Annotated in this window: 51 protein-coding genes, 1 tRNA gene and 1 pseudogene (1 of these 53 only partly in view); 33 read left to right on the top strand and 20 right to left on the bottom strand. The window is 72.0% G+C overall.

The genetic code is table 11. The features are described from left to right. Together Ae331Ps2_RS00265 and Ae331Ps2_RS00260 are read right to left on the bottom strand one after the other, a co-directional pair. Positions 1-171, bottom strand: the start of a protein-coding gene (locus Ae331Ps2_RS00265) for an alanine racemase (protein ID WP_075311473.1). Its footprint begins 840 nt before the window's first position; the window shows 171 of its 1011 coding nt (coding positions 1-171); its start codon is at positions 169-171; its stop codon lies beyond the left edge, outside the window. Further along, entirely contained in the window at positions 153-1463 is a 1311-nt protein-coding gene (locus Ae331Ps2_RS00260; protein ID WP_020627459.1) for a D-arabinono-1,4-lactone oxidase, read from the bottom strand. The genes Ae331Ps2_RS00265 and Ae331Ps2_RS00260 overlap by 19 nt, the downstream gene beginning before the upstream one ends. A gap of 119 nt (positions 1464-1582) precedes the next feature. On the opposite strand from Ae331Ps2_RS00260, the gene Ae331Ps2_RS00255 reads away from it, so the two are divergent. The 3 genes from Ae331Ps2_RS00255 (at position 1583) to Ae331Ps2_RS00245 (ending at position 3744) form a co-directional block, all read left to right on the top strand. Next, positions 1583-2122: a metal-dependent hydrolase gene (locus Ae331Ps2_RS00255; RefSeq protein WP_139318978.1), complete on the top strand. Its 540-nt coding sequence runs from the start codon at positions 1583-1585 to the stop codon at positions 2120-2122. 76 nt (positions 2123-2198) lie between these two features. Then, a complete protein-coding gene (locus Ae331Ps2_RS00250; RefSeq protein WP_020627460.1) occupies positions 2199-2954 on the top strand; it encodes an SDR family oxidoreductase in 756 nt (251 codons plus the stop codon). Positions 2955-3042: 88 nt separating this feature from the next. Continuing rightward, positions 3043-3744: a TetR/AcrR family transcriptional regulator gene (locus Ae331Ps2_RS00245; RefSeq protein ID WP_075311477.1), complete on the top strand. Its 702-nt coding sequence runs from the start codon at positions 3043-3045 to the stop codon at positions 3742-3744. Between the two features lie 218 nt (positions 3745-3962). On the opposite strand, the gene Ae331Ps2_RS00240 is transcribed toward Ae331Ps2_RS00245, so the two are convergent. Further along, positions 3963-4718 carry an IclR family transcriptional regulator gene (locus Ae331Ps2_RS00240; RefSeq protein ID WP_075311479.1) on the bottom strand — a complete coding sequence of 252 codons (756 nt, stop codon included), beginning with the start codon at positions 4716-4718 and terminating at the stop codon, positions 3963-3965. 169 nt (positions 4719-4887) lie between these two features. On the opposite strand from Ae331Ps2_RS00240, the gene Ae331Ps2_RS00235 reads away from it, so the two are divergent. Continuing rightward, complete coding sequence (locus Ae331Ps2_RS00235) at positions 4888-5445, top strand: tripartite tricarboxylate transporter TctB family protein (RefSeq protein WP_158071470.1); 558 nt, start codon at positions 4888-4890, stop codon at positions 5443-5445. 18 nt (positions 5446-5463) lie between these two features. Here the strand turns inward: Ae331Ps2_RS00235 and Ae331Ps2_RS31735 are convergent, their stop codons facing one another. Continuing rightward, the gene (locus Ae331Ps2_RS31735; RefSeq protein WP_170917006.1) at positions 5464-5631 is read right to left on the bottom strand and encodes a hypothetical protein; all 168 of its coding nucleotides are present in this window, start codon (positions 5629-5631) and stop codon (positions 5464-5466) included. Next, on the bottom strand, positions 5628-6827 hold the full coding sequence (locus Ae331Ps2_RS00230) for an IS701 family transposase (protein WP_075310206.1): 1200 nt from the start codon (positions 6825-6827) through the stop codon (positions 5628-5630). Before Ae331Ps2_RS00230 ends, Ae331Ps2_RS31735 begins: the two co-directional genes overlap by 4 nt. A 78-nt stretch (positions 6828-6905) precedes the next feature. Here Ae331Ps2_RS00230 and Ae331Ps2_RS00225 point away from each other — a divergent pair, with 78 nt between their 5' ends. The 5 genes from Ae331Ps2_RS00225 to Ae331Ps2_RS00205 are packed head-to-tail and all read left to right on the top strand — an operon-like array spanning position 6906 to position 11557. Further along, positions 6906-8411, top strand: a complete 1506-nt coding sequence (locus Ae331Ps2_RS00225; RefSeq protein ID WP_020625892.1) for a tripartite tricarboxylate transporter permease — start codon at positions 6906-6908, stop codon at positions 8409-8411. Positions 8412-8467: 56 nt separating this feature from the next. Further along, positions 8468-9457: a tripartite tricarboxylate transporter substrate binding protein gene (locus Ae331Ps2_RS00220; protein ID WP_043280325.1), complete on the top strand. Its 990-nt coding sequence runs from the start codon at positions 8468-8470 to the stop codon at positions 9455-9457. Positions 9458-9460: 3 nt separating this feature from the next. Next, positions 9461-9886 (top strand): universal stress protein, encoded by a 426-nt coding sequence (locus Ae331Ps2_RS00215; RefSeq protein WP_075311483.1) that lies wholly within the window; start codon positions 9461-9463, stop codon positions 9884-9886. 47 nt (positions 9887-9933) lie between these two features. Further along, complete coding sequence (locus Ae331Ps2_RS00210) at positions 9934-10545, top strand: RraA family protein (RefSeq protein ID WP_075311485.1); 612 nt, start codon at positions 9934-9936, stop codon at positions 10543-10545. After that, a complete protein-coding gene (locus Ae331Ps2_RS00205) occupies positions 10427-11557 on the top strand; it encodes a hydroxyacid dehydrogenase (protein WP_254864903.1) in 1131 nt (376 codons plus the stop codon). The genes Ae331Ps2_RS00210 and Ae331Ps2_RS00205 overlap by 119 nt, the downstream gene beginning before the upstream one ends. 341 nt (positions 11558-11898) lie before the next feature. On the opposite strand, the gene Ae331Ps2_RS00195 is transcribed toward Ae331Ps2_RS00205, so the two are convergent. Next, positions 11899-12771: an LLM class flavin-dependent oxidoreductase gene (locus tag Ae331Ps2_RS00195; RefSeq protein ID WP_075311487.1), complete on the bottom strand. Its 873-nt coding sequence runs from the start codon at positions 12769-12771 to the stop codon at positions 11899-11901. Positions 12772-12867: 96 nt separating this feature from the next. Between Ae331Ps2_RS00195 and Ae331Ps2_RS00190 the strand changes: the two genes are divergently transcribed. Beyond that, a tRNA-Ile gene (locus Ae331Ps2_RS00190) sits at positions 12868-12942 on the top strand. Between the two features lie 845 nt (positions 12943-13787). Here Ae331Ps2_RS00190 and Ae331Ps2_RS00185 read toward each other — a convergent pair. Then, complete coding sequence (locus Ae331Ps2_RS00185) at positions 13788-14489, bottom strand: IclR family transcriptional regulator (RefSeq protein WP_139318980.1); 702 nt, start codon at positions 14487-14489, stop codon at positions 13788-13790. Between the two features lie 190 nt (positions 14490-14679). Here Ae331Ps2_RS00185 and Ae331Ps2_RS00180 point away from each other — a divergent pair, with 190 nt between their 5' ends. The 15 genes from Ae331Ps2_RS00180 to Ae331Ps2_RS00110 all read left to right on the top strand — a co-directional run bounded on the left by Ae331Ps2_RS00180 (position 14680) and on the right by Ae331Ps2_RS00110 (position 29929). Then, the gene (locus Ae331Ps2_RS00180) at positions 14680-15645 is read left to right on the top strand and encodes a hydroxymethylglutaryl-CoA lyase (protein WP_020625884.1); all 966 of its coding nucleotides are present in this window, start codon (positions 14680-14682) and stop codon (positions 15643-15645) included. Continuing rightward, positions 15642-16871 (top strand): CaiB/BaiF CoA-transferase family protein, encoded by a 1230-nt coding sequence (locus Ae331Ps2_RS00175; RefSeq protein WP_020625883.1) that lies wholly within the window; start codon positions 15642-15644, stop codon positions 16869-16871. Before Ae331Ps2_RS00180 ends, Ae331Ps2_RS00175 begins: the two co-directional genes overlap by 4 nt. Before the next feature lie 22 nt (positions 16872-16893). Next, positions 16894-17823 (top strand): SMP-30/gluconolactonase/LRE family protein, encoded by a 930-nt coding sequence (locus Ae331Ps2_RS00170; protein WP_198932148.1) that lies wholly within the window; start codon positions 16894-16896, stop codon positions 17821-17823. A 109-nt stretch (positions 17824-17932) separates the two neighbouring features. Then, on the top strand, positions 17933-18718 hold the full coding sequence (locus Ae331Ps2_RS00165) for an amino acid ABC transporter ATP-binding protein (protein WP_075311493.1): 786 nt from the start codon (positions 17933-17935) through the stop codon (positions 18716-18718). 40 nt (positions 18719-18758) lie between these two features. After that, entirely contained in the window at positions 18759-19646 is an 888-nt protein-coding gene (locus Ae331Ps2_RS00160; RefSeq protein ID WP_020625880.1) for a glutamate ABC transporter substrate-binding protein, read from the top strand. 52 nt (positions 19647-19698) lie between these two features. After that, the gene (locus tag Ae331Ps2_RS00155; protein WP_075311495.1) at positions 19699-20346 is read left to right on the top strand and encodes an amino acid ABC transporter permease; all 648 of its coding nucleotides are present in this window, start codon (positions 19699-19701) and stop codon (positions 20344-20346) included. Next, positions 20343-21191 (top strand): amino acid ABC transporter permease, encoded by an 849-nt coding sequence (locus tag Ae331Ps2_RS00150; protein ID WP_083695073.1) that lies wholly within the window; start codon positions 20343-20345, stop codon positions 21189-21191. Before Ae331Ps2_RS00155 ends, Ae331Ps2_RS00150 begins: the two co-directional genes overlap by 4 nt. A 42-nt stretch (positions 21192-21233) precedes the next feature. Beyond that, positions 21234-22217: a tripartite tricarboxylate transporter substrate binding protein gene (locus Ae331Ps2_RS00145; protein WP_075311497.1), complete on the top strand. Its 984-nt coding sequence runs from the start codon at positions 21234-21236 to the stop codon at positions 22215-22217. Next, a complete protein-coding gene (locus Ae331Ps2_RS00140; protein ID WP_020627300.1) occupies positions 22214-22807 on the top strand; it encodes a tripartite tricarboxylate transporter TctB family protein in 594 nt (197 codons plus the stop codon). Before Ae331Ps2_RS00145 ends, Ae331Ps2_RS00140 begins: the two co-directional genes overlap by 4 nt. Continuing rightward, positions 22807-24324 carry a tripartite tricarboxylate transporter permease gene (locus tag Ae331Ps2_RS00135; protein ID WP_075311499.1) on the top strand — a complete coding sequence of 506 codons (1518 nt, stop codon included), beginning with the start codon at positions 22807-22809 and terminating at the stop codon, positions 24322-24324. The genes Ae331Ps2_RS00140 and Ae331Ps2_RS00135 overlap by 1 nt, the downstream gene beginning before the upstream one ends. A gap of 813 nt (positions 24325-25137) precedes the next feature. After that, positions 25138-26136, top strand: coding sequence for an aldo/keto reductase (locus Ae331Ps2_RS00130; protein ID WP_349289811.1), 999 nt, complete (start codon positions 25138-25140; stop codon positions 26134-26136). An 89-nt stretch (positions 26137-26225) separates the two neighbouring features. Beyond that, entirely contained in the window at positions 26226-26807 is a 582-nt protein-coding gene (locus Ae331Ps2_RS00125; protein WP_158071471.1) for a TetR/AcrR family transcriptional regulator, read from the top strand. A 434-nt stretch (positions 26808-27241) separates the two neighbouring features. Next, entirely contained in the window at positions 27242-28195 is a 954-nt protein-coding gene (locus Ae331Ps2_RS00120) for a hypothetical protein (protein WP_139318981.1), read from the top strand. Beyond that, on the top strand, positions 28188-29318 hold the full coding sequence (locus Ae331Ps2_RS00115) for a sensor histidine kinase (protein ID WP_020627295.1): 1131 nt from the start codon (positions 28188-28190) through the stop codon (positions 29316-29318). Before Ae331Ps2_RS00120 ends, Ae331Ps2_RS00115 begins: the two co-directional genes overlap by 8 nt. Next, entirely contained in the window at positions 29315-29929 is a 615-nt protein-coding gene (locus tag Ae331Ps2_RS00110; protein WP_075311503.1) for a response regulator transcription factor, read from the top strand. The genes Ae331Ps2_RS00115 and Ae331Ps2_RS00110 overlap by 4 nt, the downstream gene beginning before the upstream one ends. 10 nt (positions 29930-29939) lie before the next feature. Here the strand turns inward: Ae331Ps2_RS00110 and Ae331Ps2_RS00105 are convergent, their stop codons facing one another. The 5 genes from Ae331Ps2_RS00105 to Ae331Ps2_RS00085 form a co-directional block, all read right to left on the bottom strand. Beyond that, positions 29940-31133 carry an epoxide hydrolase family protein gene (locus Ae331Ps2_RS00105; protein WP_075311505.1) on the bottom strand — a complete coding sequence of 398 codons (1194 nt, stop codon included), beginning with the start codon at positions 31131-31133 and terminating at the stop codon, positions 29940-29942. A 142-nt stretch (positions 31134-31275) separates the two neighbouring features. Continuing rightward, complete coding sequence (locus tag Ae331Ps2_RS00100) at positions 31276-32490, bottom strand: MFS transporter (protein WP_212611756.1); 1215 nt, start codon at positions 32488-32490, stop codon at positions 31276-31278. A 143-nt stretch (positions 32491-32633) separates the two neighbouring features. Continuing rightward, on the bottom strand, positions 32634-33425 hold the full coding sequence (locus Ae331Ps2_RS00095; RefSeq protein WP_075311507.1) for an ABC transporter ATP-binding protein: 792 nt from the start codon (positions 33423-33425) through the stop codon (positions 32634-32636). Then, the gene (locus Ae331Ps2_RS00090) at positions 33422-34549 is read right to left on the bottom strand and encodes an iron ABC transporter permease (protein WP_083695071.1); all 1128 of its coding nucleotides are present in this window, start codon (positions 34547-34549) and stop codon (positions 33422-33424) included. The genes Ae331Ps2_RS00095 and Ae331Ps2_RS00090 overlap by 4 nt, the downstream gene beginning before the upstream one ends. Further along, complete coding sequence (locus tag Ae331Ps2_RS00085; protein ID WP_170918319.1) at positions 34546-35361, bottom strand: ABC transporter substrate-binding protein; 816 nt, start codon at positions 35359-35361, stop codon at positions 34546-34548. The genes Ae331Ps2_RS00090 and Ae331Ps2_RS00085 overlap by 4 nt, the downstream gene beginning before the upstream one ends. Before the next feature lie 404 nt (positions 35362-35765). Between Ae331Ps2_RS00085 and Ae331Ps2_RS00080 the strand changes: the two genes are divergently transcribed. The 6 genes from Ae331Ps2_RS00080 to Ae331Ps2_RS00055 all read left to right on the top strand — a co-directional run bounded on the left by Ae331Ps2_RS00080 (position 35766) and on the right by Ae331Ps2_RS00055 (position 43985). Continuing rightward, the gene (locus tag Ae331Ps2_RS00080) at positions 35766-37139 is read left to right on the top strand and encodes an MFS transporter (protein WP_083695070.1); all 1374 of its coding nucleotides are present in this window, start codon (positions 35766-35768) and stop codon (positions 37137-37139) included. Then, the gene (asnB, locus tag Ae331Ps2_RS00075) at positions 37139-38980 is read left to right on the top strand and encodes an asparagine synthase (glutamine-hydrolyzing) (protein WP_075311511.1); all 1842 of its coding nucleotides are present in this window, start codon (positions 37139-37141) and stop codon (positions 38978-38980) included. The genes Ae331Ps2_RS00080 and asnB overlap by 1 nt, the downstream gene beginning before the upstream one ends. 10 nt (positions 38981-38990) lie before the next feature. After that, entirely contained in the window at positions 38991-40238 is a 1248-nt protein-coding gene (locus Ae331Ps2_RS00070; RefSeq protein WP_075311513.1) for a cytochrome P450, read from the top strand. Between the two features lie 58 nt (positions 40239-40296). Further along, a complete protein-coding gene (locus Ae331Ps2_RS00065; RefSeq protein WP_233147483.1) occupies positions 40297-41268 on the top strand; it encodes an isocyanide synthase family protein in 972 nt (323 codons plus the stop codon). Between the two features lie 615 nt (positions 41269-41883). Further along, complete coding sequence (locus Ae331Ps2_RS00060) at positions 41884-43251, top strand: alpha/beta hydrolase (protein WP_170918320.1); 1368 nt, start codon at positions 41884-41886, stop codon at positions 43249-43251. Between the two features lie 89 nt (positions 43252-43340). Continuing rightward, on the top strand, positions 43341-43985 hold the full coding sequence (locus Ae331Ps2_RS00055) for a TetR/AcrR family transcriptional regulator (protein ID WP_020624307.1): 645 nt from the start codon (positions 43341-43343) through the stop codon (positions 43983-43985). 10 nt (positions 43986-43995) lie between these two features. Here the strand turns inward: Ae331Ps2_RS00055 and Ae331Ps2_RS00050 are convergent, their stop codons facing one another. The 7 genes from Ae331Ps2_RS00050 to Ae331Ps2_RS00020 all read right to left on the bottom strand — a co-directional run bounded on the left by Ae331Ps2_RS00050 (position 43996) and on the right by Ae331Ps2_RS00020 (position 53237). Beyond that, entirely contained in the window at positions 43996-45015 is a 1020-nt protein-coding gene (locus Ae331Ps2_RS00050) for an LLM class F420-dependent oxidoreductase (protein WP_075313082.1), read from the bottom strand. Positions 45016-45106: 91 nt separating this feature from the next. Beyond that, positions 45107-46876 carry an acyclic terpene utilization AtuA family protein gene (locus tag Ae331Ps2_RS00045; protein ID WP_075311517.1) on the bottom strand — a complete coding sequence of 590 codons (1770 nt, stop codon included), beginning with the start codon at positions 46874-46876 and terminating at the stop codon, positions 45107-45109. Then, positions 46873-47730: a TIGR03084 family metal-binding protein gene (locus Ae331Ps2_RS00040; protein ID WP_233147484.1), complete on the bottom strand. Its 858-nt coding sequence runs from the start codon at positions 47728-47730 to the stop codon at positions 46873-46875. The genes Ae331Ps2_RS00045 and Ae331Ps2_RS00040 overlap by 4 nt, the downstream gene beginning before the upstream one ends. Next, a complete protein-coding gene (locus tag Ae331Ps2_RS00035; protein WP_020624311.1) occupies positions 47715-48476 on the bottom strand; it encodes an enoyl-CoA hydratase/isomerase family protein in 762 nt (253 codons plus the stop codon). Before Ae331Ps2_RS00035 ends, Ae331Ps2_RS00040 begins: the two co-directional genes overlap by 16 nt. Position 48477: 1 nt before the next feature. Then, positions 48478-50460 (bottom strand): biotin carboxylase N-terminal domain-containing protein, encoded by a 1983-nt coding sequence (locus Ae331Ps2_RS00030; protein WP_075311521.1) that lies wholly within the window; start codon positions 50458-50460, stop codon positions 48478-48480. Positions 50461-50468: 8 nt separating this feature from the next. Further along, the gene (locus Ae331Ps2_RS00025) at positions 50469-52070 is read right to left on the bottom strand and encodes an acyl-CoA carboxylase subunit beta (RefSeq protein WP_075311523.1); all 1602 of its coding nucleotides are present in this window, start codon (positions 52068-52070) and stop codon (positions 50469-50471) included. A gap of 12 nt (positions 52071-52082) precedes the next feature. Then, positions 52083-53237 carry an acyl-CoA dehydrogenase family protein gene (locus Ae331Ps2_RS00020; protein WP_020624314.1) on the bottom strand — a complete coding sequence of 385 codons (1155 nt, stop codon included), beginning with the start codon at positions 53235-53237 and terminating at the stop codon, positions 52083-52085. Positions 53238-53498: 261 nt separating this feature from the next. On the opposite strand from Ae331Ps2_RS00020, the gene Ae331Ps2_RS00015 reads away from it, so the two are divergent. Together Ae331Ps2_RS00015 and Ae331Ps2_RS00010 are read left to right on the top strand one after the other, a co-directional pair. Beyond that, the gene (locus Ae331Ps2_RS00015) at positions 53499-55178 is read left to right on the top strand and encodes an AMP-binding protein (protein WP_075311525.1); all 1680 of its coding nucleotides are present in this window, start codon (positions 53499-53501) and stop codon (positions 55176-55178) included. Positions 55179-55189: 11 nt separating this feature from the next. After that, positions 55190-56038, top strand: a complete 849-nt coding sequence (locus tag Ae331Ps2_RS00010; protein WP_170918321.1) for an enoyl-CoA hydratase/isomerase family protein — start codon at positions 55190-55192, stop codon at positions 56036-56038. Between the two features lie 465 nt (positions 56039-56503). Here Ae331Ps2_RS00010 and Ae331Ps2_RS31730 read toward each other — a convergent pair. After that, a pseudogene (locus Ae331Ps2_RS31730) lies at positions 56504-56955 on the bottom strand (hypothetical protein); the annotation flags it as partial.

The raw sequence follows: 56955 nt of genomic DNA, 5'->3' as shown, positions 1-56955 counted from the left end.
CCCGGTGTGGCCGTGCGCGGCCTGTCGTCGGGCCAGCTCGGTCGTCTTGTGCGCCTTCACGTGCGGACGCAGCCGCGGGCCGGGCAGCAGCGCCGCCATGTCCGCGAGGTTGGCCTCCAGCGCGGCCGCGTCGACCAGCAGCGCGGGCGTGGTCAGGTCGTCGACGTGCACGGAACCCCCAGGACCCGGTCGAGGTAGGGGTTGCGGAACCGGCCCTCCGGGTCGAGCCGGTCCCGCGCGGTGACGAACGCGTCGAACCGCGGGTAGCGGGGCCGCAGCTGCTCCGCGGTGCGGGTGTGCAGCTTGCCCCAGTGCGGACGTCCGTCCAGTGCGGACAGCACCGACTCGACGGCGCCGAAGTACGCCTCGTGCGGGCGTCGCGCGTGGACGTGCACCGCGAGGTAGGCGGTGTCGCGTCCGTACGCGGTGGACAGTGCGATGTCGTCGCCGCCGAGCACCCGGACCTCGACGGGGAACGCGACGTCCACGGCGTGCCGGGCGGCGGCGGCCCGCAGCCCGGCGAACGCCTCACCGAGCGCGGTCCGCGGCACGGCGTACTCCATCTCCAGGAACCGCACGCGGCGCGGGCTGCAGAACACGGCGTAGGACGGGGCCACGTACTCCCCGGCGGCCATCTGCCCGGCCATGACCCGGTTGAGCCGCGGCACCAGCGGCGGTGCCGCCGCGGCGACCCGCTGGACCAGCCCGAACGCGCCGTTGCCGAGCAGCTCGTCGCCGACGAGGGCGGCGGCCCGGCTGCGGCGGGGGCCGGTCGCGCCGGTCCGGTCGTCGGTCTTCAGCACCGCGGTGGTGGTGTGCGGGAACCAATAGAACTCGACGTGGTCGTGTGCCGCGGCGAGCGCGTCGAGGCCGTCGAGGACCTCGGCGAGCGGGCGGGCGCTCTCGCGGGCGTGCAGGTGGAACGCGGGGACGGTCTCCAGGGTCACCTCCACGATCACCCCGAGCGCCCCGAGCCCCACCCTGGCCAGGTCGAACAGGTCGGGCTCGCGGGTCGTGTCGAGTGTGTGCACCGTGCCGGTGCCGTCGACGAGGAGCAGCCCGCGCACCGCGTCGGCGATGCCGCGGTACCCGGCGCCGGTTCCGTGGGTGCCGGTGGAGATCGCGCCGGCGACGGTCTGGGCATCGATGTCGCCGAGGTTCGGCAGCGCCCGTCCGCGCGCCCACAGCCACCGGTTGAGCGTGTGCAGGGTGACCCCGGCCGGGACGGTCACGAGCGCGCCGTCGCAGCGCAGCCCGGCCGGGTCGGCGGGCACCGCCAGCGCGACGCCGTCGGGCACGCCGATCCCGGTGAAGGAGTGGCCGCTGCCGAGCGGACGCACCCGCAGTCCCTGTTCGGCGGCCCGGCGGACGGCGTCGACGACGTCGCCGGTGTCGCGCGCCCGGACCGTCCTGATCGGACGGGTGCGCTGGTTGCCCGCCCAGTTGCGCCACCACTGCGTCACGGTGCGAGCCTGCGCGGCCCACCGGGTGTGGTCAAGACCGTCCCACGCGTGTCGGGGACCGGCCGGGACGGTGGCGCGTGGTTACGTTCCGTGTTCTTCTGGGGAAGGTGGGGGTCACGATGATGGGGCGTACGCACGCGTTGTCGGGTGCGGTGCTGGGGCTCGCGGTGTGCTCGGCGGTGCCGCCGCCACCGGTGCTGGTGCCGGTGGTCGTGGTGGTGTGCGCGCTGGCCGCGTTCGCGCCGGACCTGGACCATCCGTCGAGCGTCGCGGCGCGGGCGCTGCCGCCGGTGACCTGGCTGCTGTGCCGGGTGATCCGGTGGCTGTCCCGGGTGGCGACCGGGGTGTCGCACCGCGGGCTGTCGCACTCGCCGGTCTTCGCGGCCGCGGTCGGGCTGCTGGCGTGGTGGGGGACCGGGTACCTGCTGCCCGGTCAGACGGCGGTCTGGACCGGCGTCGCGGCCGGTGCGGGCTGCTGGATCGGTGCGATCGGCGACGAGCTGACCTCGAACGGGAACCGGTTCGCGTTCTGGCCGTTGGCGGGGATCCGCTGGCCGCGGATGCTGCGGTTCCGGACCGGCGGGACCGGGGAACACGTCGTCGTTGGACTGCTGGCGGTCACGGGGGTCGCGCTGATGACCGGCACCTGGGCGTTCTGAGCGGTCCCGGTCGACATCGCTCTGTATAGCTGATACACAGGTATATACAAGCGATACATTCGATCTGGGAGAGCGCATGACCACACAGTCGTTGCAGGGCCGGAACGTGCTCGTCGCCGCGGGCGGCAAGAACCTCGGGGGCCTGATCAGCCGTCAGGCCGCCGAGGCGGGGGCGAACGTCGCGATCCACTACAACTCCGAGTCCTCGCGCGCCGAGGCCGAGGAGACCCTGAAGGCGGTCGAGGCCGCGGGCCGCGAGGGTGTGCTGCTGCAGGGGGACCTGACCGTCCCGGCGGAGGTCGAGAAGCTCTTCGCGGACGCGACGGGCTCGCTGGGCTCGATCGACGTCGCCGTCAACGCCGTCGGCAAGGTGCTCCGCAAGCCGATCGTGGAGACCACCGAGGCCGAGTACGACTCGATGTTCGACATCAACTCCAAGGCCGCGTACTTCTTCATCAAGGAGGCGGGCCGCAGCGTCTCCGACAACGGCTCGATCATCACGATCGTCACGGCGCTGCTGGCCGCCTTCACCGACGGCTACTCCACCTACGCCGGTGGGAAGTCCCCGGTCGAGCACTTCACCCGCGCCGCGTCCAAGGAGTTCGCCGACCGCGGCATCTCGGTGAACAGCATCGCGCCCGGTCCGATGGACACCCCGTTCTTCTACCCGCAGGAGACCCCGGAGCGGGTCGAGTTCCACAAGTCGCAGGCGATGGGCGGGCGGCTCACCAGGATCGAGGACATCGCCCCGATCGTGCGGTTCCTCGCCACCGAGGGGCACTGGATCACCGGCCAGACGATCTTCGCCAACGGCGGCTACACCACGCGGTGAGGACGTCGTCGTGAGCGCCGGGGCGCGACGGCGGCCGGGGCGCCGCCGTCGCCGTCCCGGCGCCGCGCGGCCGCCCTACAGTGGGCCGGTGGAAGATCGACCGGCGGAGACCGGGACCCGGGACCGGCTCCTGCGGGCGGCCGCCGACCTCATCGTGGCCTCGCCCGGGGAGAGCGTGCCGCTGCGGGCGATCTGCGACGCCGCCGGTGTGCGCCTCCCGACGCTGTACCACTTCTTCGGCAGCAAGGAAGGCCTGCTCGACGCCGTCGTCGAGCACGGGTTCGAGCAGTACCTGTCCGCGAAGCGGGCCCAGGAGTCCAGCGGGGACCCGATCCAGGACATCCGCGACGGATGGGACGCCCACGTCGCGTTCGGCATCGCGAACCCCGGCTTCTACGCCCTCATGTACGGCCAGGTCACGCCCGGACGACGGCCCGCGGCCCAGGACGGACCGTCCGCGGCCCTGCTCGGCCTGACCCGCGAGGCCGACCGCCGGGGACGGCTGACCGTGACCCCGGAACGCGCCGCGGCGCACATCCTGGCCGCCAACGTCGGCGTCACCCTGCGCCAGATCATCACCGCGCGCCCGGACCCCGGGCTGTCGGCCGACGTGCGGGAGGCCACCCTCGCCGCGATCACCGGCGGACAGGGCGAGCGAGCGCCCGGGGAACCGGGCGTCGGCGCGGCAGCGGCGGCCCTGCTCACGCTGCCGGACGACAACGACGTCCTGGGGGTGCCGGAGACGCTGCTGCTCAAGAAGTGGCTGGCCGAGCTCGCGCGTCGGGGGTGAGCGTTCCGCGGAACGCGGCGCGCGGGTGTCGAGATGGCGTCGGGAGGTCCTGGTGCCGGCAGTCCGCCTCGACGCCCGTCACCCGGCGCTGGTTCGTCGCGCTCGCGGCATGACGCGGCTGCCTTCGGGCCGGGCGAGGGGGAGCCACCGGCCGCTCTCTGTCGTTCTCGAAGGAGAGCCTCCAGGTCGACCCTGAAGTGGACCTCGAACCGGCAGGCCTAAGGGACGCGGATTGCGGCTGCCGCCCGTTGTACCTCGATCGACAGGTTCTCGACGTCGCTCTGGCTGACGTCTTCCACGGCCGCCCCGATGGTCACCGCGCCCACGGTCTCCCGGTCTTTCAGACGGCGGACGGGGGCGGAGATCGACATGGACCCGATCTGTCGCTCGTTGCGTGCGACTTGGAAGCCCTGCTGACGGATGACCTCGAGGTCCGCGCGCAGCGCCTCGGGCTGGACGGGGTTGCCTGTGGCGTCGGACGACAGGTCGGCGGATGCGACGAAGGCGGCGAACTCCTCCGCGGACATGGAGGCGGCGAGCGTCTTACCCGCGCCGAGGTGTAGGGGGAGTCGCGCTCCGATCGGCAGCTGGTAGTGGATCGGGCGGGTGCCGTCGACGCGGGCGACGACGGCGCGGTGCCAACCGGTGCGCACGAAGAGCGAGGCCGTCAGGCCGGTGCGTTCGGCCAGCTCCTGCAGAACCGGTCGGGCGGCCGCCACCAGCGGACTGGTGGTCAAGTAGGCGTTGGCTCCGAAGATCAGGTTCACCCCGGCTCGGTAGCCGAACTCGTCCCGCTCGACGCGGTTGCGGGACTCCAGGACGCTCAGGATCCGCTGGGCCGTGGCGATGTGCAGGTCGGTGAGGGAAGCGACCTCCGCGAGGCGGAGTGGTCGCCCCGCGCTCTCCAGGACTTCCAGCACGTCGATCGACCGCTCCAGGGAGCGCATGGTCGACGGTGCCTTCTCTCCGGTCATCGTGTCCTCCCTCGTCGGTCGCTCCGCTGCGTTGTCGGCCGACGTTCTGCGACGGCGTTGACAAGCAGGCAGGGGCCGCCTAGCGTTCGACGCCATCACAAGCTGATAGTAGCTCTCATAGTATGAGAGCATCGACGAGGAGTCAAGGGTGACACCAGAACGATCAGGCGTGGTTGATCCCGCGCCTCCGGCGCCAGGGGCCGGGCCGGGCCCGAGGTGGGGGCGACTGCTGTTCCCGGGGGCTCTGATCGCCCTGTCGGTCGTCGTCGTGGTCGCCTCGCTGGGTCTCGGGCTGTGGGCGCCGTTGGGCCCCGGCCCGGGGTTCTTCCCGCTGCTCCTCGGGGGTCTGCTGGGGGTGCTGTCGGTGCTGTGGGCTCTCGAGGAGGTGCGGGCCGGGCGCACCCGGCCCGTGGCCACCTCGATGCCGGACGACGAGGTCGACGGACTCGATCCCGAACTCGACGAGCAGCCCCTGCGGATGCGTCAGGTGGCGACGATCGTCGGGAGCCTCGTCGTCCTGGCGATCCTGATGCCGCTGATCGGCTACCAGCTGAGCATGCTGCTGTTCCTCGTCTTCCACCTGCGCTTCGTCGGGCACCGTCGCTGGCTGCTGACCGCCGCCATCGCGGCGATCGGCAGCTTCGGGGTCTTCAGCCTCTTCACCCGCGTGCTGTCGGTGAACCTTCCGGCCGCGTCGCTGGACTTCCTCCGTGTGCTGGGCTTCTAGTACTGCAACGGCAGTTGATCAGCTCGGGGGTCGTTCGCCGCGTCGGCGGTAGTGGCAGTCGCGGGCCTGTTGTTGGCGTTCACGGCGCCAGGTCGACCAGTGCATGACGTGGTCGATGCAGGTGAGCGGGGTGAAGGCGAGCGCGGCGAGGAGACGGCGGATCTCGTTGCCCGACAGCTGAATCAATGCGCGCCGGCTGGCTGAGGATCCCCCTTTTCGGCCTCGCGTGCGTGTTCGGCGGCGCGGGTGACGGCGAGGTAGGCCGCGGTGAGCATGGCCAGGGTGATGTGGGCGTGCCAGGCTCGGTAGGAGCGGACTTGGTAGTGGTCGAGGCCGGCCTCGTTCTTCGCGGGCTGGAAGCATTCCTCAATCGCCCACCGCGCCCCGGCGACTCGAACGAGGTCGCGCAGCGGCGTGTTCGCCGGGGCGGCGCAGCGGTAGAACGCCAGCTCACGGATGGTCTTGCCCTCTGCGGGCTCGGTCTGGCGGCGCACCAGCAGCCAGTGCCCCCAACCCGCCGGGAGGCCGTCGATGGCCAGCGCAACCGCGGTCCAGTCATAGACCCGCATCCCGTGCGCGCCCGGCCCGATCGCGCGGCGCTCCCACCCGTCGTGCCCGGTGTCGAGATCACGCGCCCCGGCGATCGTGGCCAGGGCCTTGGCCGGGCGACGATTCCCGTCCGGGCTGGTGAGCATGTCGTCATTGCGGGTGGCCAACACGAACGGGATCTCCCGCTCGGTGAGCCAGTCGCGAAAGCCCGGGTTCTGCCCGTAGACCTCGTCCGCGGTCACCCACGACCCGGACGTGAGTGCCCCAGCGGCGTACGTGCGGGCCAGCATCGCCGTCCCCAGCTGCGGTTTCGTGGCGAACTCGACGTCATCGGGGACATCCGCGCGCTCGCAGCGTTCGCGGTCCTCGGTCCACGAGGTCGGCAGGTAGAGCTCCCGGTCGATCAACGCCCGCCCCCGCTTCGAGGCGTAGGCCAGGAACACACCGAGCTGACAGTTGTCGATCTTCCCGCTGGTGCCGGTGTACTGGCGCTGCACCCCGGCCGAACGCAGGCCCTTCTTGATGAACCCGGTCTCGTCCACGATGAACACCCCCGACGCGGTGTCGGTGAGATGTTGCAGGACGTAGCCGCGCAGGTCGTCGCGGACCCCGTCGACGTCCCAGTCCGCGGTGCGCAGCAGCCGCTGCATCCCGTCCGGCGACATCGCCCCGGCGTGTTCGGCGAGGGTCCAGCCGTTCTTCCGCTCGAGCCCCGCGAGCAGGCCTCGCAGGTAGGTTCCGACCCGCCGGCGCGGCTCGACCCTGCGGAAACGGCCAGAGATCAGCTCCACCACCGCGTCCAACGAGGCCACCCACCCGGCAAGATCAACCACGCGGTGATCATCACCGCCGAACGGCCGTCAGCCTCTCACCACACGCCGAACTGCCGTTGCAGTACTAGGGACTGAGGGATGACCACACTCGAGTTCCTGGGGCAGGGCTTGGCCGCCGCTGCCACCCCGGCCAACCTGCTGTACGCGCTGATCGGGTGCCTCATCGGCACCGCGCTGGGCATCCTGCCGGGCATCGGCGCGACCGCCGGCATCGCCATCCTGCTGCCGTTGACCTTCGGGATGGAGCCGGCTTCGGCGATCATCATGCTCGCCGCGATCTTCTACGGCACCGCGTACGGCGGCACCATCACGAGCGTCCTGCTGAACATTCCCGGCGAGGGTGAATCGGCCATCACCTGCATCGACGGGTATCAGATGACGAAGCAGGGACGAGCAGGCATCGCGCTGAGCATCGCGGGGATCGGATCGTTCATCGGTGGCACCGTCGCCACCATCTGCCTGGTCGTCGCGGCGCAGCCACTCGCGCAGCTCGGGCTGGCGATCGGGCCGCCGGAGTTCTTCTGTCTCATTCTCGTCGGCATCGCGCTGCTGGCGGGCCTGGTCGGACGGTCGTTGGTCAAGGGGCTGATCTCGGCGACTCTCGGCCTGCTGATCGCCATGATCGGCATCGACCCCGTCGCAGGCGCGCCGCGGTTCACGATGGGCAGCGAGCACCTGCTCGACGGGATCAGCATCGTCCCGGTGCTGGTGGGGATCTTCGGCCTCGGTGAGCTGCTCTACGTCGCCGGGGGCAACTCGGCGCGGCCGACCGCGCCTCGTCTGCGGAACCTGGTGCCCACGCGTACCGACGTGCGCCGCGCCGCGCCCGCCATCGGGCGAGGCACCGTGATCGGCGCGGTCGTCGGGCTGGTGCCCGGCGTGACGTCGGCGATCTCGTCGCTGTTGGCCTACAGCACCGAGCGGAAGGTCTCCAAGCACCGCGGCGAGCTGGGTACCGGCGCGATCGAGGGCGTCGCCGCACCGGAGACCGCCAACAACTCGCACTCGAACGCGGCCCTGGTCCCGCTGTTCACCCTCGGCATCCCGGCCTCACCGGCCATCGCCGTCCTGGCCGGCGCGTTCCTCCAGAACGGCATCACCCCTGGGCCGCGGCTGTTCGTCGACGATCCCGTCCTGGTGTGGACCGTCATCGCCAGCCTGTTCATCGGCAACGCCCTGCTGCTGTTGTTGAACGTCCCTCTCGTCGGGCTGTGGACGCGGCTGCTCGCCATCCCGTACTCGGTACTCAGCGCCTTGATCTTCTCGTTCATCGTGATCGGCTCGTACGCGGTGAACAACAGCATCATCGACGTCTTCGTCATGATCTTCTTCGGTCTCGTCGGCCTGGCCTTCCGCCATCTCCACGTGCCGCTGGCTCCGCTGGTGTTGACGCTGGTGCTCGGGCCGCTGCTGGAGAGCGCGCTGCGGGAGTCGCTGCAGCTCTCCGGGGGCAGCCTGTCGATCTTCCTGACGCGCCCGCTCGCCCTGACCTTCCTGATCGTCGCCGTCGTCATCCTGGTCGGCTCCGTCGTCGGGGCCAACCTCAAGCGCAAGGCACACCTGCCGGTCGACTCCGCCGCATGACCCACACCAGGCCCACCGATCCATCGCCACCCGACTCATCTCGAGCGAGGAACACCATGAAGAAGATCTTTGCCACGACAGCAACGGTGCTCGTGGCAGCACTGGCCGCCGGGTGCGCGACCCCGCAGACCGGGAGCTCCGACGCCACCACCTACCCGAGCAAGCCGGTCAACCTGATCGTCAGCTTCAGCGCGGGGGGTTCCACCGACGTCGGCGCCCGGCTCATCGCCGACGGGATCGAGGACAAGCTGGGGCGCCCGGTGGTCGTGGAGAACAAGCCCGGTGCCAGTGGCCAGGTCGGCAACTCCGCCCTGGTGTCCTCCTCGCCGGACGGCTACACGATGAGCACGGTCAGTCTCGCCGGGACGATCCTGTCCTACCTGGACCCGGCGCGGGGTGCGTCCTACGACCACGACAGCTTCGACCCGGTCGCCATGTACGTGCAGGACCCCCAGGTCTTCGTCGTCGCCCCCGACAGCCCGTACCAGTCCCTGCAGGACCTCGTCGCCGCGGGCAAGGCCGAGCCGGGCAAGATCCGGATGGCCACCTCGGGTGTCGCCACCCAGGACCACGTCGCCATGGTGCTCTTCGAGCAGCTGAGCGGAGCGCAGTTCAGCCCGGTGCACTTCAGCGACGGCGCCGCCCCCGCGGCGACCGCCTTCCTGGGCGGCAACGTCGAGGTCCTCGTGACCAACGTCGGTGACGTCCAGGAGGTCGTGGCCAACAACCAGGGCAAGGTCCTCGGGGTAGCGGCAGCCTCGCGCAACGAGTTCCTTCCAGAGGTCCCGACCTTCGCCGAGCAGGGCTTCGACTTCGAGCTCGCGTCGAGCCGCGGGTTCGTCGTGCCCGCAGGCACTCCCGACGAGGTCGTCGAGAAGCTCTCGAGCACCATCGCCGACGTCATGGACGACCCGGCGACGCTGGCCCGGCTCAAGGACCTGAACCTCACCCCCTCGTTCCTCGACCACACGGCCTCCCAGCAGCTGTGGGACCAGACCGAGAGCTCGTTCGCGTCGGTCCTCGACCAGGTCAAGGCGGATGTCTGAGCCATGTCCGACACCACCGAGCCACTCACCGAGTCGCAGCCGATCGTCGTGGGGTTCGTCCCCACCGCGCAGGGCCACGCGGCCGTCGACGCCGCCGTCGTCCACGCGCAGCGCTGGGAGACCGGCGTCGTCGTCGTGAACTCCGCGCACGGCGCTTACATGGACTCCCAGCTGGCCACCCGGTCCGACCTCGAGCAGGTACGCCGGCAGGTGGAGGCCGCCGGGGTGAGCGTGGAGATCCACCAGCTCGCGGAGAGCCAGGACCCGGTGAGCGCAGTCATCGACCTCGTCGAGCAGGTCGACGCCCGAATGCTGGTGATCGGCCTGCGGCGCCGATCCCCGGTCGGGAAGTTCCTCATGGGGAGCACTGCCCAGTCCCTGCTCCAGCACAGTCCAGTGCCCGTTCTGGCCGTGAAGTCGACCAGTTGAGCCCGCCCCCTGCCACGCGCAGGTCCGACCCAGTTGAGGAACGCACAATGACACGGACAACCGACGCACCCGGAACCGCGGACATCATCGCCGCCCTGCGCGGTTACCCCACCACGATCATCGGTGACTCCCAGGATCGCTTCGGCCTGCCGGTCGGCCTCAAGTCCATGTGGGACAGCGAGCCCTTCGCCGGTGAGGCTTACACGGTCCTGACCGCCCACGGGGACAACCTCGGCATCCACCAGGCTCTCGGACAGATCCGCCCCGGCCAGGTCCTCGTCGTCGACGGCGGCGGATACGACGGCAGGGCCCTCATCGGCGACCTCGTGACCGAGAAGGCCAGGGCCCTGCAGGTCGCCGCACTCGTCATCGACGGCGCGATCCGCGACGTCGTCGAACTCGCCGACCTCGGTGTGCCCGTCTACGCCCGCTCGGTCATTCCCGCCGGCCCGTGGAAGAACGGCCCGTTCCGGCTGCAGAGACCGGTCGTCGTCGGCAATGTCGTCGTCAACCCCGGGGACATCATCGTCGGCGACAGCGATGGACTCGCCGTCGTCAACCCCGACCGCGCCGCGGAGGTCCTCGCCACCTGCGAAGAACGCGTCGCGCGGGAGGAAGAGTCCCGCCGGCGCAGCCGGGAGCTCACGCCCAATGCCTGACGCACGGCCCGACCCGAGACCCCTCGTCTGGATCCCTTCCCCGATCCATCCGCTCGCGATCGAGAAACTCCGACAGCTCGCCGATGTGCGCTGCGGCTACGGTGATGCGGCCACGAGCTTCGCCGACGTCGCCGACGAGGTCGAGGCCATCCTGGTGCGCAGCGGACGCATCACCGCCGATCAGATCGCTGCGGCCCCTCGCCTGAAGATCATCGGTCGGCACGGCGTGGGAGTGGACACCGTCGACGTCTCGGCCGCGACAGCAGCCGGTGTCATCGTCACCAACACGCCGACCTCCAACCTCGTCTCGGTGGCCGAACACACCTTCGCGCTGTTGCTCGCACTCCGACGGAAACTGACCCTCGCGGACCGCTGCAACCAGGACGGGAGCGGGCACACCTCCCGCGCCCTGCTGGTCGGCAGAGAACTGGCGGGAAGCACCCTCGGACTCATCGGCTTCGGCCGGATCGCCGCCCAGGTCGCCGGCATCGCGCAGAACGGTTTCGGCATGAGAACACTCGCCTACGACCCGGGGTTGGGCGACGACGAGGTCCGACGCCGCGGCAGCACCCCCGCGACCCTCCCACACCTACTGGCCGACTCCGACGTGGTCAGCCTCCACATCCCCCTGCTCCCCGACACCCGGCACCTCATCGGCGCGACCGAACTCGCCACCATGCGGCCCGACGCGGTCATCATCAACACCTCTCGCGGCGGCACCATCGACGAACAGGCACTGCTCCAGGCACTCGCCACCGGTCGACTCGGCGGGGCGGCCCTCGACGTCACCGAGGTCGAACCCCTCCCACCGGGCCACTCCCTGCTGAACCGACCCGACGTCATCATCACCCCGCACATCGCAGGCCAGACCGAAGAATCATTGCGTCGGGTCGCCCTCGACGCCGCGGACGACGTCCTCGCAGCACTGACCGGACGCCCACCGGCAAACCCGGTCAACGAGCCGCCGGACCCACGAATCCTGGACCGAGACCGAACACGGAGTGCGTCGTGATCGCACCCCGTCGACTCGTACGGTCAGGTCGTCGGATCTCAGACCCCGGGGTCGCGCGAGGTTCTCGGCCAGGGGCCAAGTCGGGGCGTACTCACGTCTGATCGCCGGCGCCGGGCCTGACCACGGGCGGCTGGTCTGCCGCCCGGCAGACGACGGCTCAGCGCACCACCGGGACGATCGGCAGCTGCCAGCTCGGGATGTCCCTGGCCTACGCCTCGAACCGGGGACCGTCGTCGATCGACCGGGAGCTCTGCCTGCCGACCTCGTGGACCGAGGACCGCGAACGCCACTACCGCCGCCGCGGCGAACGACCACCCAACCCCTGAACTGCCGTGGCCGTACTAGCGGTGGGGCCGCAGCACCGGCCGCGGCCGCATCGCCGGCGGGTGGTCGTCGTCGGTGTCGACCGCCTCGACGACCGCGGCCCCGTGCGCCGGCCCGGCCACCCCGAGGAACGGCCGCACGAAGCGCGCGGTCCGCTCCATCACCTCGTCGTGGACGTCGGTCCGCACCGTCGACGGCTGGGCCTGGACGATGATCTCGCCCGACCACGGCAGCGCGGGGTCGGCCAGCAGCTCGTCGATGACCCGGCCGGTCGAGTGGCCCGCCGGGAGCGGCCGGGACAGCGCGACCCGGGGGACCCCGCGGGCGTAGGTCCAGTACCGGGCCAGGTCGGAGACGACGCCGCCGTGCGACGACGGCGGCCTGCCCGACAGCACTCCCACCCCGCGGACCGCGGCGGCGTCCACCGACGACGCCGACCCCGTCGCCCACCACACCCGCTGCGTGGCGAGCGCCGTCGGCAGCGTCTCCAGCAGGACGTCGAGCGCGGCGACGGTGTCGCGGTGCCGGTCGTCGTGGTGACGCCCGAAGCGTCGCGCCGCGTCGGGATCGGCCCCCGCTCCGACGCCCAGCTCCAGCCGCCCACCGGACAGGGCGTCGAGCACTGCGGCGTCCTCCGCGAGCCGGCGCGGGTCCTCCAGCGGCAGCGCGACGACCGCCGTCCCGAGCCGGATCAGCCGGGTCCGCTCCGCCACCGCGGCCAGCAGGACCAGCGGCGACGGCAGCCGACCGCCGAGGTGACCGTCGTGGTGCTGGGCCACCCAGAACGAGTCGTACCCGAGTTCCTCGGCCCGCTCCGCCAGCCGGATCGTCTCGCGGTAGGCGCGTGACGGATCGTCACCGGTGACGTGCGTGAGGTAACCGAGCCGCATGCCGAGGCACCCTATGCCGAGGGTGCTCCGGCCCTGCCGGAGGACCGGGGTGACGGCGGTTCGGAGTGTGCCGGTTCCGGTATCCTCCGGCTCGCCGCGGCGGTAGCTCAATTGGTCAGAGCAGCGGACTCATAACCCGTCAGGTTGCCGGTTCGAGCCCGGCCCGCCGCACAACGTTCATGCGTCTGAGCTGCGTAGACGCCGGAAGTTCTGATCTTACTCTGATGACCACACGGTGGCCCCTCGCACCAACCCGGACGGTCCGCCACGAGGTCTGGCTGGCGCAACGGGGGCAGCTCGACTGCCATGCACTCGGCCTCGATCAGCTCCTCATGGGCCGTCGCGCACGACCGGTTTGCCGGGGCCGCCGGCTGCTGGATCTGGCCCCACGACGTGCGGTGCGCAGCACCGGCCAGCCACCGGCACGTCGCCACGACACCGGCCGCGTACCAGTTCTGGACTCCGCGCTCGCCCTGTTGCGCGGTCCGATCCTGCGCGGCGGCCCAGACCACGGCGAACTCTCCGCGGGGCACCCGCAGGTTCCCCGCCGGGATCCGCGCTACCTGCTCAGCAGTCGCCGCCATACGCCCCAGAGTGACAGCAACCACACACAGCAACGCAGACGAAGGCGGCACTACTCGCCTATGCAGCAGGAATCCGCGCGGTGAACTACGGCTGCCCCGCCTGCAGGCCGGGACGGATTCAGCGGGCCGTGGTCACCAGCCATGTCCCCGTCGCGCCGGTGCGAGCACGACGAGCGGAGCCGCCGTCTTCCCCGCTGCCACAGTCGGCGTGCCTTCGGCCAGATTCAGTCGCAGCTCGGTCCGACGGCGGCGGTGGCGGTCAGCGGGGTGGGGAGTCGCACGACCCACCTGTCGGGTGCGTCCCCTGATGACGGATCCCCTGTGTGATGAAGGGCGCAGGTCTCAGTCGGATCCTCGCGGCGTTCGCTGCCGCTCTCCCCGACTCACCGACGCTTCGCGCAGATTCCTGCGGGCCTCTCGGGGGTGGAGGTGTTATCGGCGGCCAAGCTGCACGGACAGATCCTCGGCGTGGCGCACCAGCAGGTCCCTGATCTCCAGCGGGCGGGTCCCGCCCATCCGCTGCCGCGGCCCCACCACGCCCAGTGCACCGACGAACGTGCCACCCATACCGAACACAGGAACGGCGACCGCACTGGTCCCGGGGTTCCGTTCTCCGTCGGACAGGTAGTAGCCCTGGTTCCGGATCTGCTCGGCGTGGTCGTCGTCGCCGCCCGTGTGGACGGTCAGTATGCGGCCACCGGCGCCTCGATCGAGCGGGAGTACGGCACCCTCCTCCAGATGGTGTCGCATCGGCTGCTCGCTGTTGACGCGGTAGAGGACGACGCGGCGGTCGCCTTCGCGCACGTAGAAGGCGGCGCTTTCCCCGGTCTCCTTGCTGATTGTCGCGAGGGCGGGGCGCACGTAGTCGGCGAGGTGGAAGGCTCGTTGGTACTGCGAGCCGAGTCGCCAGAGCGTGGGCCCGAGGCGGTAGTGACCGTCGGCTTCACGGTGCAGGTATCCCATCCGCTGCAGCGACGCGGCCAGTCGCAGGATGGTGCTGCGGTAGAAGCCGGTGCGTCTGGCCAGCTCGGCCAGGGACAGCCGGTCCGCTCCCTCGGCGAACGCCTCGAGCAGCGTCAGCGCCCGCTCTACGGCCTCGACCCGCTGTTCCTTCGGCTGTTCTCCGGCTGACACCGGCACCGTCCTCTCGGCGCGGCGACGTTGCGCCGCATGGTCATCGTTGCGCTCTGGCGCACTGCATTCTGTCAGACAGAACGACCCAATGCGATCAGCTGCGGAGAGGTGTCTTGACGAGTTCTATCGGCCGGCCGTACCGTTCTGTCTAGCGCAAGCGTATTCTGTCAGACAGAACGGTGGTGGGGCCATGAGTGCGACGGCGGAGCGGGCGTCGCGGACGTCCGAGGTGGACGTCCTCGTGAGCGAGGTCGGGCCGCGGGACGGGCTGCAGAGCGTGGACCGGACCATGCCGACCGCGGTGAAGCACCGCTGGGTCGCGGCGCTGGCCGCTGCGGGCCTGCGGGAGATCGAGGTCGCCTCGTTCGTCTCGCCGAAGCGGCTCCCGCAGATGGCCGACGCGGCCGCGGTGGTCGGTGAGGCTCTGCGCATCCCGGACCTGACTGTGCTCGCGCTGGTGCCCAACCTGGTCGGCGCCCGCAACGCCGTCGCGGCGGGCGCCCGGTCGCTGACGATGCCGGTCTCGGTCTCGGAGTCCCACAGCCGCGCGAACATCGGCATGGGCTCGGAGCAGGCGATCGAGCAGGTCGGCCGGGTCGTCGCCCTGAAGGACAAGGTCCCTGGCCTGCAGGTTGATGTCGGGCTCTCCACCGCGTTCGGCTGCACCATCGAGGGACCGGTTGCGGAAGACCGCGTGATCGCCCTCGCGGTTGCGGCCGCCGAAATGGGCGCGGACTCGGTCGGCCTCTCCGACACCACCGGCTACGCCGACCCGGCGCAGGTGCGGAGGCTGTTCACCCGGCTGTCCGCCGAGCTCGGTGGGCACGCCGGCGCGGCGCACCTGCACAACACGCGGGGCCAGGGTCTGGCGAACGTCGTCGCCGCCCTCGATGCGGGTGTGCGCACCTTCGACTCCTCCCAGGGCGGGCTCGGCGGCTGCCCGTACGCCCCCGGCGCCAGCGGGAACGTCGTCACCGAGGACCTGGTCTTCCTGCTGGAGTCGATGGGTCTGCGCACGGGGGTCGACATCGAGGCGCTGGTGGCGGCCCGCGCGGTCGTCGTCGAGGGGCTGCCGGGCGAACCGCTCTACGGCCACGTCCCCGACGCCGGCCTCACCAAGGGCTTCCGCTACGCCGGTGCGGGGGCGGCCGCGTGAACGCCTCGCAGCGGACACCGCGGCTGCCCCTGCACGGGGTGCGCGTCGTCGAGTTCTCGCACATGGTCATGGGCCCGTCCTGCGGGCTGGTCCTGGCCGACCTGGGCGCCGACGTCATCAAGGTCGAGCCGGTCGGCGACGGGGACAAGACCCGTGCTCTGCCCGGATCGGGCGCCGGGTTCTTCCCGATGTTCAACCGCAACAAGCGCTCGGTCTCGGTCGACTTGAGCTCGCCCGAGGGCGTGGACTACGTCAAGCGGCTCATCGCGACCGCAGACGTCGTCACCGAGAACTTCCGCTCGGGTGGCCTCGCGGCGAAGGGACTGGGCTACGAGGAGCTGTCCGCGGACAATCCTGGCCTCATCTACTGCAGCCTCAAGGGGTTCCTGTCCGGTCCCTACGAGGAGCGCGCCGCGCTCGACGAGGTCGTCCAGATGATGGGCGGGCTCGCCTACATGACCGGTCCGCCCGGGCGTCCGCTGCGCGCCGGTGCCTCGGTCAACGACGTCATGGGCGGCATGTTCGCCGCGATGGGCGTCATGGCCGCCCTCTACGAGCGCCGGGCCACCGGCCGCGGCCAGCTGGTGCGCAGCTCCCTGTTCGAGAACAACGTCTTCCTCGTCGGGCAGCACATGGCCCAGTACGCCGTGACCGGGCGGGCCGCCGCGCCGATGCCCGCGCGGCTGTCGGCCTGGGCGGTCTACGACGTGTTCGACACCGGCGACGACGAGAAGGTCTTCATCGGAGTCGTCTCCGACACCCAGTGGCGCTCGTTCTGCGCCGCGTTCGGCCTCGACACGCTCGCCGCCGACCCCGGGCTCGCGACCAACGCCCAGCGCGTCGCCGAGCGCGACCGCGTCCTGCCGGTGCTGCGCGAGACCCTCGGCGCGCTGACCCGCGACGAGGCCGTGCGGCTCTGCGAGGCCGCCCGGCTGCCGTTCGCCCCGATCCAGCGTCCCGAGGACCTGTTCGACGACCCGCACCTCAACGAGCCGGGCGCGCTGACCGAGGTGACGCTGACCGACGGCCGCACCGCCCGGCTGCCGTCGCTGCCGCTGGAGATGAGCGGTCGCCGGCTGCCGCTGCGCCTCGACCTTCCCCGGGCCGGGGAGCACACCGCCGACCTGGCTCGCGAGCTCGGCTACACCGCCGCGCAGATCGCCACGGCTGCCGAGGCGGGCACGTTCGGCGGCGACCCCGCCGATCGCGCCGCGCCCGTCCACTGATCGCACCGCCGCGAGAGTCCGGATGAACCCCATGTACCTCGACACGCCACCGCAGGTGATCGACGCGACGCCGTTCGCCACGATGCCGGCGCACCTGCGCCGCACCGGGGAGCCCAGCGCCTGGGCCGACACCCACAAGGGCGGCCGCCGCATCGACTCCTTCATCGAGGGACCGGTGTTCGATGGTGCCGGGAACCTCCTGGTCGTGGACATCCCGTTCGGGCGGGTGTTCCGCATCGACCCGGCGGGGGAGTGGACCCAGCTCGCCGAGTACGACGGCCAGCCCAACGGATGCCGGATCGACGGCGCCGGACGGATTCTGATCGCCGACCAGCTCCGCGGTCTGCTGCATCTCGACGCCTCTGGGCAGGTGCACACCGTGCTGGGGCCCGACGACGTCGAGGGCTTCAAGGGGTTCAACGACCTGGCGGTCGCGGCGGACGGCGACGTCTACGTCACCGACCAGGGGCTCACCGGTCTGCACGACCCGACCGGGCGGGTGCTCCGGCTGCGCGGCGGCGTGCGTGGGGGCACGACCGACGTGCTGCTCGACACCGTGCCAAGTCCCAACGGGCTGGTCCTGGACCACGACGAGCGCGTGCTGTTCGTCGCCGCCACCCGCGACAACGCGGTGTGGCGGGCCCCGCTCGACGCCGACCGGACGTCGGTGTCGAAGGTGGGCCGGTTCGTGTCGCTGTTCGGCACCAGCGGCCCCGACGGGCTCGCCCTCGACGACGCCGGCCGCCTACTGGTCGCCCACGCGTCGCTCGGGTCGGTGTTCGTGTTCGCCCCGAACGGCGAGCTCGTCGCCCGGCTGCGGTCCACCGCCGGCACCACCTGCACCAACCTGGCCCTGCGCGCCGACCCGCGGACCGGTGGCACCCGCGTCCACATCACCGAGTCCGGCACCGGGACCGTCCTGGTGGCGGACCTGCCACCGACCGCCCCCTGAACCCGGCGCGGCGATCGCCCAGCGACCCGGTCGCCGCGCCGGAACCAACACCGTGCGCGACACACCCAGATCCTTCCGCCACAGCGACGTGACCGTCGAGGAGACACCCATGACCGCTTCCACCGCCCCCGCCTCCGCCGCGGCCGCCGCGCCGGCTGCCGACACGCTCGTGTCGCTGCGCGGGGTGAACAAGCACTTCGGCGATCTGCACGTGCTGCGCGACATCGACCTCGACATCGCCCGCGGCGAGGTCGTCGTCGTGGTCGGCCCGTCCGGCTCCGGCAAGTCGACCCTGTGCCGGACCATCAACCGGCTCGAGCCGATCGACGACGGCGACATCACCCTCGACGGTGTCGCCCTGCCCGAGGAGGGCAAGGAACTCGCCGCGCTGCGCTCGGACGTCGGCATGGTGTTCCAGCAGTTCAACCTGTTCGCCCACATGTCGATCATGGACAACGTCACGCTCGGCCCGATCCGGGTACGCGGCCGCTCCAGGGCCGAGGCCCGCGCCGAGGCCGAGCGCCTGCTGGACCGGGTCGGCGTCGGGAACCAGGCGCAGAAGCTGCCGGCCCAGCTCTCCGGGGGTCAGCAGCAGCGCGCCGCGATCGCCCGCGCGCTGGCGATGGAGCCCAAGGTCCTGCTGTTCGACGAGCCGACCTCCGCGCTGGACCCGGAGATGGTCAACGAGGTCCTCGAGGTCATGAAGGAGCTCGCCGGAACCGGTATGACGATGGTCGTGGTCACCCACGAGATGGGCTTCGCCCGCTCCGCCGCCGACCGCGTCATCTTCATGGACGGCGGCCGCATCATCGAGCAGGCCCCGCCTGCGGACTTCTTCGCCTCCCCCCGTTCCGAGCGGGCCCGGGACTTCCTGTCCAAGGTCCTCAGCCACTGACGCCGCACCGGAACCATTGAAGGAAAGGAGGCACGACGCCGTGCGCATCCCGAAGACTCTCGTCCCCGCCGCCGCACTGATCACCGCCATCGCGCTCGTGGCGACCCTCGGTGCGAGCAGCACCACCAACCCGGGCATCACCCCCGATGTCGTGGACAGCCCGACCCTGGCCGCCGGATCGACCATGAAGAAGATCCACGACCGCGGCTACCTGCGGATCGGGACGCGCTACGACCACCCCGGCCTGTCGGCAGGGAACCTGCAGGGCCACCAGGAGGGCTTCGAGATCGATCTCGGCGAGTACATCGCCGGTCGGCTCGGTCTGCGCGCGGACCAGATCCAGTACGTCGAGGCCAGCTCCGCCAATCGCGAGCAGTTCCTCGCCCAGGACAAGGTCGACCTGGTGATGGCCACCTATTCCATCACCGACAAGCGCAGGAAGGTCGTCAGCTTCGCGGGCCCGTATGCCGACATCGGACTCGATCTCGTTGTCCTCAAGGGCAACCCGGTCGGCATCATCGACCCGCAGACCCCGCGCGGCGTGCGGATCTGCTCGACCGCCGGCGGCCAGGTCTCCGCGACCATCCGCAAGGAGTTCCCCCAGGCGAACCTCATCGAGTTCGACGTCTCGTCCAAGTGCATCGACGCGCTCAAGAACGGCACCGTCGACGCGCTGTCCACCCACGGCCCGATCGGTGCCGGGTACGTCAGCAAGGACGACGAGGACCTGGAGATGCTGGGGCGCCCGTTCTACCAGGACAACTGGGCGGTCGGGATCGCCAAGGGCGACACGCAGTTCTGCGAGTGGATCGACTTGACGCTGCAGGAGGCCTCCAAGGACGGGTCCTACGCCCGCGCGTGGGACGCCAGCCTCGGCCGCTACTCCAAGCAGCCCATGACCCTGCCGGAGCCGGAGCCGTGCTCATGACCCGGCCCGCCACCCGGCCGTCCCCAGCCGCCCGAACCCCCTGGACCCCACGATGACCGCCGTCCTCGACAACCTGCCCCTGCTGCTGTCGGGGTTCGGCACCTCGCTGGCACTGATCCTGGTCTCCTCGGTGATCGCGCTCGCGCTCGGCGTCGTCCTCGCCGGGATGCGCGTCTCACCGGTCCCGCTGCTGCAGCGCGTCGCCACCGGCTACGTCGAGTGCCTGCGGACCGTGCCCACCGCCGTCGTGTTCTTCTTCGCGCTGTTCGCCCTGCCGCAGATGGGCGTGCGGATCGGGTTCTTCCCGGCCGCCGTCGTCGCACTCGCGGTCTACTACGCGGCGTTCTTCTGCGAGGCCGTCCGCTCCGTCATCAACGCCGTACCACCGGGCCAGGCCGAGGCCGCCCGCTCGATCGGGCTCGAGTTCGGTGGATCACTGCGGTTCGTCGTCCTCCCGCAGGCCCTGCGCTCGGTGATCCCACCGCTGCTCAACGTCTTCGTCGCCCTCACCAAGAGCTCGGCCATCGCCAGCGCGTTCGGCGTCGCGGAGCTGCTGGCCTCGACCACGGCCCTGGCCACCGTCGAGAGCGACGCGGTGATCCCGATCCTGCTCGCCTGCAGCGTCTTCTACCTGATCATCACCATTCCCGCGGGCCTGGCGGCCGAGCGGCTCGAGAAGAAGGTCGCGGTGGCCCGATGACCACGACGACCCGGCCCACCACGCCGGCACCCGCCCGTCCGACGACATCCTCGGGACCCTCGGTGCTGTTCGACTGCCCGGGACCGCGCGGCCGCGCCCGCATCCGCCGCGGCGCGCTGCTCGGCGGCGGGGTCCTCGCCGTCGTCGTCGCGGCGGCGCTGGTCCAGCTCGGCCGCAACGGCATCCTCGACCCCGACCGCTGGGCGGTCCTTCTCAACCGCGACCTGGCCCGCCTGCTGTTGCGCGGGCTCTGGTCCACCCTCCAGGTCGCGCTGGTCGCGATCGTGCTGTCCGTTGCCGGGGCACTGGTCCTGGCCGCCGCCCGGCTCTCCGACCGCGGCTGGCTGCGCGGCGCGGCGCGGGTGTGGATCGAGCTGTTCCGTGGCCTGCCGCTGCTCGTCCTGATCTTCATGATCTTCCTCGGAGCCCCCGCGCTGGGTGTCGACGTCCCCACCTTCTGGGCGCTGGTCATCGGCATCACCCTCTACAACAGCGCGGTGCTCTGCGAGATCTTTCGGGCCGGTGTCCAATCGCTCCCGCGGGGGCAGCGCGAGGCCGCCTACGCGATCGGCCTACGCAAGATCGAGACCCTGCGCGTGGTACTGCTGCCCCAGGCGGTCAAGGCGATGCTCCCGGCTCTGGTCTCCCAGGTCGTGATCATCCTGAAGGAGACCTCGCTCGGCTTCGTCATCGGCTACACCGAGCTGCTGCGTGAGGGGCGGGTGGCGGTCGAGTACCTCGGCAGCACCTACGCGATCCCGGTCTACACCGCCGTCGCCGCGCTGTACCTGCTGGTCAACCTCGCGCTCTCGCGGATGGCCCGTCGGCTCGACACCGCCCGCTGACCCGACCCACCGAGCGGCCCGGCCGGGCCGACAGGAGAGATCGTGTCGAAGAAGACCGTCCTCGCCGCACTCGGCGTCGTCGTGACGCTCACGCTGACCGGGTTCGCCGCGGTCGACGCGAGCGGCTCGGTCGCCGGTCAGGGCCCCCGGACGAACCTGACCCTCACCGCACCCGCCGCACCCGGTGGTGGCTGGGACCTCGCCTCCCGCGAGTCCCAGCAGGCCCTGCGCGCCGAGTCCATCGTCAACAACGTCCAGGTGGTCAACGTGCCGGGCGCCGGCGGCACCATCGGGCTGACCCGGTTCGTCGGCATCAGGCCCGAACCGACCCAGCTGATGATGACCGGCACGGTGATGGAGGGCGCCATCACCGTCAACTCCTCCGACACCACCCTGGCCGACACCACCCCGATCGCCCGGCTCGCCGAGGACTACGAGGTGCTGATCGTCCCGGCCGAGTCGCCGTTCCGAACCCTGGAGGAATTCCTGACGGCGTGGCGGGTGGATCCGCACGGCCAGGCCGTCGGCGGCGGCGGGCTCGGCGGCACCGACCACCTCCTCGCGGGCCTGGTCGCGCAGGGGGCCGGGATCGATCCGGCCGAGGTCAACTACATCTCCTACGCCGGTGGCGGCGAGGTCCTCACCGCGCTGCTGTCGGGGACCGTGGCGATCGGGATCAGCGGATACAACGAGTTCTCCGACCAGATCGACGCCGGCAACCTGCGGGCCCTCGCCGTCTCCGCCGAGCGGCCCGTCCCCGGCATCGCAGTCCCGACGCTGGTCGATCAGGGCGTTGACGTGGCCCTGCCCAACTGGCGCGGACTCGTCGCACCGCCCGGCATCACCGCGCAGCAGCGCGACGAGCTGATCGCCGTGGTCGGCGAGATGGTCCGTAGCCCCAGCTGGCAGGACACCCTGGCCCGCAACAACTGGGAGGACGCGTTCCTCGCCGGTGACGAGTTCGGCGCCTTCCTCGCCGAGGACCAGGCCCGCGTGAACCGCATCATCGAGGAGCTCGGACTGTGAGCACACCGACCACGTCGACCGACGCCACCGCCCCCGAGTCCTCGATCTCCGACGGCTACCTGCGCCGCCGGACCGGGCTGCTGATCCCGGTCGTGCTGCTCGGTGCCGCCACGTTGCTCGCCGTCGGCACCGTCACCATGCGGGTGCCCTCGACGGCGTCGTTCCCCGGGCCGCAGGTGTTCCCAGCGGTCGTGGCGGGCGTGTGTCTGGTCCTCGCCGCGCTGCTGGCGCTCGACGTCCTGCGCCGTCCCGAGCCCGCCGCCGTCGCACGCCCGACACCGGCCGACGACCTCGACGCGTCCACCCCCGCCATCGCGCCGCATCCCGAGCACGACACCCGCCCGCGGGCCAACCGCCGCGCGCTGGCCGAGGCGATCGGCGCGGTCGTCGTGTTCATCGCCGCGCTGCAGCCGGTCGGCTGGCTCCTGTCCGGCGCCCTGCTGTTCTGGGGGGTCGCCCGTGCCCTGGGCAGCCGTCGCCCGGTCTTCGACGTGTTCCTCGCGCTGTCGTTCTCCTCCGCCGTGCAGCTCGGGTTCTCCGCGGGCCTCGGCCTCAACCTGCCTCCGGGCCTGCTCGCGGGAGCGTTCTGATGCTCGAGACGCTCGGCAACCTCGGCGAGGGCTTCGCCACCGTCCTGACCCCGATGAACCTGTTGTGGGTCGTCGTCGGTGCCCTGCTCGGTACCGCGGTCGGTGTGCTCCCCGGCCTCGGCTCGGCGATGGCTGTGGCCCTGCTCCTCCCGGTCACGTTCTCCCTGGACCCCATCGGCGCGTTCATCATGTTCGCCGGTGTCCTGTTCGGCGGGCTGTTCGGTGACTCCATCTCCGGCATCCTCATGAACACCCCCGGCAACTCGACCGCGATCGCCGGGTCCATCGAGGGTCACACCATGGCCCGCAACGGCCGCGCTCCCCAGGCGCTGGCGACCTCGGCGATCGCGTCCTTCATCGGCGGCATCGTCGCCGCGGTGCTGGTCGTATTCTTCGCGCCCGCGCTCGCGGCGCTCGCCACCGTGTTCGGGCCGGCGGAGTACCTCGCGCTCGCGGTGTTCGCGTTCGTCGCCATCTCCGCGGTCGTCACCGACTCTGTCGTGCGCGGCCTCGCCGCACTTGGCATCGGCCTGGCGATCTCGGTTGTCGGGATCGACGGCATCTCCGGCGCCGCCCGGTTCACCGGAGGCCTGCCCGAACTGTTCGACGGCATCGACATCATCGTCATCACGGTCGGCCTGCTCGCCCTGGCGGAGGTGTTCTCCCAGGCCGCCCGGCGCGGGACCAGCGAGGACCGTAGCGTCATGCCCCACCCCGGCCGGCCTTGGCTCTCGTTCGCAGAGTTCCGCCAGGCACTGCCCGCGTGGCTGCGCGGCACCGCGACCGGGCTGCCATTCGGCATCATCCCCGTCGGCGGGTCGGAGGTCCCGACCTTCCTCGCCTACGGCACCGAGCGTCGTCTCGACGCCCGACGCGCGAACCCGATGTTCGGGCGTGGCGCTATCCAGGGCGTGGCCGGCCCCGAGGCCGCGGGTAACGCCACTGCCGGCACCGCGATGGGCGCGCTGCTCGCGCTCGGGCTGCCGACCTCGGCGACCGCGGCGATCCTGCTCGCGGCGTTTCGCCAGTACGGCCTGCAGCCCGGGCCGCTGCTGTTCGACCGGGCCCCGGACCTCGTCTGGGCGCTGCTGGCCAGCTTCTTCATCGGCCTAGTCGTGCTGCTGATCCTGAACCTGCCCTTCGCCCCGCTGTGGGCCAAGCTCCTTCTCGTCCCGAAGCACTACCTCTACGCGGGCATCACCGTGTTCGCGATGCTGGGCGTCTACGCGACCAGCGCCAAGCTCCTCGACCTCGTGCTCGTCACACTGATCGGGCTGCTCGGGCTCGCGATGCGCCGCTACGGGGTGCCGGTCGCCCCGATGCTGATCGCCATCATCCTCGGACCGCTGGCCGAGACCGAGCTGCGCCGCGCGCTGGCGGTCAGTGAGGGCGATCCGGTCGCGCTCGTCGACAGCCCGATCGCAGCGGGCCTCTACGGGCTGCTGCTGATCGTCGTCGGCGCGGTGATCGTGCGGACGGTGCGAGCCCGTCGTTCACGGCTCGGTGCCACGGCGTGACACCGCCGGTGCCGTCCGCTCCCGGCTGGTCGGAGCCCCATGTCCCCGGGGATGCCGCGGGCCTCAGCGACGACGTGGCGCACGGCCGGCGAATGGTCGTGTAGCCGCTATGCCCCTGCGAGGACACGGACGCTCAGCGTTCCAGGCGCTGTACGTGGATCCTGATCAAGTCCAACGTCTGTCCCAACGGAGTTGATCTACTCACACGGTCACCCCACGGAAGGTCTCGGAGACCGGCCGACGAGCGGAGCGAGGACGGCACGACCACCGCTGCGTATGGGGACACACGGCGAGATCTGGACCAAGCGGCGGGCCGGCTCCGGCAGCGGCAGTTCCGTGGCCCGGTGTCGCTTCCGCGACTTCGACACCCGCCGGTGAACTGCTACATCGTTACGGCGGCCTCCGGGCGGTCGGCCGCCGCGTGAGCTGCGTTGTTTGCGGTGTCGCGGCTGGCCAGAGGGCTTCGGAATGGCGGCGACGATCCGGCGCTCGCGCAGATGCCGGCGGATCGCGCGCGAGGAGTAGGCCATGTCCGCGCGCACGCGTTCGGGTCGGGCCCGGGGTCGTCCCTGGCCGCAGCGGGCGGTTGCTCGTACCTCCGCGGGGGCTCGCTCCCGCTGGAGCTCAACGGGCTCCTGGGTCGGCGTCACCGCAGTCCTCGCGGCAGTGCTCGGCCGGCAATCGCCGGAGCGGTCGGCCCACGCGGCATCCAGGCGGAGGGCGTCGTGTTCCTCGACGCGCCCTGGTCTCGGCGCCGAGCAGGGGGTAGATTCGTTTACGTTCCGCTACGTAAATTAGTTGAGGAGTGCGATCGTGCGATCACACCGCTTGGGAGACATCGAGGTCCCGGTGATGGGACTGGGCTGCATGGGGATGAGCGAGCACTACGGCGGGGCGGACTGGGACCGCTCGATCGCGACGATCCACGAGGCGATCGAGCAGGGCGTCTCACTGATCGACACCGCCGACATCTACGGCTCCGGGCACAACGAGGTCCTGGTCGGTCGGGCGATCCATGACCGGCGGGATCGGGTCCGGCTGGCGACCAAGTTCGGCATCGACCGCAGTGGCGGCGACGCCAACCGTCGCTTCCGCGGCGAAGCCGCCTACGTCCAGCGGTGCTGCGAGGCCTCACTGCTGCGTCTGGGGGTCGATGTGATCGACCTGTACTACCTGCATCGCCCGCCGCAGGACGTCGGCATCGAGGAGACCGTCGCCGCGATGGCCGAGCTGGTCAGCCAGGGCAAGGTCCGTGCGCTCGGTCTCTCCGAGGTCAGTGCGGCGGAGCTTCGCCGAGCCCACGCGGTGCACCCCATCGCTGCGGTGCAGTCGGAGTACTCGTTGTGGACCCGCGATGTCGAGCAGGTCACCCCGGTGATGGCCGAGCTCGGTGTCGGTCTGGTCGCCTACGCCCCGCTGGGACGCGGGTTCCTGACCGGCACGATCGATCGCACGAAGCTGGCCCCGACCGACTTCCGCAGCCGCAACCCCCGGTTCCAGGGCGAGGCGGGCGACGCGAACGAGGGCATCGCCGAGGTCGTGCGGGCCGTGGCGCAGCGACTGGGCGCCAAGCCTGCACAGGTCGCGCTCGCCTGGACCTACGCGCAGGCCGAGCGGTTGGGCACCTCGGTGACCACCATCCCTGGTACCACCCGTCCCGAGCGGATCGGGGAGAACCTCGCCGCACTCGACCTCGTCCTCGACGAGCAGGCGCTCTCGGAGCTGGCGCCGCTCGGAGAGAGGGTCAGCGGCGAACGCTACGGCCCCGGCAGCGTGGGCGGCCCCCGCCCCGCAGCGCCCTCGGTCCGTTGAGCCCGCAGGCGCACGACGGCGGGGCGGCGGCGCACTCCGCCCCGCCGCGCCGGCCCGGGCGCCCCCGCGACCCCCGCATCCAGGCCACCGTGCTCGCGACGACTGCTGACATCCTCCGCGACAAGGGCGTGCCTGCCGTGACCATCGAGGCGGTCAGCGCCGCGTCGGGAGTCAGCAAGCCCACCATCTACCGCTACTGGCCGCATCGTCTCGCCCTCGCGATCGACGCGTTCGCCGACACCATGAGCCACGACGTCCCGGTGGCCGATACCGGCGACAGCCGGCGGGATCTGCTCGAGCAGGTCGGTCATGTCGCCGCCTACTACCGCAGCCCCGCCGGGGTTGTCCTGCGCCAGCTCATCGGAGCGTGCGCGAGCGATCCTCAGGCCGCCGAGCAGCTCCGCGACCGGTTCTTCGAGCATCGCCGGGCCCAGACGCGGGTGCTCTGGGAACGCGTCCAGGCTCGCGGCGAGGCACATCCCGACATCGACGCCGACACCGCGATCGACCTGCTCTTCTCTCCCCTCATCTTCCGGCTGCTCGTCGGTCACGGGAAGATCGATGCCGAGGCGGTGGGACGACTGGTCGAGGCGGCACTCGACGGCCTCCTGCGCACCGACCGCGGTTCGACACCCGTCCGCAGTCCTTCGTCGACGCAGGATGCAGGCTGACCGAGACCCTCGAAGCACCGCGGGGCGACAGCGGCGAGCCGGGTCGAACGGCGGCCGGCTGAGCCGGCTCGGAAGCACGAGCGGACCGGTCCCCGGTCCGTGGCGCGCGACGGTGCGACCTCGCGGGTGTCTCCGCTCGTGACACGTGCGGCGACGGCGTTCAGGTGGAGGAGGTGCGCAGGACCGGGGACCGGGGGAGCAGCCGGATCGGTGCGCGAGCAGCGCCGGCAACCAGGAGCGAGTCCGGCAGTGCCGAGGCGAGGTCTCTCTGTTCGGTCTCGAGTGCGCCGCCGGGTCGTCTCCGACCTGATGGAGCATCGCGGGATCGACGCCGGCCAGGCTTCCCGGGAGGACCACACATCAGTGCACTTCATCGGACCGGCCGGTGCTTCGATCCGGGTCAGGTCCGGCGGGGTGTGCTCTACGATCCGACGGTGGACCGACGGCCGAGCCACCCAGCGGACGTCGACCGCGGACCCGTCGGGTTCCTGGGACACCTCGTCGTCGGGTTCTGCGCGCTGATCCCGCTGGTCGAGCTCGGTCGCTCCGCGGTGGTGGAGCCCTATCGGGCGGGGCTGGTTCCGGTCGCGATCGGCGTCCTCCTCACGACACCCCTGCATCTGTACCTAGTGTGGTTCGCCGTGCGCGGGACCGTCGCACCGCGCGGCGGAGCGGTGTTCGCCGCGCTGCTGGTCACGTCCGGGGTGGCCGCCGTCGTCATCGGCGGCGCCTGGGCGATGATGCTGGTCTTCGTGGCGCTCGGCGCGTTCCTGGTCGGGCCGCTGCGGACTGCGCTCGCGGTACTCGGGGGCTGCTGCGCCGTCGTCCTCCTCGTGGGTGTGGTCCGAGCCGACGGGTTGACCGCGAGCTACTACGTGTTCTCGCTGGTGTTCCGGGTCAGCGCGCTGTACGGGGTCATCTGGCTGGTGGCGGCGCGCCGGCGGCTGCGTGCCGCGCAGCACGAGCTGCGCGACCTCGCCGTGGTCACCGAGCGCTTCCGGATCGTCGGCTCGCTGCGGGAGGTCGTCGCCCCGGTGCTGGAGCGAGCGGCCACCGTGACGCCGAGCGCTCTGCCGGCCGTCGTCGACGACGCCCGCGACGCCCTGCTGCGGGCCCGCAGGGTCCTCGGCGGCCACCGGGCCCGGAGCCGGGCCCATGAGATCGACACCGCCCTTGCGCTGCTGACGGCCTCCGGCTCGCCCGTGGTGCTGCACGCCGCGGACGTCGACCTGAGCCGGCCCGCAACACCCGAGTTCCGGGCGGCGCTGCGCCGCGCCGTCGTCGATCTGCTGGCCCGCGACGTGCGGCACCGGGTCGCCCTGGTCGTCGAGCCCACCACCGGCGATCCGCGCGTCACCGTCGAGAACCGGGCGGCGGACCGTGGCTGAGCGCACGCCCCAGCAGCGCCAGGTACTGCTGGTCGGCATCGGTATGCACGCCGGCCTGCTGGGGTTCGTCGTCGTCCAGTCGCTCACCGACTTCGGCGGGGATCTCGGAGGATCACCGTGGGGTCTGCTCTCCCTGGTGGCGGCGGCGTGCCAGATCCACCACAGCCGGGCCGCCGTACGCGGTGAGCGGGCCGCGGCCTGGCCGGCGACCCTGACGTCGCTGGTGGGGACGGTCGTCGCGATGGGACTGCTCGGGGTTCCCGGCACCGTCGGATGGTTCCTGGTCGGTGCGTCCTCGGTCATGTTGCTCCCCGGCCGGTACCCGTTCGCGTGGCTCCTGCCCGCACTGGTGGTGCAGCTCGTGCTGGGTCTGGCGGAGACCGCGGACATGGGTGCCGCGTTCCTCGCGTGGTTCGCCGTCTACACGCCGACGGTGTTCCTGTTGGGTGCGGGTGGGCTGGTCGTGCACGCGCAGCTGGCCGTCGAGCTGGACAGGCTCGCGCGGGTCCGCGCCGAGCTGGCCGAGGTGGCGGTGCAGCGTGAGCGGCTGCGCGTGTCCCGTGACCTGCACGATCTGCTCGGACAGAGCCTGTCGGCGGTCGTGCTCAAAGGGGAGCTCGCCGGGCGGCTGCGGGACGTCGACCCGGAGCGGGCGACGCGCGAGACCGAGGATCTCGCGACCATCGCCCGCTCCGCGCTGGCCGACCTGCGCGCCACCACGGTCGACCTGCGGGCCGTGCGGCTGGACGCCGAGGTGGCCGGGGCCGTCCGGCTGCTCGACGCCGCCGGAGTCGTCGTGCACGTCACCGGCGACCCGGACGGGCTGCCCACCGACCAGGACGCACTGCTGGGCTGGGCAGTGCGGGAGGGAGTGACCAACGTGCTGCGGCACAGCGACGCGACGGCGTGCGCGATCGTGTTCGACCGATCACCGGGCAGGCTCACGATGACGATCGAGAACGACGCCCCGGCCGGCCCCGGTGGCGACGGCTCCGGACTGGACGGTCTCGCGAGCCGGGTCCGCGAGCTCGGTGGCACCCTGCGGGTCGAGCACGAGGCACGACGGTTCCGGCTGCACGTCGACGTGCCGGTGCCCTCGGCCCGGGTCGGGCACCCGTCGTGATCCGGGTGCTCGTCGCCGAGGACCAGGACATGATCCGCGGCGCGCTGGTGGCGTTGCTCGGGCTGGAGCCCGACGTCGACGTCGTCGCCGAGCTGCGCCGCGGCGACGACGTCCTCCCGGTGGCCAGGGAGCTCGGTCCGGACGTCGCCCTCCTGGACATCGACATGCCCGGTGCCGACGGCCTGATGGTGGCCCGCTCCCTGCACGACGAGCTGCCGCACGTCCGCACACTGATTCTGACCGGGCTCGACCAGCCCGGCCACATGCTCGAGGCGCTGCAGTCGCACGTGCGGGGATTCGTGCTGAAGGCAGCGCCGGCGACGACGCTGGCGCACGCCGTGCGCCGGGTCGCCGCGGGCGAGCGGGTGCTCGATCCGGACCTGGTGGCCGCCGCGCTGGAGACCGGCGCGAACCCGCTGACCCCCCGCGAGACCGACGTCCTCGGCCTGGCCGCCACCGGCCTCACCACCGACGAGATCGGCAGGCAGCTCTACCTCTCGCCGACCACCGTGCGCAACTACCTGTCCAACGCCATCGCCAAGGTCGGCGGGCGGAACCGCATCGACGCCATCGAAACGGCCCGCCGCGCCGGGTGGCTACGGTCGCGCTGACCGCAGCCGATCAGCGCAGACCCGCGTAGAACGCGCGGACGTCGTCGACCAGCAGCTCCGGCGTCTCCATGGCGGGGAAGTGCCCGCCGACGTCGAACTCGGTCCAGCGTGCGATGTTCCCGGTGTCGATCTCGGAACGGATGGAGTTGTCCGCGGCGAACACCGCCACCGCGGTGGGGGCGACCGGTCCCTCCCAGGACGCCGTGTCGTCCCCGGCCGGTGGCGTCCAGGGCATCGCGCCGTGCATCGACTCGTACAGGAACTGGGCCGATCCCGCCCCGGACCCCCACAGCCACGTCGCGGTGACGGTCGTCAGCAGCTGGTCACGGTCGACGGCCTCGTCGGGTAGCCGCCGGGCCGGGTCGGTCCACGCCTGGAACTTCTCCGTGATCCAGGCGAGTTGGGCGACCGGCGAGTCGTGCAGAGCGACACCGATGGTGGAGGGCTGGTGTGACTGCAGCTGCAGGTAGCCGGTACCCGTGGCGGCGAACTCGGCGGCCCGCCGTGCCCGCACCTTCCCGGCGTCGTCCAGGGTGGCCTCGTCTGCGGGCGGCCCGAAGCTCGACGGGCCGTTCAGGTGGATCCCGGCCACCTGGCCGCCGGCCATCGGCGCGAGGCCGGCGAGCATCGCGACGATCCCGGCGCCCGCATCCCCGCCCTGTGTGCCGTACCGGGAGTAGCCGAGCCGACGCATGAGCTCTGCGAAGGCCGCGGTGGTCCGCACCATGCCCCAGCCCGGTTCCGTGACCGGTGGGGAGAAGCCGAACCCGGGCAGCGACGGCAGCACGAGATGGAAGGCGTGCGCCGGGTCCCCGCCGTGCGCCCGGGGGTCGGTGAGCGGGCCGATGACGCGCTGGAACTCCACGACCGAGCTCGGCCAGCCGTGGCACATCAGCAGCGGCATGGCGTCGGGTTCGGGCGAGCGCACGTGCAGGAAGTGGATCTCCTGGCCGTCGATGACGGTGGTGAACTGCGGGAACGCGTTGAGGGCCGCCTCGTGCGCTCGCCAGTCGTAGGTCGTGCGCCAGTACTCGGCCAGCTCGCGCACGTGGCCGATCGCCACGCCGCGTTCCCAACCGACGCCCGGAAGCTCCGGGGCCCAGCGAGTGCGGGCGAGGCGGTCGGACAGGTCGTCGAGCGCGGCCTGCGGGACGTCGATGTGGAAGGGGCGCAGCTCGACGTCCTGGTCGGTGGCGGTGGTCATGGTCGGTCCTTCCCGGAGGGGTGGCTGCCGTCGGGGCAGTGAGACCAGCCTGGCCGCACGCCGAATCGACCGGCAGATGCCGTAGTCCCGGACCGGACGGTGACATCGGCATCTACCGGTGAGCGCGTGCGATGGTCTCCGATCAGCCGAGCTGCGGCGGAGTTCGGTCGGATCGCCCGGTGATCGCCGAGAGCACGATTCCCGCGGCGGCCATCACGGCGCCGACCGCCAACCACCCGATCTCGCCGGTGGCGAGGACGAGCGGTAGCACCAGCGCCGGTCCGATGATCCGCGCGAACGAGGCCGCCATCCCGAACACGGCCTGGTACTGGCCCTGGGCGCCCTCCGGGACGGAGCGAAACGCGACGAACCACGTCGCCGCGCCCGCCCCGATCTCACCCGCGGTCAGAACCGTCACCCCGATCAACACGAGCACGGTGGGCAGCACCGCCCCGCCTACGCTGCCCGCGAGTCCGATCAGGACACACGAGACGAGCAGTGCGGTCCCTGCCGTCACGGCCGAGCGCCGGGCGGCCGTGACGGAGCCGATCCTCGCTGCCCAGGCGGTCTGGAGAAGGAGGACCAGGATCGTGTTCAGCCCGAGCGCGACGGCAGCGACCCACTCCGGGGCACCGGTCCTGGTGGCCACCCAGAGCGGCAGGATCACGCTGAGCACCGGCATGGTGAGCTGCAGCAGCGCCGACAGGCCGGTCACCGTGACGAACCGGTCGTCACGCAGGGCGGCGAGCCCCGGGCGCCGCCCCGCCGCCATCCCGCCCCTCGTCGGGGCCGTCGCGGGCAGCCCGGCGAATAGGACGGTGCAGACCAGTGTTGCAGCGGCGCCCCCGACGAACGTCGCCCGGTAGAGCGCCGCCGAGTCGGCGGCCAGGACGACCGCGCCCCACACCGTGCCCAGTCCCATCCCGGCGTTGAGCAGTGTGTGCAGCGTCGCCCGGGCTCGTACCCGGTCCTCCGGTGCCACCGCCGCAGCGACGACGGCCTGGCGGACCGCGCCGATCCCCGCCTGCGCGACGACGAAGCAGATCGCCCCGGCCGCGTAGGAGACGAGCCCGCCGGCCAGGGCGTAGACGACGAGCGAGACCACGACCAGCCCGCTCAGCGCCACGCCCGCCCGGCGCAGACCGACAGCGTCGGCCAGCACTCCGATGGGCACGGACAAACCCAGTGCGCACGCGGCCGCGACGGCGAGCACGAGCCCGACAGTCTCGGCCGCCAACCCGACCCGGGTGCTGAAGTACAGCACCGCCGTCGCGAGAACGGCGCCGTCGACGGTGGACCCGACGAGCTGGGTGATGCGGACCCGGCGGACCGTCCGGTCTCCGCTCTCGTCGATCACCGGTGCAGCGGCATCGCCGCGCCACGGCGGTCGGCGGCCCGGCGGCCGTCACAGGGGTTCGTCTCCACGAGCCGTGATACTGCCGTGACCCCGGTGCCGAGCGCGAGCGAATCCGGAGATGAGCAGGCCGGGTGCCGGTGCGGTCACTCAGCGGCCCGACCGGCGCCCAGCTCGCGCAGCAGTACCCGGGGCGCCCCGGTCACGGGGTCCGCGACGATCGAGCCGTCGACCCGGAAGTGCGCCGCGAGCAGCCCGGGGGTCAACACCTCGGTCGGTGCGCCCAGTGCCGCGACGCGGCCCGCGGACAGCACGGCGACCAGGTCGGCGTACTGGGCGGCGAGGTCGAGGGAGTGCAGCGCGGCGACGACGGTGATCCCGAGGTCCCTGGCCAGCCGCAGGACTCCGAGCTGGTGACGGGGGTCGAGGTGGTTGGTGGGCTCGTCGAGCACCAGGACCCGGGGCTGCTGGGCCAGCGCACGGGCGAGGAGCACCCGTTGGCGTTCCCCGCCGGACAGCTCCGACAGCGGGCGGGCGGAGAACGCGGTACAGCCGGTGCGCTCCAGCGCGTCGGCGACGACGGCGGTGTCACCGGGGCCGGGACGCCCGAACGTGCCCAGGTGCGGGGAGCGACCGAGCATCACGGCCTCCCACGCGGTGAAGTCGAACCCGCCGGGGTCGTCCTGGGCGAGCACCCCGACCGCGCGGGCGTTGTCGCGGTGCGGCATCGCGGCCAGGTCGTCGTCGCCGAGCAGCAGATGCCCGCGCACTGGCTTGAGCACCCGGTAGAGGCTCTTGAGAAGGGTGGACTTGCCCGATCCGTTGGGCCCGACGAGGGCGAGCACCGCGCCGTCGGGGACGGTCAGGGTGGCGTCGTGCACGACCGGGTCCCCGCCGTGGCCGACGCTGACGCCGTCGATCACGAGCCGGGAGCTCACACCCCCACCGCCCCGGTCGCGCTGCGGCGCAGCACGTACAGGAAGAAGGGCACGCCGATCGCGGCGGTGAGGATGCCGATCGGGAGCTCGGTCGGGGCGAGCACGAGACGGGCGGCGGTGTCGGACCAGACGACGACCAGCGCGCCGAGCAGCACGCACACCGGCAGGGTGCGGCGGTGGTCGGCGCCGAACAGCAGCCGGGCCAGGTTCGGCACGACCAGCCCGACGAACCCGATGCTGCCCGACACCGCGACGACCGCCCCGGTGAGCAGCCCGGTGAGAACGAACAGCGCCGCTCGCAGCCGGGTCGGGTCGGTACCGAGCGCCGAGGCCGCGTCCTCGCCGAGTACGAGCAGGTTGACCCGGTTCGCCTGCCACCACAGCGGGACCAGCAGCACCCCGACCACCGCTGCGGACAGCCCGAGCAGGTCCCAGCGGGCCCCGGCGAGGCTTCCGAGCATCCAGAACAGGACCTGCTGCTGGGCATCGGTGTTGCGGGTGCGCAGCAGCAGGAACGAGGTGACGCCACCGAGCAGCTGCCCGACCGCGACGCCGGCGAGCACCATCCGGGTCGCGTGCAGCCGTCCACGGACCCGGGACAGGACGAAGACGCCCACCCCGGTGAGCACCGCTCCGGCGAACGCGGCGGCGGGCAGGGTGAACAGCCCGGCCGTCGCGGTCCCGATCGTGGTGATGACCAGGACGGCGCCGACCGAGGCACCCGATGACAGCCCCAGGATGTAGGGGTCGCCGATCGGGTTGCGGACCATCGCCTGCACCAGCAGACCGGCGACGGCCAGCCCCGCCCCGACGACGACGCCGAGCAGCACCCGCGGGGTACGCAGCTCCCAGACGATGAAGTCCTCGGCCCGGTCGATCCCGGAGGAACCCCCGGTCAGGTGGGCGGTCACGGCGTCGAGCACCCGTCCGGGCGGGATCGACACGGGGCCGAGCCCGATCGCCACGACGACCGAGGCCAACAGGGCGAGCAGCAGCCCGGTGAGCACCGCCGCCGGCGGCACCCGGCCGAGCAGGCCGCCGGTCGCGGGAGCCGGGTACGGCACGGAAGAGCCCGGGCCACCGGAGGGCCTACCGGCCCGCGCGGTCTCGTCGTGGGTGGTCATCCGGTGCCGTGGATTCCCTTCGCGATCGTGGCGACGGCCTGCCCGTTGAGCACGCTGGGGGACAGGGTGATCGACTGCGGGACGGTGACCAGCCGGTTCTCGCGCACTGCGGTCGTCGAGGCGAGGACGGGACTGGACCGGATGGCCGCGATCAGCTCGGCGTCGCTCTGCGGGGAGAACCCGGTGATCACGACGATCGCCTGCGGGTCGAGCGCGGCGACCTGCTCGGCGGACAGGCTCGCGAAGTCGCCGTCCTGGTCGGCGGCGATGTTCTGTCCGCCGGCGAGGGTGATGATGCCGTTGGCGAGGCCGGAGCCGCCCTGGGTCATCAGCGGCTGGGCGGTCTGCGGGGCAGAGGACAGCGCCAGCACCCGGACCGGCGCGGTGCCGGGGGCGGGTGCCGCCGCGGCGACCTGGGCCCTGATCCGGTCGACCAGCTGCGTACCCCGTTCCTGCGCGCCGAAGACGGTCGCGACCTGCTGGATGAACGCGTAGGTCTCGTCGATGTCCTGCACCGGCGAGGGTGCGTCCTCGCAGGCCACCAGGCTGGCGGCGCCGGCCTGCCGCAGCCGCTCCACCGAGGGGGTGCCGTCGAAACCGCCGAAGCTGTAGCTGGAGATCCCGACGACGAGGTCGGGCTTCGCCGCGACGACCGACTCGGTGGTGCCCTGTCCGGGGTCCAGCACCGGGATCGAGTCGAGCTCGGTCCGCTCGGTGCCGGTGAAGGCCGCGAAGAAGTCCGGGGCGGCGGTACCGACGATCCGTTCACGTTGGCCGAGCTCGTTCAGGACTGCGGCGGCCCCGCCGTCCATCGTGACCACGCGCCGGGGCGGGGCCGCGAGCTGCGGTGTCGGGGGGGCAGGCGGGTGCGGCCGGGTGTCCGGCACCGCCCGCCGACGATCCGCCCCCGTCCCCACCCTCGTGACCTGCGTGGCCGGCGGCCGGTGCGCCGCTGCCGCACCCGGCCAGCAGGAGGACCGTGGCGGCGAGGGCGGCCACTGCCGTCGTGATCGTCCGTCGGTGTCGTCGCACCCGCACACGTCCTTCATGCCGTACTCGTCCTGGACACCTCACCAGTCGGCGTCCGCGGTCGATCAGTTCCTCCGGTCGTCGTCATGACGTGTGACGTGGATCGCGCCGTTCGGCCGTATCGCCCGGGAACTCGACCACGTGTGGTGACGACTCGTCACTCGACGGTGTGGCGATCGGAGGTGGAGTGGTCGAGGACGGAACGGCGTCGGAGCCGGCCGGGCAGGTGCGTGACGACCGGGCCGCGGTCGCGGTGGCGGGCCTGCTGTCGTTCACGGCGATGTTCGACATGAACGTCGTCACCGTGGCCCTGCCGCGGATCGCGGAGGGATTCGGCGCCGATCCCCGGTCGGTCCAGTGGGTTGTGCTGGCGTATGCGATCCCGGCCGTGGCGCTGCTGCTGCCGGCGGGGCGGTGGCTGGACCGGGTCGCCGTGCGACCCGCCCTGCTCACCGCCGTCGGTGTCTTCGCCGCCGCGAACCTCACGGCCGTGGTCGCGCCGTCGCTGCCGGTGCTGGTCGGGCTGCGCGTTCTGCAGGGTGCCGGCGGCGCGGTGCTGATGGTGCTCATGCCGGTGCTCGCGGTGGCTGCGGTCGCCCCGCAGCGTCGGGGCCGGGCGATGGCGGTGCCCGCGACGGCCGGCCCGATCGGCGGGGTGCTGGGTCCCGCGGTGGGCGGGCCGATGATCGAGCTGGCCGGCTGGCGCGTCGCGTTCGTCCCGGTGGTCGCGTTGTCGCTGGTCGCGGTCGTGCTGGTCCGCCGGTCGCGGATCCCCGCCGGGGTGCTGGCCGGGCCGGACCGGGCGGGCCTGGTCGACGCCGCACTGCTCCTCGCCGGTCTCGGACTCGTGTGTGCCGTCGCCACCGGTGTTCTCGCCGGTCCGGCGGTGGTGGCCGCGGCGATCGTGGTCGCGGTCGCCGCGCTCGCCACCTCGGCGTCGCGCCCCGGCGCTCGCGCGGTCGCCGCGGCGCTTCGGCCGCGTGGCGTCGCGCCCGCCGCCGCCGTGGCCCTGCTCGCCGGGGCGTTCGCGGCCGCCTCGTACCTGGTCGCCGTCGGGTTGCAGGCCGGGGGCTCCGGTCCCGCCGCCGCCGGGCTGGCGCTGCTGGCGTTCCCGCTGGGGATGGTCGTGGCCGGGCCGCCCGCTGGCCGGCTCGCCGACCGCTTCTCCCCGCGCGCGGTCGCGGTCGCCGGCGTCGCCCTCGCCGCGGTCGGCTTCACGCTGCTCGCCGCGCTCCCCGACGGGGCGTCCTGGACCCCGGTCGACGTCGCCTGGCGGGTGGTGCTGGCCGGACTGGGCACCGGACTCTACGGCGGCCCCACCCAGGTGCTCGTCCTCGCCGGAGCCGCGCGGGACCGGATGGCGACCGCCGGCGCCGGCGTGCAGTGCGCCCGCGCCCTCGGTTTCGCGGTCGGCCCGGCCGCCGCCGCGCTCGCCTGGAACACCGACGGCACGGTGCTCGCCACCCGTCCCGCCCTCGTCGTCACGGCGCTCACGGCCGTCGTCGCCGCGTTGCTGCTGATCGGGCACCGCGATCGTCCCACCACCGAGGAGATCCCCTGATGTGTGGCATCGCCGGCCTGGCCGAGCCCGCTCCCGCCGCCGACCCGGCGGCGCTCCGCGCGGTCGCCGAGGCCATGGCCGCGACCCAGGTCCTGCGCGGGCCCGACGCCGGCGGGGTGTGGCACGACGAACGCGCCGCGCTCGGGCACCGCCGCCTCGCGGTGATCGACCTCGACGGTGGCGTGCAGCCGATGCTCGCCGGCAGCGAGGGCACCCGCACCGTCCTGTCCTACTCCGGCGAGGTCTACAACCACCACGAGCTGCGCGCCGAGCTGCGCTCGCGCGGGCACCGGTTCGACACGCGCAGCGACACCGAGGTCGTGCTCGCCGGGTACCGGGAGTGGGGGCTCGCCGTGCTCGACCGGCTGGAGGGCATGTTCGCGTTCGCGGTGTGGGACCAGCCGACCGGCCGGCTCGTACTGGGCCGCGACCGGCTCGGCGTCAAACCGTTGTACTGGGCCCGCACCCCGACCGGTGGCGTCGCGTTCGGCTCCGAGCCCAAGGCCCTGTTCGCCCACCCCGGTATCGACCCGGTCGCCGACGTCGAGAGCCTGCGCGACGGCTACTCGCTGCTGTTCTCCACCTGGCCCGGCGTCTACGCCGGTGTCGCGGAGGTCGAGCCCGGCGGGTGGCTGCTGTTCGACGCCGACGGCGAGCGCACCGGCCGCTACTGGCAGCTGGAGCTGCGGGAGCACACCGACGGCCCCGAGGCGACCGCCGACCACGTCGCGGCGCTCGTCGAGCGGGCCGCCCGGTCCCGGCTGGAGGCCGACGTCGAGATCTGCAGCCTGCTCTCGGGCGGGCTCGACTCCTCGGTCGTGACCGCGTTCGCCGCGGCAGAACTCCGCGACCGTCACGGGCCCGACGCGGTGCTGCGCTCCTACGCCGTCGACTACACCGACCAGGCCCGCGAGTTCACCGGCGACGTCCTGCGCACCGGGCACGACACCCCCTACGCGGCCGAGGCCGGGGCGCACATCGGCACCGACCACTCGGTGACCGTCCTCGACCCGGCGGCGCTGCTCGACCTGGAGCACCGGCGCGCCGTCGTCGCGGCCCGGGACTCCCCGATCGGCGTCGGCGACATGGACACCTCGCTGTACCTGCTGTTCGGTCGGATCCGCGAGCACTCGACGGTCGCGCTGTCCGGGGAGGCCGCCGACGAGGTGTTCGGCGGCTACCCCTGGTTCCACGCCGAGCGTCCGCGGGCCGCGGCGACGTTCCCGTGGCTGCTGGTCACCGGCGACGACGCGGCGGTCCCGCTGCACCCCGACCTCGCGGCCGCCATGCGGCTCGGGGAGTTCCGCGCCGACACCTACGCCGACGCGCTCGCCGCCGTCCCGCACCACGACGACGAGTCACCCGAGCAGCACCGCTCGCGCGAGCTGCAGCACCTCTCGCTCACCCGCTGGGTGCGTCAGCTCCTGCACCGCAAGGACCGGCTGTCGATGGCGCACGGCCTGGAGGTCCGCGTGCCCTACTGCGACCACCGCCTCGTCGAGTACGCGTTCTCGGTCCCGTGGAGCGAGCAGACCCGCGACGGCCGGGAGAAGTCGCTGCTGCGCAGAGCGGGTGCGAAGCACCTGCCCGACTCGGTGCTGTGGCGGGCCAAGAACCACTATCCGGCCACCCACGACCCCGGCTACGCCACCGGGCTGCAGGAGCTGGCCCGCGACGCCCTGACCGTCGACGGCGTCACCGACGTCGTCGACCGCACCCGCATCGACCCGCTGCTCGACGCGCCCGCGGAGGGGCTCGACTGGGGCACCCGGCTGCGCCTGGAGCGGGTCGTCGACCTCGCCCTGTGGCTCGACGTCGCGCGGCCCGCGCTGCGGATCTGAGAGGACACCGATGATCTCCCACCACGAGACCGAGCCGGTCCCGCTCGTCGGCCCGGACTACAAGCGCGACCCCTACCCGCTCTACGGGGAGCTGCGCCGCCGTTGCCCGATCCACCGGGTGGCGTTCCCCAGCGGTGTGCACGCCTGGCTGGTCACGGGCTACGACGCCGCCCACGCCACCCTGAACGACCGGCGCCTGGGCAAGGACCACCGCCTGGGCAACGACCGCTGGCGGGCGCGGGCGTCGATCATGCCCGAACCGCAGCACTCCCAGCTGCAGGTCCACCTGCTGCACCAGGACCCGCCCACCCACACCGTCATGCGACGGCTGGTGACCGAGTCCTTCACCCCGCGGGCTGCCGAGGAGCTGCGCCCACGGCTGCAGGAGATCGCCGACCGGCTCCTGGACGACCTGACGGCCACCGACGGACCGGTGGACCTGGTCGCGGGGTTCGCCGCCCACTTCCCGTTCGCCGTGCTGGCCCTGGCGATCGGGCTGCCCGACGAGCTCGCGTCGGGGTTCCGGCGGGAGTGGGGCGGCGTCGTCGCCCCGGTCGGGCCCTCCGACCCGCGCCGCGCCCACTACGAGGGGCTGCTGCACGGGCTGCAGGACTACATCGCGCGGGTCGTCGACGGCGTGCGGGACCTGCCCGGCGGCGGGCTGCTCACCCGTCTGGTCGCGGCCCGCGACGCCGACGAGCTCACCGCGGAGCAGCTCGACTCCATGGTCTTCCAGCTGCTCGTGGCCGGGCAGGAGCCGGTGACGAACCAGATCACCACCGCGCTGGTCGCGCTGCTGCACCGCCCCGACGAGCTCGACCGCCTCGCCGCCGACCCGGAGCTGCTGCCGCGCGCGGTGGAGGAGCTGCTGCGCTACGACAGCGCGTTCGAGCTCACCACCTGGCGGTTCCTCGCCGAGACCGACGAGCTGCACGGCCGCGAGGTCCCCGCCGGGGACTCGGTGATCGTGTCGCTGTGCGCGGCCAACCGCGACCCGCGCCGCTTCGACCGAGCCGACGAGCTGGTGCTCGACCGCAGCCCGAACCCGCACCTCGCGTTCGGACACGGCATCCACTTCTGTCCTGGCGCCGCGCTGGCCCGCGTCGAGCTGCAGGTCGCGTTGGGCACCCTGCTCGCCCGGCTGCCCGGCATGCGGTTCGCCACCGATCCCGCCGCGCTCGACTGGACCCCGGCCGTGCTGGGCCGCGGTGTCCGCGCACTCCTCGTGACCCACGACGCGTCGTCGCACGCCCGCTGACCCGACCGACACCCACCACGCCGTCGTCACCCGTGGCGACCCGCCGATCGGAGCATCGTTGATCGCCTGTGCCCCGGACCCGGTCACCGACCGGACCCGCACCGACGCCGTCGTCGAGGACGTCCTCGACATCCTGCTGCGCCACCGGCGCGCCCCGCGCGACGAGCCGGCGCCCGAGCCCTCCGCCTTCGACCCGCAGCGCGCCCAGATCCGGGCCGCCGTCACCGCCGGTACACCACTGCGGCTGGTGCTACCGGCGTTCCCCTGCAAGTCCCCGAACCCGGCCAAGGTGCTCGGCCGGCTGCCCGACGCGGGGGAGCGGCTGTCGCTGCACCACCTGGACCGCGTCCGGGCCGAGATCGCCGCCGTGCACGAACCGGGTGCGCGGGTGCTCGTCTGCTCCGACGGGCACGTCTTCGCCGACCTCATCGGAGTGCCCGACGGGCACGTCGACGACTACGGCGCCGCACTCCGCGAGCTCGCCGCGGCGGAGCGGCTGCCGGGCTTCGAGTTCTTCGACCTGTCGGACGCCTACCCCGATCGCAGCCACTCCGAACGCCGTGCGCTGCTCGACCGGCTGTGGGCGCCGTCGGTCGAGCAGTTGCGGGAGCGCTGCCGCGCCGACCCCTCCGAACGCGCGCTCTACCTGGGGATCGTGCGGTTCCTCGTCGAGGACGCCGGCGACCACGAGGGCAGCCGCGCCGCCCTGCAGCGCCGCTCCCGGGAGCGCGGCTACCGGGTCGTGGCCCGCAGCAACGCCTGGAGCGCGCTGGTCGCCGATCGGTTCCCCGACGGCGTGCGGCTGTCCATCCACCCGCATCCGGCCGGCTCGTCGAAGCTGGGTGTGCGCCTAGTGCCGGCCGACGACGCATGGATGACCCCGTGGCACTCGTGCGCGGTGCGGGGGCGGGACGGGACCTGGTCGCTCCAGCGGGCCGACCGGGCCCGTCGTTCGGGCGGCCTGGTCAGGCGCGCGGGACGACCTGACCACGTCGCCGCTGGTCGGCCCGGTACAGGATGGTCGCCGTGATCACGCGGGCCGTCCTCCGGCGGGTGCCCGTCCCACCGCCGGACGCCGGTGGCGTGGCCCCGGCGGTTGCCGTACTGCTGGTCGCCACCGTCGATGACCCATGACGCCGTGCGGGGCCCGGCCTGATGGCCGGGCCCCGCAACTACAGAGACACTTCTACTGATCCAGATGTCCGGGGGCTTCTCTAATGATCATCCTCCCGCTCGTCTCGATCCTTCGCCGTCCCTCTGGCGTTCAGACCGTTCACGTTTTGCGCGTGCGAAGTTAACCATCGTCGGCGCTCCGGTCAAGCCCTTCTCGGTCGTCCCTCGCAGTGGCGTGGCGACTCGCGCCGTCGGGCAGCGCCTCGGTCCTCACGAGGTTCCGCAGTGAGGCAGCAGGCCCACGGTGAAGGCCTGCCGGTTGGCCCGGGTCCAACTCCACAAGTGAATCTGGATCACTTGCGCTGCCGAAGGTGACGGCCGCTTGTCGGTCTGCATGAGGCTGTGCCGCCTTCCGACGCTCGTTACGTGCCGACTACCGGCAGCATGCGTGCTCCATCACTCGATCGGTCTGCATCTGGTGGGCAGCGTGCTCGTTGTTGAGAACAGCCATTCACTAAAGAGAGGCTCGATCATGAGGAGACACGTCCGCGGCGCCATAGCCGTCGCTGCGGCCGTAGCAGCGCTGGTCGGTGTGGTCGGTGTGGCCGGGGCGGCGCCGGACACGCCCGCCGCGCCCCGTGACTACGGAACCCCGACCTCCGCGGAGAACAAGACCTGCCCCTTCGCCGGGCAGATCCCGGTGTCGATCCCGGCGGTGGCCGCTCCGGCCGGGACGTCGTTGCCCGGAACGGCGGGGCTGAACCTGAAGGAGCCTTCGGTCCCGTCCTCCATCTACGGCGAACTGTGCATGAGCCGGGAAGCTCTGGCGGACGCGAAGGCCGGTCGTCCGCCCGCAGTGCTCGTGCTGATCCACGGCATCACCTACGGCACCCACTACTGGGACTTCCCCTACCAGCCGGAGAGGTACTCGGCGGTGAACGCCCTCATCCGCCACGGCTACGCGACCCTCAACATCGACCGGATCGGGCACGGTCGCTCCGACCACCCGCTCAGCGCGCTCACCACCACGGCCGCTCAGGCCGAGACCATCCACCAGCTGATCAGCAAGCTGAAGCAGGGTGCGATCGGTGATGTCGCCTTCGATCACGTCACCACGGTCGGGCACTCGTACGGATCGGTCATCGCCTGGTTCGAGTCGAGCCTCTACAACGACACCGACGCGGTCATCGCCACCGGCTACACCGACCGCGTCGGAGCGATCAACGCGGTGCCGCTGATCCTCACCGGCGGCCCGGCCGCGTTGGACCCGGTGACCGCGGACGAGCCGTGGGCGAAGGACCCGGGCTACCTCCAGGTCCGCCAGGGCAGCCGCAACATCCCGGCGCTCTACCACGAGCCGAACGCCGACCCGGCCGTGATCGAGAAGGACAACGAGCTGGCGAACACGGTGACGGTACCGGAGCTCGCGACGTTCCCGGCGCCGGAGTACACCGGGATGCACAAGAACATCACCATCCCGACCTTCACCATCAACGGTGAGTTCGACACCCTGGTGTGCGGCGCGAACCAGCAGGAGTGCGCCACGGATGCGGGGCACGACGCCTCGCCCCAGGAGCTGGAGGCCGCGTCGACCCGGCTGCGGGAGTGGGAGGCCCCGGCACACGACTCCGCAGCCTGTTTCCGCGCGGCCGCGGTCCCGGACGCCGGGCACGACATCAACCTGCACCTCAACGCACAGCAGGCCTTCGCCCAGATCGCCTACTTCGCGGACGAGGCGTCAGGGGTCCACGGCGAGAACGTCGACGGCTACCGCGCCGGGTGCCGGACGCAGGCGCCGCAGCTGAGCGACGTCCTGCCGGAGACGACCAGGCTGGTACCACCGGTGCCCGTCGACGGCGTCGGCACGCTCGGCGACCCGAAGGGGCTCCCGATCGGCTGACCGTCGGATGACACGTCGGCCACGCCCGAACCCGGGAGTGGCCGACGTGTGTCATGGTGATTCCGGCTGGTGGAGACGGAGGTGTGCCTGTGCCCGGGGAGCGTGGTCCGAGGCGGCGTGATCCTGCCCGTAAGACGCGGATCCTGACCGCGGCCGCCGATCTGATCTCCCGCAACGGCTACCACACCGTGGGGATGGCGGACATCGGCACGGCCGCCGGCATCGTCGGCTCCGGGATCTACCGGCACTTCCCCAGCAAGTCCGCCATCCTGGCCGTGCTGCTGGACAAGGTCATGGACAACCTCCGTACCGGAGCGTCGGAGGTGGTGGAGTCGGCCGTCGACGACCGGGCGGCGGTCACCGCGTTGGTACGGAACCACGTCGAGGTGGCGATCCGTGATCGGCGGATTCTCCAGGTGTACCACCGCGAGGCGCGCAACCTCCCGGAGGAGGACCTGCGCCGGCTCCGGCGCGCGCAGCGGCACTACATCGAGGAGTGGGTCGCGGTCGCTGCACCGCTGCGCCCGGGAATGCCCGACGCCGAGGTCCGGCTGCTCGTGCACGCCGCGATCGGCAGCATCCAGAGCATCCTGTTCCACAACTCGGGTCTACCGCCTGCTCGGCTCGCCGAACTCCTGAGCGGCGCTGCGCACTCGTGTCTGGGGATTGCGCCCGCGCAGGACGTGCCCGGGCGCCGACCGGCCGTCGACGGCGCCCTCGAGGAAGGTGCCTGATCCCAGCCACTCAGAGGACCGCGGTGGCCAGGGTGTCGAGGTCGGCAGGCAGGCCCTGCACGGCGAGGGAGCCGACCACCGTGCTCTCCCAGCGCCCGATCTCCTCCCGGATCTTGCCCGGCGGTCCGACGAGTGCGACCTCCTCGACCAGCGAGGTGGGGATCGCCGCCGCGGCGGCGGCCTTCTCGCCGCGCAGATAGAGGTCCTGGACCCTGGCCGCGAGCTCGGCGTGTCCCATGCGGGCGAACACGTCGTGGTGGAAGTTCGCGCCGCGGGCGCCCATGCCGCCCATGTACAGGGCGAGGTCGGGGCGGACCCGGTCGGCGGCGCGCTCGACGTCGGTGTCGACGACGACGGGCAGGGTGCAGACGACCTCGAACCGCTCCGGCCTGCCGCCGCGTCTCGCGAAGCCGGCGTCGAGGGCCTCGCGGTAGAAGCCGTCGAAGGCGGGGGAGAAGAACATCGCGTGCCAGCCGTCGGCGATCTCGGCGGCGAGCGCGACGTTGCGCGGCCCCTCGGCGCCGAGCTGGATCGGCAGGTCGGGACGCAGGATGTGCAGCGACGACTTCAGCGGCTTGCCGAGCCCGGTGCCGCCACGCAACGGGAGCTGGTGGAACTCGCCGTCGTGGTCGAGCGGTTCCGCGCGGGCAAGGACCCGGCGCACCACGTCGACGTACTCGCGGGTCCGGGCGAGCGGGCGGGGGTAGGCGACGCCGTGCCAGCCCTCGGAGACCTGTGGGCCGGACGCACCCAGCCCGAGGACGACCTGGCCGCCGGAGAGCTGGTCCAGCGTCGCCGCGGTGGTGGCGGTGGCGGTGGGGGTCCGCGCGGGGATCTGCGCGACGGCCGTCCCGAGCCGGATCCGGCTGGTCACGGCCGCGGCGTAGGCCAGCGGGGTGAAGACGTCCGAGCCGTAGGCCTCGGCGAACCACAGGCCGTCGAAGCCCAGGTCCTCGATCCGCCGGACGGTCTCGGCGAAGTCCGCGGGCACTCCCCGGAAGAAGTGCCCGACGTTGACGCCCACGGGCAGAGCCATCCGAACCTCTCTCACAGAAGGAGGCCCGCCCACCGCCAAGGGGGTGAGGCGGCGGACGGGCGGGTGGGTCACCCCGCCACCCCGGTCAGTCCGACAGCAGGGCGACGGGGATGTCGACGAGGCGGCTGCGCAGGTACTCGCCCAGGCCCTTGGCCTGCGGGTCGGGTCGGGTGGCCGAGGCGACCCCGGCGCCGAGGAGCCCGACCACGACGACGTTCAGCGCGCGCAGGTTGGGCAGGTCGAAGCGGCGGATCTCCAGCTCGGCCGCCTCCGGGAGCAGCTCGCGCACGCGTTCGACCGTGAGATGGCCGCGGAGCCACTCGTACTCGGCATCGGTCCGGGTCCAGACGCCGATGTTGGCGTTGCCGCCCTTGTCCCCGGCCCGGGCCGCCGCGATCTCGCCCAGCGGGAGCCTGCGGGTGGGGCCCTCGACCGCCGCCGGCACGACGGGCGCGGCCGCCCCGGGCACCTCACCGGTGACCGGGGCGTGGGGCACGGCTCTCGTGGTGCCGTCGGGCAGCGTGACCAGATGCCGGACCTCGGAGGCGGGCACGAGGGTGGGCCAGTAGACGCCGAAGGCGCTCTCGGCCGTGGGTGGGGTCGTGGTGTGGAACCCCGGGTAGCCGCCGAGTGCGAGTTCCATCGTCGTATTGGAGAAGGCCCGGCCGACCTTGCGCCGGTCGGGGTCCTTGACCGTGACCCGCAGGTGCGCGGTGGCCTGGGCGTTGGTGGGGGCGTCCGGGTGGTCGAAGCGCAGCAGCTGCACGTCGAACTCCGCGAAGCGGTCCCGTCCGCCGAGCAGCTCCACGAGCTGCTGCTCCGCCCAGGCCGCCTTCTCCTCGATGCGGGTGCCGGTCAGGACGAGGGTCATGGTGTTGCGGTAGCCGCCCTCGTAGTTCAGGGCCACCTTCAGCTGGTCCGTGGGCGCGCTGCCCCTGACCCCGGAGATCCGGACCCGGTGCTCCCCCTCCTGGGCCAGGTACAGGGAGTCGAAGTGCGCCACCGCGTCCGGGCCGAGGTAGGCGGGCTCCCCGATCTCGTAGAGCAGCTGCGCGGTGACGGTGCCCGGCGAGACCAGGCCCCCGGTGTCGGGCTGCTTGGTGATCACGCTGGAGCCGTCGGCGGCGATCTCGGCGAGGGGGAAGCCGGGGTAGCGGCGGTCGGTGACCTCCTCGAAGAAGGAGTAGTTGCCGCCGGTGGCCTGGGGCCCGCACTCGATCACGTGTCCGGCGGCCATGGCGCCGGCGATGGCGTCGAAGTCCGTCTGCTCCCAGCCGTGCCACCAGGCTGCGGGGCCGACGACGACGGACGCGTCGGTGACCCGCCCGGTGACGACGATGTCGGCCCCGGCACGCAGGGCCTCGGTGATGCCCCAGGCACCCAGGTAGGCGTTGGCGGACACGGGGTTCACCCCGGCGTCGGCGAGCGTGGCGCCGGTGTCGAGGTGGGCCAGGGCGTGACCGGCGGCCTGGATCTCGTCGAGGCGCTCGACGAGGTCGTCACCGTGCACGTAGGCGATCCTCGGGGCGAGGCCGAGGCGTTCGGCCAGGGCGGCCAGGTCGGTGGCCAGCCCGGCGGGGTTGAGTCCGCCCGCGTTGGACACGATCCTGACGCCCCGGTCCAGACAAGTGCCCAGGACGTGCTCGACCTGGGTGAGGAAGGTCCTGGCGTAGCCGCCGTTCGGGTCCTTCTGCCGGGCCTTGTACAGGATGAGCATGGTGAGTTCGGCGAGGTAGTCGCCGGTCAGGACGTCGATCGGCCCGCCCTCGACCATCTCCCGGGCGGCGCTGATGCGGTCGCCGTAGAAGCCGGAGCAGTTGCCGATCCGTACCGGGCGGCTCGGGTCGGGGGTCATCGGAGCCCTCCAGTGCGTGCCGGTTCGGGAGCGGGTCGGGTCGGCTCGGCGACCGCGCCGGAGGCGCGGCCCGGTCCGGGCGGGTTGGCGAACGCCTGCGCGATGGAGATCCACTCTGCTGCGACCGGCCCGCTGACCTGCAGGTCGGTGTCGGAGGGGTGCCTGCGCTGGGTCACCGTGAGACAGAAGCCCAGCGCGGAGCCGGTGACCCGGTCCGTCGCGTCCTCGGGGCCCCAGGTCCAGGTGTCCCCGGAGGGGGCCGCGAGCTCGACCCGTACCGGGGTCGTCGGGATCTTGCGCCCGTTGTTGAGGTAGGTGAAGCCGAAGGTCTGCACGCCGAGGTGGGCGACGTGGCGGAGCCGGTCGGTGGGCTCGCGCCGGTAGCCGAGGGTGTCGGCGACGTCCTGGCCGTGTGCCCAGGTCTCCATCAGCCGCGCGGTCACGCAGGACAGTGCGCTCATGTCCGGCCCGTACCAGGGCAACCGCGCCTTGGGCGCCGCGTCGCGGAACGCGTCGACCAACGCGGCGCGCGCCCGCGCGAACCAGGCCCGCACCTCGTCGGCGGGCAGCGAGGCGTGCTCCGCGGCGATCCGGTCGGGGAAGGATGGGCCCTCCGCCGTGAGCACTGCCGCGTCCCGCCGGAACGCCTCGGGATCGACGACGGCCTGGGTGGCGGTCTCGTCGAAGTAGGCCAGGTGGGTCAGCTGGTCCCGGATGGTCCAGCCCGCGGCCGGGGTGGGTGCGGAGAAGCCAGCGTCGTCGAGGTCGGCGATCATCGCCGCGACCACGCGGGACTCGGCCTCCAGGTCGTCGAGCACCTGGTCGAGGAGGCCGGCCATCAGATGCCCTGCCATACGGGAGCGCGCTTCTCGCGGAAGGACAGCGGCCCCTCCTGAGCGTCCTTCGACAGGTACACCGGCTCCCAGATCTCCTCGGCCAGGTCGTAGGCCTCGGCGCGGGTGTGGCTGGCGGACAGGTACGCCGTGCGCTTGGCGGCGAGCACCGACAGCGGCGCGTTGGCGGCGATCCGCTCGGCCAGCGCCTGGGTGTGCGTGCGCAGCTCGTCGGCGGGCACGACGTCGTTGACCAGGCCGTAGCCCTGAGCCTCCGTGGCGCCGATCGGGTCGCCGGTGAGCAGGATCTTCATTGCGACGCGGGGTGGGACCAGCCAGGACAGCGGCGCCGCCCACGGGGATCCCCGGCCGATCTTGACCTCGGAGATCGCGAAGCGGGCGTGCTCGGCGGCGACGACGAGATCGCACTGTTGGGCGAGCAGGAACCCACCGCCGTAGGCGATGCCGTTGACCGCGGCGATCGTCGGCTTGGGCACGTCGATGTTGCGGCCGAGCTGGGGCAGGAAGTCCGGCGGCGGCACCTGCAGGGCGACGTCGTTCATCTCCTTCAGGTCGCCGCCCGCGCAGAAGGCCTTCTCACCGGATCCGGTGAGGACCAGGACCTTCGCCGTGTCGTCGGCGTTGAACCGGCGGACGCCGTCGAACAGACCCTCACGGACCGCCCTGCTCAGCGCGTTGCGCGCGTCCGGGCGGTCGATGGTCAGCCAGGCGACGCCGTCGGTCACCTCGTAGGTCACGTCGCTCATGTCAGGCCTCCACCTCGTCGATGACGGCGAGGACCTCGCCGGACTCCACGGTGTCGCCGACCCGGACCCCCAGCTCGGTGACGGTGCCCGCCACGGGAGCACGCACGGAGTGCTCCATCTTCATCGCCTCGAACACCACGACGACCGCACCCTGCTCGACCTGTTCCCCGACCTCGGCCGCGACCCGCAGGACGGTGCCGGGCATGGGCGCGAGCAACGAGCCGGGCGCGGCGTCGGTCCCGGGCTCGGGGAGCCGCGGTCGCTCGACGAGTGTGGTGCCGCCGAGGACGCTGTCCACGTAGGCGGTGTCGCCGACGCGGTGCACCCGCACGGCCCGGCGGATGCCGCCGACCCGGAGGTCGACGAGGTCGTCGGTGGCCTCGATGACGGCGACGTCGGCCAGGCCGGTCGCGTTGACGCTCGCCGTCAGGGCGCCGCGGACGAGCCGGTAGGTCACGTCGATCTCGTGGTCGCCCCACCGGTACTCGGCGTGCTGGGGGGCGCTGCGGACGTTCCGCCAGCCCGTCGGGACCGGTCGCTGCACCCGGGCTCCCGCGCGACGGCCGGACTGCTCGGCCAGGGCCGCCGCGAGTGCGTGGACCGCGAGGGTGTTCTCGTCCGGGGTGCCGACGAGCGCGGTGGGCTCGTGCCGGCTCAGATAGCCGGTGTCGGTCCTCCCGGCCAGGAACTCCGGCTCGCGCAGGATCGCGACGAGCAGGTCCCGGTTGGTGACCAGACCGTGCACCTCGGCCTCGGACAGCGCCCGGGCGAGCCTGCGCGCGGCCTCGGTGCGGGTGCGGCCGTGCGCGATGACCTTGGCCAGCATGGGGTCGTAGTGCGTGCCGACGACCGAGCCGTCCCGCACACCGGTGTCCACCCGTACGCCGGGCAGGGCCGGTACGTGGAAGCGGCGCAGGGTGCCCGAGCCGGGCAGGTAGTCCTGGGTCGGGTCCTCGGCGTAGAGCCGGGCCTCGATCGCGTGGCCGCTGATCGTGGCCCCCGTGACCTCCGGGGGCAGCGGCTCGCCCTCGGCGACCGCGATCTGCAGCGCCACCAGGTCCAGGCCGGTGATCTCCTCGGTGACCGGGTGCTCGACCTGCAGCCGGGTGTTGACCTCGAGGAAGAAGAACTCTCCGTTCTGCGCCATGACGAACTCGACGGTCCCGGCGCCGGTGTAGCCGATGGCCGCGCCCGCGGCGACGGCCGCGTCCCCGAGCTGGGCCCGCAGTGCCTCGTCGACCGCGGGGGAGGGGGCCTCCTCGACGATCTTCTGGTAGCGGCGCTGGATCGAGCACTCGCGTTCGAACAGGTGCACCACGGTGCCGTGGGTGTCGCCGAAGATCTGCACCTCGACGTGGCGCGGGTCCTCCACGAACCGCTCGAGGAACACCGTGCCGTCGCCGAAGGCCGACGCGGCCTCACGACGGGCGCCGAGAACGGCGTCGACCACCTCGTCGGCGGAGCGGACGATCCGCATGCCGCGACCGCCGCCGCCGAAGGCGGCCTTGACCAGCAGCGGGTAGCCGATCCCACCGGCCAGCTCGCGGACCTCGTCGGGGGCCGGGTCGGAATCGATCGTGGCGCCGGGAAGGACGGGGACGCCGGCCTTCTCCATCAGTTCCTTCGCCGCGATCTTCGACCCCATCGCCTCGATGGCCTCGACCGGCGGGCCGACGAAGGTGATCCCGGCTGCTGCGCAGGCACGGGCGAAGTCGGCGTTCTCGGACAGGAACCCGTAGCCCGGGTGGATGGCGTCGGCACCGGTGAGCCGCGCGGCCTCGATGATCAGCTCGGTCCTCAGGTAGGTCTCCGACGGGGCGGCACCGGGGAGCCGCACCGCCTCGTCGGCGGCATCGACGAACAGCGTGTCGGCGTCCGGGTCGGAGTGGACGGCGACGGTGGCGATGTCCAGTGCACGGGCGGAGCGGATGATCCGCTCGGCGATCTCCCCGCGGTTGGCCACCAGCAGTTTGTGGATGGTCATGTCCTCACTCACATCCGGAAGACGCCGTAGCCACGCTGGCCGGCGACGATGTTGGAGTGTGCGGTCGACAGGGCGATGCCGAGCACGGTGCGGGTGTCGCGGGGGTCGATCAGGCCGTCGTCGTAGAGCCGGGCGGTGACGAAGAACGAGTGCGACTCGGACTCGATCTGGGCCTCGATGGCGGCCCGGTTGCGCTCGTCGGCCTCGGCGTCGAACTCGCGGCCCGACGACGCGGCGGAGGCCTTCGCGACGATCGACATCACGCCGGCGAGCTGGGTGGCCCCCATGACCGCGAGCCGCGAGCCCGCCCAGGCGAACATCAGCCGGGGGTCGTAGGCGCGTCCCGACATCCCGTAGTTCCCGGCGCCGAACGAGGCTGCCAGGTTCATCGTGATGTGCGGGACCTTGCTGTTGGCCACCGAGTTGATCATCTTGGAGCCGTCCTTGATGATCCCGCCCTGCTCGTAGCTCTTGCCGACCATGTAGCCGGTGGTGTTCTGCAGGAAGATCAGCGGCGTGTCCGTCTGGTTGGCGAGCTGGATGAACTCGCTGGCCTTCTTGGCCTCCTCGCTGAACAGGACGCCGCGGGCGTTGGCGAGGATGCCGACGGGGTAGCCGTGGATCGAGGCCCACCCGGTCACGAGGCTGGTTCCCCACAGCGGCTTGTACTCACCGAAGCGGGAGCCGTCGACCACGCGGGCGATGACCTCGCGCGGGTCGAAGGGCACCTTGATGTCCGCCGGCGCGATGCCGAGGAGCTCGTCGGGGTCGTAGAGCGGCTCGTCGGCCGGGAGGGTGGGGCCGGGGCCCAGCTTGTGCCAGTGGAGCTCGGAGACGATCCGGCGGCCGATCCGGATGGCGTCCCGTTCGTCGACGGCGAAGTGGTCGCAGAGCCCGGAGACCTTCGCGTGCATGGCCGCGCCGCCGAGTTCCTCGTTGTCGGCGTCCTCGCCGGTGGCCATCTTGACCAGCGGGGGGCCGCCGAGGAACACCTTGGCCTGCTGGTCGACCATCACCGCGTAGTCACACATCCCCGGCACGTAGGCGCCGCCCGCGGTGGAGTTGCCGAACACCAGCGCGATCGTCGGGATCGCCATCGAGGAGAGCTCGGTGAGGTCGTGGAAGATCTTGCCCGCGTGGACGAAGAGCTCGGACTGGGTCGGCAGGTCCGCCCCGCCGGACTCCACCAGGTTGATCGTGGGGAGCCGGTTGATCCGGGCGATCTCCAGGGCACGCAACGTCTTCTTCAGCGAGTAGGGGTTCATCGCGCCGCCGCGCACGGTGGGGTCGTGGGCGATGATCATGCACTCGACGCCGGAGACGACACCGATCCCGGTCACGATCGAGGCGCCGACGGGGAACTGGGTGCCCCAGGCGGCGAGCGTGGACAGCTCGAGGAAGCTCGCGTCCCGGTCGAGGAGCAGCTCGATGCGCTCGCGCACGAGGAGGCGGCCGCGGTCGCGGTGGCGCTTCTGGTAGCGCTCACCACCTCCGGCGATGGCAGCCTGGACCTGCTCGTCGAGTTCGGCGAGAACCTGCTCGGAGTGCTTGCGGTTGGCGAGGTAGACCTCGTCGGAGGTGTTCAGCGCGGAGCGCAGGACGGTCGTCATCGGACGCTCCTTCTAGTACGAGCGGGTCAGACCCAGGCTGTGCTGGGCGACGAAGTTCAGGACCATCTCGCGGCTGACCGGCGCGATCCGCAGCAGGCGCGAGATGCCCCAGTAGGGCAGCAGGCCGTACTCGGTGGCCAGACCGTTGCCGCCGTGGGTCTGGATCGCGGCCTCGACCGCGGCGCCCGCGGCCTCGGCGGCGGCGTACTTCGCCATGTTCGAGGCCTCGCCCGCGGGGAGTCTCTCGTCGTGCAGCCAGGCGGCCTTGGACGTCATCAGGGCGGCGAGGTCGGTCTCGATGCGGGCCTTGGCCAGTGGGTGTGACACACCCTGGTGGCTCGCGATCGGGGCGTCCCAGACCGTGCGGCTCGTGGCGTAGTCCGAGGCCTGGGCGAGCACGTGGCGGGCCACACCGACACAGACCGCCGCGCCGGTGATCCGCTCCGGGTTCAGCCCGTGGAAGACCTGGTGGAAGCCCTGGCCCTCCTCGCCGACCAGCGCGCTCGCGGGCAACCGCATGTCGTCGAAGTGCAGCGTGAACTGCTTCTCCGGCAGCATCGCCGACACCGGGAGCGGGGTCCTGTGGAGGCCCGGAGTGTCGGTGGGCACGAGGAACAGCGAGAGCGTGCCCTTACCGGTGGCCTCGTCCTTGCCGGTGCGGGTGACCAGCAGGATCGCCTCGGCCTCGTCCACCCCGGAGATGTAGTACTTGGCCCCGTTGACCACCCAGTCACCGCCGTCGCGGGTGGCGACGGTGGAGAGCTTGTGGGTGTTGGATCCCGCGTCGGGCTCGGTGATCGCGAAGACCACCTTGGACTCACCGGAGGCCATGCGCGGCAGGTAGTGCTGCTTCTGCTCGGCGGTGCCGAAGTCGGCGATCATCTCCCCGGAGATGGCTGCCGAGACCAGCAGCAGCAACAGCGGACAGCCCGCCGCGGCGGTTTCCTCACAGACCATCGCGAGCTCTGCCATGCCCGCGCCCCCGCCGCCGTACTCCTCCGGCAGGTTGATGCCGAGGAACCCGCTCGCGCCGAGCTCGGACCACAGCTCGGTGGTCGGCTCACCGGCCTCGGCCCGCGGCACGTAGTACTCCGGACCGAACTTGGCGGTGATCGCCCGCACCGTCTCTCGCAGGTCCCTGTGCTCGGAGCTCTCGCGAAAGTCCACACCGACTCCTCTGTCCTCTGCGTAGGGGCGGACGACGACGTCCGCTGAGTGCATCATCGTTCACTAAGTCGGAGGTGGCAAGTCTCGGCGCCGAGTGCGCGGTGAGCTGCTGCTCATCTCGATTGATCTCGGGTGAGAGGTCGCCGGGGTGGGTGGGTGGTCCGCCGGTCACGTTGTGAATTGCTGGTGACTAGGGGGTTGTGATGTACGTCGTGTGACGCGATGCTGTGCGCCGTCAGGTGGATCGGCAAGGAGGCTGGTGTGGACCTGCAGGGACAGCTCGAGAAGATCGACGTCACCCGTCTGCGCGGACGGCGCGCGGTGAACCGGTGGGAACGGACCTCGGTCGGGGACGTGTTCGAGCGTCTGACCTGGAGCTACCCGGACAAGATCGCGATCACCGGCCGCCTCGGTGCGCACGGTGAGGAGCGGTTCGCCTCCGTCACCTACCGTGAGGCGGACGAGATCACCGGCCAGGTCGCCCACGCCCTGGCGGCTGCGGGGCTCGAGCCGGGGGCGAGGGTTCTCCTGTTCAGCGAGAACTCGGTCGAGGCCTACCTGGCGAAGATCGGTGTCGCGAAGGCGGGGATGGTGGTGGTGCCGGTCAACCCGGCCCTCGCCCCGGACGTGCTCGAGCACCTGATCCGTCAGGTCGAGCCGGGTCTGGCGATCGTCGACGCCGAGCTGTGGCCGCGCGCCGAGGCCGCCTTCGCCGCGACCGGCCTGCGGGTCGGCGCCACGATCACCATCGGCGGCGACCCGGTGGCGGGGAGTGTGGCGTTCGGGGCGTTCCTGGACGGCATGCCGACCACCGAGCCCGACGTCGAGATCCACGCCGACAACATCTGGCAGATCCTCTACACCTCGGGCACCACGGCGATGCCCAAGGGTGCGATGATCTCGCACGGCTCGAGCCATCTCGCCGCCCTGAACTTCACGGTGTCGCTGACCCGTGGGCTCGCTGTCGAGGCCGACCTCAGGGTCGCCACCCACCTGCCGATGATCTACCACGTGGGTGACCAGGTCTTCACCCTGTCCGCGTTCCTGGCGGGTGGGTCCCTCGTCCTGGGACGCCGCCCGGTGCCCGACCAGGTCGCTGCGACGGTCGCGGCCGAGCGCCCCACCGCGCTGTGGGCGGGCTCCCCGCAGTTCGTCACGGCCGTCGTCGGCGAGGCCCGCCGTTCCGGCGCGGACCTGTCCAGCCTGACCGTGCTGGTCTACGGCTGGGGTGCACTCGAGCCCGCGGTGTACGCGGCGTTGCAGGCCGAGGCCCCAGGCCTGGTGGTGCTGGGGATCTTCGGACAGACCGAGGCGATCGCCTGCCACCGGTTCTGGCCCGCGAAGTGGCACGAGATCTACGAGCGCACCGCCCCGGCCGTCAACTACGTCGGCGTCCCGAGCCCGCTGCTCGCCTCCGACGTCGTCGACGAGACGGGCGCGTCGGTGCGTCGGAGCCCGGGTGTCCCGGGGGAGGCGGTGTACCGCAGTCCGACCGTCACGGCGGGCTACTACCTCGACGAGCAGGCGACCCGGGAGGCGTTCCGCGGTGGCTGGTTCCACTCCGGGGACAGCACCTCGGTCGACGAGGACGGCCTGCGGATCATGGTCGACCGGTTCAAGGACATCGTGAAGTCCGGTGGCGAGAACGTCTCCAGCCTGCGGGTGGAGTCCGTCCTGCACGGGCACCCGGCGGTCGAGAAGGCGGCGGTGATCGGCCTGCCGCACGAGCACTGGGGCGAGGCGGTCACGGCGGTCGTGGTGCTGAGAGAGGGAGCCGAGGCAGCGGAGGAGGAGATCCTCGCGCACTGCAGGGCGAAGCTGGGGGGCTACGAGACGCCCAAGGCGGTCGTGTTCGCCGACGCCCTTCCCGAGACCGTGGGCGGCAAGATCCTCAAGTACAAGCTCCGCCGGCAGCATCACGCCCTCTTCGCGCAGGCCTGAGCGAGCACCGGGTGGAGCACACGGAGACCGGTCCGGGTCACGCCTCCGTCGCGCCCGGTCCGGTGCGTGGACGCGGTGAGGCGGTCGAGCGACGTGGGGACCTGATCGAGCTGCAGGTCGTCGACTCGGTCGCGCTGGTCCGTCTCAACCGGCCGCAGCGGCTCAACGCACTCTCCGACGGACTCCTGCACCTGCTCGAGGAGACCGTCGAGGAGGTGGAGGCGGACGAGGGTATCCGCGCCATGGTGATCACGGGGACGGGGTCGGCCTTCTGTACCGGCGCCGACCTCGGGCAGCTCCTGGAGCGGCTCGACGGACGGCAGGGCGAGATCCTGGACTTCGTCCGACGCGCCGGGCGTACCTTCCGCAGGCTCGAGACCTCCCGGCTGCCCGTCGTCGCCGCGGTCAACGGCACCGCGATCGCCGGTGGATTCGAGCTGGTCCTGGCATGCGACGTGGTGTTCGCGGCCGCGGAGGTACGCATGGGCGACGGCCACCTCCGCTACGGGGTGCTGCCTGGTGGCGGAGGAGCGGTCCGGCTGGAGCGGAAGATCCCGGCGAATGCCGCCCGGCGGCTGCTGCTCACCGGCGATCTGGAGTCCGCCGAGCGCTTCCGGGAGTGGGGTCTGGTCCAGGAGATCGTGCCGGCCGCCGGGCTGGTGGACCGGGCACTCGCGTTCTCCCGGAGGCTGGCGACCCGCAGCGCACGCGGTCTGGCCGAGGTGAAACGCGTTGCGACCACGGCCCGGGACCTCCCGACCGAGGAGGCCCTGGAGCTCGAGTACGGGACGTTCGCCGGCCACGTCGCCTCCGAGGACCTGCGCGATGGGCTGCGTGCCTTTCGCGATCGAACCCGATGATGACCGCCGTTCGGTCGGAGAAGGTCATGAGCACCGAGGCGGTTCCGGTCCCCGGTCGCTGCCACGTACCCGACGACCCCGGCTGACGTTCCTCCTCGGTGGACACGAGTCGGGCTTCCGGATCGAGGTGGTGGACAGTCGCTCCCGACGTTGGGGGAGCGGGGCTGTCGGTCCTCGCAGAGGCCGATCCGGCAGGACGGGGACCGGAGCCCGCACGTCCGCCCGCGCTCACGTCCGATCGGCGCGGTGCCTACCCGTGAGGCGCGGGTCGGCAAGTCCATGGCCCATGACGCAGTGCGGGGCCCAGCCCGACGGCTGGGCCCCGCACCTACAGAGACGGTTCGACTGGTCCCGACGTCCGGGCGCTTCTCTCATGACCACACTCCCGCCCGTCTCGATCCTTCGTCGTCCCGCGGAGCGGCGTGGCGACTGATGATCGAAGGTGCGGTCCTGTCCCTGTCGTTCTCACACAGGGTTGCCCGCGGTCTCCGTGGCGGTCACCGCCGCGGGCACCGGCTCGCGCGGCACCAGCAGCATCAGGAGGGCACCGGCGACGGCGAGGCAGGCCATCACGACGAACCCACTGGTGAAGGTGCCCGTGCCCGCGACGATGAAGCCCATCACCGAGGGGGCCACGATGCCGGACGAGGCGAACGCGGCGTCGGCGAACCCGGCTGCGCTGCCCGGCTGGTCCGGGGCGGCGTCGATCGCGGCGACCCACCAGATCCCGCCGGTGACGAAGCCGAAACCGACCCCGAGTGAGATCGAGATCAGTGCGACGGTGAGCGTCGGCGAGATCGCCAGCGGCACCAGCGAGCAGCCCGCGAGCAGCAGGGCCACGCCCATCACCGCGAACCGGCTGCGCACCCGCGGGCTGCGCCGGTAGACCCGGTCGACGATGACGCCGCCGGCCAGTG

The organism is Pseudonocardia sp. Ae331_Ps2 (assembly GCF_001932405.1).
Classification (GTDB): Bacteria; Actinomycetota; Actinomycetes; order Mycobacteriales; family Pseudonocardiaceae; genus Pseudonocardia.
Note: the sequence above shows the minus strand (reverse complement) of the source record. Positions and strands in the feature narration are given on the sequence as shown.

Excerpts from the sequence above, each read along its gene's own strand:
- Ae331Ps2_RS00255 (WP_139318978.1), top strand. The coding sequence starts at position 1,583 with ATGATGGGGCGTACGCACGCGTTGTCGGGTGCGGTGCTGGGGCTCGCG.
- Ae331Ps2_RS00250 (WP_020627460.1), top strand. The coding sequence starts at position 2,199 with ATGACCACACAGTCGTTGCAGGGCCGGAACGTGCTCGTCGCCGCGGGC.
- Ae331Ps2_RS00240 (WP_075311479.1), bottom strand. The coding sequence starts at position 4,718 with ATGACCGGAGAGAAGGCACCGTCGACCATGCGCTCCCTGGAGCGGTCG.
- Ae331Ps2_RS00225 (WP_020625892.1), top strand. The coding sequence starts at position 6,906 with ATGACCACACTCGAGTTCCTGGGGCAGGGCTTGGCCGCCGCTGCCACC.
- Ae331Ps2_RS00220 (WP_043280325.1), top strand. The coding sequence starts at position 8,468 with ATGAAGAAGATCTTTGCCACGACAGCAACGGTGCTCGTGGCAGCACTG.
- Ae331Ps2_RS00215 (WP_075311483.1), top strand. The coding sequence starts at position 9,461 with ATGTCCGACACCACCGAGCCACTCACCGAGTCGCAGCCGATCGTCGTG.
- Ae331Ps2_RS00210 (WP_075311485.1), top strand. The coding sequence starts at position 9,934 with ATGACACGGACAACCGACGCACCCGGAACCGCGGACATCATCGCCGCC.
- Ae331Ps2_RS00205 (WP_254864903.1), top strand. The coding sequence starts at position 10,427 with ATGGACTCGCCGTCGTCAACCCCGACCGCGCCGCGGAGGTCCTCGCCA.
- Ae331Ps2_RS00195 (WP_075311487.1), bottom strand. The coding sequence starts at position 12,771 with ATGCGGCTCGGTTACCTCACGCACGTCACCGGTGACGATCCGTCACGC.
- Ae331Ps2_RS00180 (WP_020625884.1), top strand. The coding sequence starts at position 14,680 with ATGAGTGCGACGGCGGAGCGGGCGTCGCGGACGTCCGAGGTGGACGTC.
- Ae331Ps2_RS00170 (WP_198932148.1), top strand. The coding sequence starts at position 16,894 with ATGAACCCCATGTACCTCGACACGCCACCGCAGGTGATCGACGCGACG.
- Ae331Ps2_RS00165 (WP_075311493.1), top strand. The coding sequence starts at position 17,933 with ATGACCGCTTCCACCGCCCCCGCCTCCGCCGCGGCCGCCGCGCCGGCT.
- Ae331Ps2_RS00155 (WP_075311495.1), top strand. The coding sequence starts at position 19,699 with ATGACCGCCGTCCTCGACAACCTGCCCCTGCTGCTGTCGGGGTTCGGC.
- Ae331Ps2_RS00150 (WP_083695073.1), top strand. The coding sequence starts at position 20,343 with ATGACCACGACGACCCGGCCCACCACGCCGGCACCCGCCCGTCCGACG.
- Ae331Ps2_RS00135 (WP_075311499.1), top strand. The coding sequence starts at position 22,807 with ATGCTCGAGACGCTCGGCAACCTCGGCGAGGGCTTCGCCACCGTCCTG.
- Ae331Ps2_RS00105 (WP_075311505.1), bottom strand. The coding sequence starts at position 31,133 with ATGACCACCGCCACCGACCAGGACGTCGAGCTGCGCCCCTTCCACATC.
- Ae331Ps2_RS00090 (WP_083695071.1), bottom strand. The coding sequence starts at position 34,549 with ATGACCACCCACGACGAGACCGCGCGGGCCGGTAGGCCCTCCGGTGGC.
- Ae331Ps2_RS00085 (WP_170918319.1), bottom strand. The coding sequence starts at position 35,361 with ATGGACGGCGGGGCCGCCGCAGTCCTGAACGAGCTCGGCCAACGTGAA.
- asnB (WP_075311511.1), top strand. The coding sequence starts at position 37,139 with ATGTGTGGCATCGCCGGCCTGGCCGAGCCCGCTCCCGCCGCCGACCCG.
- Ae331Ps2_RS00070 (WP_075311513.1), top strand. The coding sequence starts at position 38,991 with ATGATCTCCCACCACGAGACCGAGCCGGTCCCGCTCGTCGGCCCGGAC.
- Ae331Ps2_RS00060 (WP_170918320.1), top strand. The coding sequence starts at position 41,884 with ATGAGGAGACACGTCCGCGGCGCCATAGCCGTCGCTGCGGCCGTAGCA.
- Ae331Ps2_RS00045 (WP_075311517.1), bottom strand. The coding sequence starts at position 46,876 with ATGACCCCCGACCCGAGCCGCCCGGTACGGATCGGCAACTGCTCCGGC.
- Ae331Ps2_RS00040 (WP_233147484.1), bottom strand. The coding sequence starts at position 47,730 with ATGGCAGGGCATCTGATGGCCGGCCTCCTCGACCAGGTGCTCGACGAC.
- Ae331Ps2_RS00035 (WP_020624311.1), bottom strand. The coding sequence starts at position 48,476 with ATGAGCGACGTGACCTACGAGGTGACCGACGGCGTCGCCTGGCTGACC.
- Ae331Ps2_RS00030 (WP_075311521.1), bottom strand. The coding sequence starts at position 50,460 with ATGACCATCCACAAACTGCTGGTGGCCAACCGCGGGGAGATCGCCGAG.
- Ae331Ps2_RS00025 (WP_075311523.1), bottom strand. The coding sequence starts at position 52,070 with ATGACGACCGTCCTGCGCTCCGCGCTGAACACCTCCGACGAGGTCTAC.